Source organism: Streptomyces sp. NPDC051320, from assembly GCF_040682175.1.
Lineage (GTDB): Bacteria > Actinomycetota > Actinomycetes > Streptomycetales > Streptomycetaceae > Streptomyces.
Genome location: NZ_JBFBAL010000022.1, coordinates 1 through 57,021, shown reverse-complemented (window position 1 = coordinate 57,021; position 57,021 = coordinate 1). Strand labels below are relative to the sequence as shown.

The 57,021-nt window shown below is 70.4% G+C and carries 48 protein-coding genes, 3 tRNA genes and 2 pseudogenes (1 of these 53 only partly in view); 26 read left to right on the top strand and 27 right to left on the bottom strand.

From position 1 onward, the window contains the following. Nucleotides 1-692, top strand: the 3' portion of a protein-coding gene (locus AB0M87_RS31340) for an aldose epimerase family protein (protein WP_365858988.1). Its footprint begins 493 nt before the window's first position; 692 of the gene's 1,185 nt are visible here — the last part of the coding sequence; its start codon lies off the left edge, out of view; it ends in the stop codon at nt 690-692. 269 nt (nt 693-961) lie between these two features. Here the strand turns inward: AB0M87_RS31340 and AB0M87_RS31335 are convergent, their stop codons facing one another. The 8 genes from AB0M87_RS31335 to AB0M87_RS31300 form a co-directional block, all read right to left on the bottom strand. Then, on the bottom strand, nt 962-2,476 hold the full coding sequence (locus tag AB0M87_RS31335) for an alpha-N-arabinofuranosidase (protein WP_365858986.1): 1,515 nt from the start codon (nt 2,474-2,476) through the stop codon (nt 962-964). Between the two features lie 15 nt (nt 2,477-2,491). Next, nucleotides 2,492-3,415 (bottom strand): carbohydrate ABC transporter permease, encoded by a 924-nt coding sequence (locus tag AB0M87_RS31330; protein WP_365858984.1) that lies wholly within the window; start codon nt 3,413-3,415, stop codon nt 2,492-2,494. Further along, on the bottom strand, nt 3,412-4,374 hold the full coding sequence (locus AB0M87_RS31325; RefSeq protein WP_365858982.1) for a sugar ABC transporter permease: 963 nt from the start codon (nt 4,372-4,374) through the stop codon (nt 3,412-3,414). The genes AB0M87_RS31330 and AB0M87_RS31325 overlap by 4 nt, the downstream gene beginning before the upstream one ends. After that, nucleotides 4,371-5,720, bottom strand: coding sequence for an extracellular solute-binding protein (locus AB0M87_RS31320; RefSeq protein WP_365858980.1), 1,350 nt, complete (start codon nt 5,718-5,720; stop codon nt 4,371-4,373). Before AB0M87_RS31320 ends, AB0M87_RS31325 begins: the two co-directional genes overlap by 4 nt. A gap of 182 nt (nt 5,721-5,902) precedes the next feature. Further along, nucleotides 5,903-6,745: an SMP-30/gluconolactonase/LRE family protein gene (locus AB0M87_RS31315; RefSeq protein ID WP_365858978.1), complete on the bottom strand. Its 843-nt coding sequence runs from the start codon at nt 6,743-6,745 to the stop codon at nt 5,903-5,905. Next, the gene (locus tag AB0M87_RS31310; RefSeq protein WP_365858976.1) at nt 6,742-7,512 is read right to left on the bottom strand and encodes an IclR family transcriptional regulator; all 771 of its coding nucleotides are present in this window, start codon (nt 7,510-7,512) and stop codon (nt 6,742-6,744) included. Before AB0M87_RS31310 ends, AB0M87_RS31315 begins: the two co-directional genes overlap by 4 nt. Nucleotides 7,513-7,735: 223 nt before the next feature. Continuing rightward, nucleotides 7,736-8,164, bottom strand: coding sequence for an organic hydroperoxide resistance protein (locus AB0M87_RS31305; RefSeq protein WP_365858974.1), 429 nt, complete (start codon nt 8,162-8,164; stop codon nt 7,736-7,738). A gap of 64 nt (nt 8,165-8,228) precedes the next feature. Next, complete coding sequence (locus tag AB0M87_RS31300; RefSeq protein ID WP_365858972.1) at nt 8,229-9,248, bottom strand: NADP-dependent oxidoreductase; 1,020 nt, start codon at nt 9,246-9,248, stop codon at nt 8,229-8,231. 94 nt (nt 9,249-9,342) lie between these two features. Between AB0M87_RS31300 and AB0M87_RS31295 the strand changes: the two genes are divergently transcribed. Then, entirely contained in the window at nt 9,343-9,771 is a 429-nt protein-coding gene (locus tag AB0M87_RS31295) for a MarR family transcriptional regulator (protein WP_365858970.1), read from the top strand. A 9-nt stretch (nt 9,772-9,780) separates the two neighbouring features. Here the strand turns inward: AB0M87_RS31295 and AB0M87_RS31290 are convergent, their stop codons facing one another. Continuing rightward, nucleotides 9,781-10,539: a hypothetical protein gene (locus AB0M87_RS31290; RefSeq protein ID WP_365858968.1), complete on the bottom strand. Its 759-nt coding sequence runs from the start codon at nt 10,537-10,539 to the stop codon at nt 9,781-9,783. A gap of 106 nt (nt 10,540-10,645) precedes the next feature. Between AB0M87_RS31290 and AB0M87_RS31285 the strand changes: the two genes are divergently transcribed. From AB0M87_RS31285 to AB0M87_RS31270, 4 genes are all read left to right on the top strand, one after another. Continuing rightward, nucleotides 10,646-11,236: a hypothetical protein gene (locus AB0M87_RS31285; protein WP_365858966.1), complete on the top strand. Its 591-nt coding sequence runs from the start codon at nt 10,646-10,648 to the stop codon at nt 11,234-11,236. 146 nt (nt 11,237-11,382) lie between these two features. After that, nucleotides 11,383-12,420, top strand: a complete 1,038-nt coding sequence (locus tag AB0M87_RS31280; RefSeq protein ID WP_365858964.1) for a rod shape-determining protein — start codon at nt 11,383-11,385, stop codon at nt 12,418-12,420. 6 nt (nt 12,421-12,426) lie between these two features. Beyond that, nucleotides 12,427-13,878, top strand: coding sequence for a GAF domain-containing protein (locus tag AB0M87_RS31275; protein ID WP_365858962.1), 1,452 nt, complete (start codon nt 12,427-12,429; stop codon nt 13,876-13,878). 9 nt (nt 13,879-13,887) lie between these two features. Further along, entirely contained in the window at nt 13,888-15,318 is a 1,431-nt protein-coding gene (locus AB0M87_RS31270) for an acyl-CoA synthetase (RefSeq protein ID WP_365858960.1), read from the top strand. A gap of 21 nt (nt 15,319-15,339) precedes the next feature. Here the strand turns inward: AB0M87_RS31270 and AB0M87_RS31265 are convergent, their stop codons facing one another. The 4 genes from AB0M87_RS31265 to AB0M87_RS31250 form a co-directional block, all read right to left on the bottom strand. Continuing rightward, nucleotides 15,340-16,578 carry an MFS transporter gene (locus AB0M87_RS31265; RefSeq protein WP_365859017.1) on the bottom strand — a complete coding sequence of 413 codons (1,239 nt, stop codon included), beginning with the start codon at nt 16,576-16,578 and terminating at the stop codon, nt 15,340-15,342. A gap of 148 nt (nt 16,579-16,726) precedes the next feature. Next, nucleotides 16,727-18,673 (bottom strand): ABC transporter permease, encoded by a 1,947-nt coding sequence (locus AB0M87_RS31260; RefSeq protein ID WP_365858958.1) that lies wholly within the window; start codon nt 18,671-18,673, stop codon nt 16,727-16,729. Nucleotides 18,674-18,718: 45 nt separating this feature from the next. Then, a complete protein-coding gene (gene modA, locus AB0M87_RS31255; RefSeq protein WP_365858956.1) occupies nt 18,719-19,522 on the bottom strand; it encodes a molybdate ABC transporter substrate-binding protein in 804 nt (267 codons plus the stop codon). 81 nt (nt 19,523-19,603) lie between these two features. Beyond that, nucleotides 19,604-19,999: a helix-turn-helix transcriptional regulator gene (locus AB0M87_RS31250; protein ID WP_365858954.1), complete on the bottom strand. Its 396-nt coding sequence runs from the start codon at nt 19,997-19,999 to the stop codon at nt 19,604-19,606. Between the two features lie 174 nt (nt 20,000-20,173). Here AB0M87_RS31250 and AB0M87_RS31245 point away from each other — a divergent pair, with 174 nt between their 5' ends. Beyond that, nucleotides 20,174-20,599 carry a TOBE domain-containing protein gene (locus AB0M87_RS31245; protein WP_365858952.1) on the top strand — a complete coding sequence of 142 codons (426 nt, stop codon included), beginning with the start codon at nt 20,174-20,176 and terminating at the stop codon, nt 20,597-20,599. A gap of 35 nt (nt 20,600-20,634) precedes the next feature. Here AB0M87_RS31245 and AB0M87_RS31240 read toward each other — a convergent pair whose 3' ends face one another. After that, entirely contained in the window at nt 20,635-20,970 is a 336-nt protein-coding gene (locus AB0M87_RS31240; RefSeq protein ID WP_365859023.1) for a hypothetical protein, read from the bottom strand. A 171-nt stretch (nt 20,971-21,141) separates the two neighbouring features. Between AB0M87_RS31240 and AB0M87_RS31235 the strand changes: the two genes are divergently transcribed. Beyond that, a complete protein-coding gene (locus tag AB0M87_RS31235) occupies nt 21,142-21,648 on the top strand; it encodes a DoxX family protein (RefSeq protein ID WP_365859015.1) in 507 nt (168 codons plus the stop codon). Here the strand turns inward: AB0M87_RS31235 and AB0M87_RS31230 are convergent. Both AB0M87_RS31230 and AB0M87_RS31225 read right to left on the bottom strand, forming a co-directional pair. Next, entirely contained in the window at nt 21,539-22,528 is a 990-nt protein-coding gene (locus AB0M87_RS31230; RefSeq protein ID WP_365859013.1) for an NADPH:quinone reductase, read from the bottom strand. The two genes, AB0M87_RS31235 and AB0M87_RS31230, sit on opposite strands and share 110 nt — an antisense overlap. A gap of 50 nt (nt 22,529-22,578) precedes the next feature. Continuing rightward, nucleotides 22,579-23,070 (bottom strand): DUF5709 domain-containing protein, encoded by a 492-nt coding sequence (locus tag AB0M87_RS31225; RefSeq protein WP_365858950.1) that lies wholly within the window; start codon nt 23,068-23,070, stop codon nt 22,579-22,581. Between the two features lie 177 nt (nt 23,071-23,247). On the opposite strand from AB0M87_RS31225, the gene AB0M87_RS31220 reads away from it, so the two are divergent. Next, complete coding sequence (locus AB0M87_RS31220) at nt 23,248-23,550, top strand: DUF3140 domain-containing protein (protein ID WP_365858948.1); 303 nt, start codon at nt 23,248-23,250, stop codon at nt 23,548-23,550. Between the two features lie 77 nt (nt 23,551-23,627). On the opposite strand, the gene AB0M87_RS31215 is transcribed toward AB0M87_RS31220, so the two are convergent. Together AB0M87_RS31215 and AB0M87_RS31210 are read right to left on the bottom strand one after the other, a co-directional pair. Next, a complete protein-coding gene (locus AB0M87_RS31215; protein WP_365858946.1) occupies nt 23,628-24,038 on the bottom strand; it encodes a VOC family protein in 411 nt (136 codons plus the stop codon). Nucleotides 24,039-24,048: 10 nt separating this feature from the next. Then, nucleotides 24,049-24,525 carry a helix-turn-helix transcriptional regulator gene (locus AB0M87_RS31210; RefSeq protein ID WP_365858944.1) on the bottom strand — a complete coding sequence of 159 codons (477 nt, stop codon included), beginning with the start codon at nt 24,523-24,525 and terminating at the stop codon, nt 24,049-24,051. 77 nt (nt 24,526-24,602) lie between these two features. Between AB0M87_RS31210 and AB0M87_RS31205 the strand changes: the two genes are divergently transcribed. Beyond that, complete coding sequence (locus AB0M87_RS31205; RefSeq protein ID WP_365858942.1) at nt 24,603-25,283, top strand: PhzF family phenazine biosynthesis protein; 681 nt, start codon at nt 24,603-24,605, stop codon at nt 25,281-25,283. A gap of 46 nt (nt 25,284-25,329) precedes the next feature. Here AB0M87_RS31205 and AB0M87_RS31200 read toward each other — a convergent pair whose 3' ends face one another. Then, nucleotides 25,330-25,647 carry a YrhK family protein gene (locus AB0M87_RS31200; protein ID WP_365858940.1) on the bottom strand — a complete coding sequence of 106 codons (318 nt, stop codon included), beginning with the start codon at nt 25,645-25,647 and terminating at the stop codon, nt 25,330-25,332. Between the two features lie 325 nt (nt 25,648-25,972). Between AB0M87_RS31200 and AB0M87_RS31195 the strand changes: the two genes are divergently transcribed. The 10 genes and pseudogenes from AB0M87_RS31195 to AB0M87_RS31150 form a co-directional block, all read left to right on the top strand. Further along, on the top strand, nt 25,973-28,729 hold the full coding sequence (locus AB0M87_RS31195) for a SpoIIE family protein phosphatase (RefSeq protein ID WP_365858938.1): 2,757 nt from the start codon (nt 25,973-25,975) through the stop codon (nt 28,727-28,729). A 509-nt stretch (nt 28,730-29,238) separates the two neighbouring features. Further along, complete coding sequence (locus tag AB0M87_RS31190; protein ID WP_365858936.1) at nt 29,239-30,717, top strand: FAD binding domain-containing protein; 1,479 nt, start codon at nt 29,239-29,241, stop codon at nt 30,715-30,717. After that, the gene (xdhB, locus tag AB0M87_RS31185) at nt 30,714-33,119 is read left to right on the top strand and encodes a xanthine dehydrogenase molybdopterin binding subunit (protein WP_365858934.1); all 2,406 of its coding nucleotides are present in this window, start codon (nt 30,714-30,716) and stop codon (nt 33,117-33,119) included. The genes AB0M87_RS31190 and xdhB overlap by 4 nt, the downstream gene beginning before the upstream one ends. A gap of 1 nt (nt 33,120) precedes the next feature. Continuing rightward, on the top strand, nt 33,121-33,930 hold the full coding sequence (xdhC, locus tag AB0M87_RS31180; protein WP_365859011.1) for a xanthine dehydrogenase accessory protein XdhC: 810 nt from the start codon (nt 33,121-33,123) through the stop codon (nt 33,928-33,930). Between the two features lie 352 nt (nt 33,931-34,282). After that, a complete protein-coding gene (locus AB0M87_RS31175) occupies nt 34,283-35,248 on the top strand; it encodes a hypothetical protein (RefSeq protein ID WP_365858932.1) in 966 nt (321 codons plus the stop codon). Continuing rightward, on the top strand, nt 35,245-36,309 hold the full coding sequence (locus AB0M87_RS31170; protein ID WP_365858930.1) for an FAD-dependent oxidoreductase: 1,065 nt from the start codon (nt 35,245-35,247) through the stop codon (nt 36,307-36,309). The genes AB0M87_RS31175 and AB0M87_RS31170 overlap by 4 nt, the downstream gene beginning before the upstream one ends. Further along, nucleotides 36,306-38,132: a carbamoyltransferase C-terminal domain-containing protein gene (locus AB0M87_RS31165; protein WP_365858928.1), complete on the top strand. Its 1,827-nt coding sequence runs from the start codon at nt 36,306-36,308 to the stop codon at nt 38,130-38,132. The genes AB0M87_RS31170 and AB0M87_RS31165 overlap by 4 nt, the downstream gene beginning before the upstream one ends. Before the next feature lie 122 nt (nt 38,133-38,254). Beyond that, a complete protein-coding gene (locus AB0M87_RS31160) occupies nt 38,255-38,758 on the top strand; it encodes a nucleoside deaminase (RefSeq protein ID WP_365858926.1) in 504 nt (167 codons plus the stop codon). Nucleotides 38,759-38,770: 12 nt separating this feature from the next. Next, entirely contained in the window at nt 38,771-39,241 is a 471-nt protein-coding gene (locus AB0M87_RS31155) for an SRPBCC family protein (RefSeq protein ID WP_365858924.1), read from the top strand. Nucleotides 39,242-39,344: 103 nt separating this feature from the next. Beyond that, nucleotides 39,345-39,974 (top strand): annotated as a pseudogene (locus AB0M87_RS31150) (histidine phosphatase family protein); the annotation flags it as partial. A 210-nt stretch (nt 39,975-40,184) separates the two neighbouring features. On the opposite strand, the gene AB0M87_RS31145 reads toward AB0M87_RS31150, so the two are convergent. The 3 genes from AB0M87_RS31145 to AB0M87_RS31135 all read right to left on the bottom strand — a co-directional run bounded on the left by AB0M87_RS31145 (nt 40,185) and on the right by AB0M87_RS31135 (nt 40,593). Continuing rightward, a tRNA-Ile gene (locus AB0M87_RS31145) sits at nt 40,185-40,261 on the bottom strand. A 181-nt stretch (nt 40,262-40,442) separates the two neighbouring features. Further along, nucleotides 40,443-40,515, bottom strand: a tRNA-Asn gene (locus AB0M87_RS31140). Between the two features lie 5 nt (nt 40,516-40,520). Further along, nucleotides 40,521-40,593: transfer RNA gene (locus AB0M87_RS31135), tRNA-Asn, on the bottom strand. A gap of 174 nt (nt 40,594-40,767) precedes the next feature. On the opposite strand from AB0M87_RS31135, the gene AB0M87_RS31130 reads away from it, so the two are divergent. The 4 genes from AB0M87_RS31130 (at nt 40,768) to AB0M87_RS31115 (ending at nt 46,409) form a co-directional block, all read left to right on the top strand. Beyond that, on the top strand, nt 40,768-41,067 hold the full coding sequence (locus AB0M87_RS31130) for a YtxH domain-containing protein (RefSeq protein ID WP_365858922.1): 300 nt from the start codon (nt 40,768-40,770) through the stop codon (nt 41,065-41,067). 66 nt (nt 41,068-41,133) lie between these two features. Continuing rightward, entirely contained in the window at nt 41,134-42,570 is a 1,437-nt protein-coding gene (locus AB0M87_RS31125; protein ID WP_365858920.1) for an FGGY family carbohydrate kinase, read from the top strand. A 183-nt stretch (nt 42,571-42,753) separates the two neighbouring features. Next, nucleotides 42,754-44,487 (top strand): ABC transporter ATP-binding protein, encoded by a 1,734-nt coding sequence (locus AB0M87_RS31120; protein WP_365858918.1) that lies wholly within the window; start codon nt 42,754-42,756, stop codon nt 44,485-44,487. Beyond that, a complete protein-coding gene (locus AB0M87_RS31115; protein WP_365858916.1) occupies nt 44,487-46,409 on the top strand; it encodes an ABC transporter ATP-binding protein in 1,923 nt (640 codons plus the stop codon). Before AB0M87_RS31120 ends, AB0M87_RS31115 begins: the two co-directional genes overlap by 1 nt. A gap of 214 nt (nt 46,410-46,623) precedes the next feature. On the opposite strand, the pseudogene AB0M87_RS31110 reads toward AB0M87_RS31115, so the two are convergent. From AB0M87_RS31110 to AB0M87_RS31090, 5 genes and pseudogenes are all read right to left on the bottom strand, one after another. Next, nucleotides 46,624-47,902, bottom strand: a pseudogene (locus AB0M87_RS31110) (RNA polymerase sigma factor). A gap of 120 nt (nt 47,903-48,022) precedes the next feature. Continuing rightward, nucleotides 48,023-49,936, bottom strand: coding sequence for a DNA primase (dnaG, locus tag AB0M87_RS31105; RefSeq protein ID WP_365858914.1), 1,914 nt, complete (start codon nt 49,934-49,936; stop codon nt 48,023-48,025). 191 nt (nt 49,937-50,127) lie between these two features. Beyond that, nucleotides 50,128-51,390: an FAD-dependent oxidoreductase gene (locus AB0M87_RS31100; RefSeq protein ID WP_365858912.1), complete on the bottom strand. Its 1,263-nt coding sequence runs from the start codon at nt 51,388-51,390 to the stop codon at nt 50,128-50,130. 225 nt (nt 51,391-51,615) lie between these two features. Beyond that, nucleotides 51,616-52,896, bottom strand: coding sequence for a deoxyguanosinetriphosphate triphosphohydrolase (locus AB0M87_RS31095; protein WP_365858910.1), 1,281 nt, complete (start codon nt 52,894-52,896; stop codon nt 51,616-51,618). A gap of 141 nt (nt 52,897-53,037) precedes the next feature. Further along, nucleotides 53,038-53,817 (bottom strand): sirohydrochlorin chelatase, encoded by a 780-nt coding sequence (locus AB0M87_RS31090; protein WP_365858908.1) that lies wholly within the window; start codon nt 53,815-53,817, stop codon nt 53,038-53,040. Nucleotides 53,818-53,992: 175 nt separating this feature from the next. Between AB0M87_RS31090 and AB0M87_RS31085 the strand changes: the two genes are divergently transcribed. Further along, nucleotides 53,993-54,703, top strand: a complete 711-nt coding sequence (locus AB0M87_RS31085) for an ElyC/SanA/YdcF family protein (RefSeq protein WP_365858906.1) — start codon at nt 53,993-53,995, stop codon at nt 54,701-54,703. A 109-nt stretch (nt 54,704-54,812) separates the two neighbouring features. Next, nucleotides 54,813-56,927 carry a molybdopterin oxidoreductase family protein gene (locus AB0M87_RS31080; protein ID WP_365858904.1) on the top strand — a complete coding sequence of 705 codons (2,115 nt, stop codon included), beginning with the start codon at nt 54,813-54,815 and terminating at the stop codon, nt 56,925-56,927. The last annotated feature ends 94 nt before the right edge of the window (nt 56,928-57,021 follow it).

Here is a 57,021-nt window from a genome sequence, read left to right as displayed (position 1 = left end):
GGCAGGGTGACCGCGGTCTGGTGCTGTCCCGGATCTCCCCCGACGGTGAGATGGGCTACCCGGGCACCCTCAAGGTCCAGGTCACCTACACGCTGACCCGGCGCGGCGAATGGCGGATCGACTACGAGGCGACGACCGACCGGGCGACCGTCGTCAACCTCACCAGCCACACCTATTTCAATCTCTCCGGTGAGGGCAGCGGTTCCATCTACGACCACACCCTGCAGCTGGCCGCCGCCCGCTACACCCCGGTCGACTCCGGACTCATACCGACCGGCGCCCTGCCCCATGTGTCCGGCACCCCCTTCGACTTCCGCCGGGCGAAGGCGATCGGGAGGGACATCCGGGAGGCCGACGACCAACTGGTGTACGGCAAGGGATTCGACCACAACTGGGCGCTCGACAAGGGCATCACGGCCCGCCCCGAGCACGCGCTGACGCTGACGGACCCGGCGTCCGGCCGGGTCATGAAGATGTACACGACCGAGCCCGGGCTGCAGTTCTACTCGGGGAACCAGCTGGACGGCACCCTCGCGGGCACGTCGGGGAAGCTCTACCGCCAGGGTGACGCCCTCGCCCTGGAGACCCAGCACTACCCGGACTCCCCCAACGAGCCGTCCTTCCCGAGCACGGTGCTCCGGCCGGGGCAGACCTACCGCACCACCACCGTCCACGCGTTCTCCACCCGCTGACGGGTGCCCTGAACCGCTGTGCCCCGCAGGCGCCCTGACGCCCTGCGGGGCACAGCACTGTCCGCGGCCTCCGCCGGATCGGCCCGCGTGCTGCGCGGCCGGCGCGCAGCACGCGGGCCGCGCAGACGACGTCGCCCGGTGCGCAGCGGTGTGGGGTGTCCGCTGCGGACCGGGCGACGGGGTGTTTCTCGAGGTCCTTGTCGTCTTCACGCACCCGGAGAGTGCGCGACGGGCCCCGAGGGGGACATCGGGCGCGGGCCCGATGCGGGTCAGGCCAGCCTGATGACGTTCCAGGAGAGCGGCTCCAGCGTGGTGACCAGCGAACCGTCACTCACCGCCGTCGTCCCTTCCGCGGCAGGGTGCGGGGCGACGCGCTCCGGGTCGGCGAGGGTGTTGCGGGCGTCGGGATCGGCGTCGGCCAGCACGCTGTGCTCGGCCAGCGAGCCGACGGAGGTGCCCCGCAGATCGACGGTGAGCGGCAGCGCCTCGGTCCGGCTCCGGTTGACCGCGAACACGGTGACCGTGCCGTCGTCGGCCTGCACGGCCGTCGCGTGCAGCAGGTCCACGTCGCCGTACCGCTGGGTCGGGTACGCCGGCGAGTCCACCCGTACGTCGAGGACCGTGCCCCGGCCGTACCGGGACGCCTGGGCGAAGGGGAAGAAGGTGGTCTGCCGCCAGGCGGGGCCGCCCGGCTCGGTCATGATCGGCGCGATCACGTTGACCAGTTGGGCCAGGCAGGCCACCGTGACCCGGTCCGCGTGGCGCAGCAGCGCGATCAGCAGCGAGCCGAAGACCACCGCGTCGGTGACCGTGTAGAGGTCCTCGAGGAGTCGCGGGGCCTCGGCCCACTCCTCGGGCGGCTTGCTCTCGGCGCGGGTCTGGTACCAGACGTTCCACTCGTCGAAGGACAGGTTGATCTTCTTCTTCGACTTCAGCCGGGCGCCCACGTGGTCGCAGGTCGCCACCACGTTCTCGATGAACGACTCCATGTCGACGGCCGAGGCCAGGAAGGAGTCGCGGTCGCCGTCGTGCTCCTCGTAGTAGGCGTGCAGCGAGATGTAGTCGACCAGGTCGTAGGTCTCGGCGAGTACGGTCGCCTCCCAGGCGGCGAAGGTCTGCATGCCCTGTCCCGACGAGCCACAGGCGACGAGTTCGACGGAGGGGTCCAGCTGCCGCATGGCGCGGGCGGTCTCGGCGGCGAGCCTGCCGTACTCCTCGGCGGTCTTGTGGCCGGTCTGCCAGGGGCCGTCCATCTCGTTGCCCAGGCACCACAGCTTGATGCCGAAGGGCTCCTTGTCGCCGTGCGACACCCGCAGGTCGGAAAGTGCGGTGCCGGACGGGTGGTTGGCGTACTCCTGGAGCTCGAGTGCTTCGGCGACACCGCGGGTGCCGAGGTTGAGCGCCATCATCGGCTCGGCGTGCGGACCCACCTTCTGCAGGAAGGTGTGGAACTCGGAGAGGCCGAACCGGTTGGTCTCGGTGGAGTGCCAGGCCAGGTCGAGCCGGCGCGGGCGGTCCTCCAGGGGGCCGACGGAGTCCTCCCACTTGAAGCCGGAGACGAAGTTCCCGCCGGGGTAGCGGATCGCGGTGGCTCCCAGCTCACGGACCAGAGCGAGCACATCGGTGCGTAGTCCGTCCTCGTCGGCCGCCGGGTGACCCGGCTCGTGGATCCCGGTGTAGACACAGCGGCCGAGGTGCTCGACGAAGGAGCCGAAGAGCCGCGGATCGACCTCGCCCACGGCGAAGGCGGGGTCGAGGGCGAAGCGGGAAGTGCGGAGGGACATGCAAACTGCCTTTCGCTACTGGCCGGCGAGGCCCGTGTGGGCCACACCGCTGACGATCTGGCGCTGGAAGAAGACGAAAACGATGATCAGCGGCAGGCCGGCGATCAGCCCGCCCGCCATCAGCTGTGCCCACTGGAAACCGAAGGCGTTCTGCACGGTCGCGATGCCGTTGGGCATCGTCATCAGGTCGGGGTTGGACGTCACCATGTACGGCCAGAGGAAGTTGTTCCAGGACGCGATGAAGGTGAAGATCCCGACCGCGGAGAGCGAGGGGCGGGAGAGCGGCAGCACGATGGTGAAGAAGACCCGCCAGCGCCCCGCGCCGTCGATGAACGCGGCCTCCTCCAGTTCGCGCGGAATGCCCTGGAAGAACTTGTAGAGGATGTAGACCATCGCGGCCGGAGCGCACTGCGGCAGGATCATGCCCCAGTAGGTGTCGACCATCCCCATGGACTGGACGGTGGTGAAGAGCGGGATGCCGAGGACCGCCGGTGACACGATCAGACCGGCCATGGTGAGCCCGAGCAGCGCCTTCTTGCCGCGGAACTCGGTGCGCGCGAAGCCGTATCCGGCCAGCGCGGAGACCAGCAGCACGATGAAGGTGACGCAGACCGAGACGATGACGGAGTTGACGAACCAGTTGGGGATGTTCCCGGCGTCGAAGACGTTCCGCCAGCCCTGCACCGTCCAGTGGTGGGGCAGCCAGTGGACGGGCAGGGTGACCGCCTCGGTCTCGGACTTGAGCGAGGTGACCAGCGCCCAGGCCAGCGGCGCCACCCAGACCGCGGAGACCAGCACACCGACCGCGGTGAGCACGGCCTGACCGAGCGTCCACGGCCGGCGGTCCTTGGTACTGCGGTTTTTGGGCGTGCCGGGGCTGTTGGGCGTGCCGGGGATCTTCGGCGTGCTGCGGTTGTCGGGCATGGTGGCGGTGCTCATCGCACGCCCTCCTCACGCTTGCGCAGCAGCCACATACGGCCCAGGGCGATCACTGCGATGATCAGGAACAGGATGAAGGAGATCGCGGACGCGTAGCCCACCCGGTAACTGGTGAAGCCCTGCTCCAGCGTGTACTGCACGAAGGTCCTCGTCGACTCCTCCGGCCCCGGCCCGAACTGGTACAGGATCACGGCCTGGTCGAAGAGCTGGAGCGAGGCGAGGATCTGCAGCACCACGATGAGTCCGGTGATGTTGCGCAGCATCGGCAGGGTGATGTGCACGGTGCGTCGCCAGGCGTTCGCGCCGTCCAGCTCGGCGGCTTCGTAGAGGTGCTGCGGGATGTTCTGCAGGGCCGCCAGATAGAGCAGGAAGCTGAAGCCGACCGTCCACCACAGGGTGCAGATGACGATGGCGAGCATCGCGGTGGACTTCTGGGTGAGCCAGGGTGTCTGGAGGCCGAGAACGTGGTTGACCATGCCGGTGGCCGGCTGGAAGAGCCACCACCAGAGATTGCCGACGACCGCCGACGGAAGCAGGAACGGCGCGAAGAAGCACAGCCGCCAGAGCCACTTGGCGCGTTCGATGTGGTGCGCGAGCATCGCCAGCAGGAAGGCGAGGACCACGATGCAGGGAACCACGAGGAGCGTGAAGTAGGCGCTGTGGCCGAGCGAGGACCACACCAGTGGGTCGTCGAGAGCCTCGCGGTAGTTGTCCAGGCCGACGAAGTGGGCACCGACGCCGGAGATGTTGGCGTCGGTGAAGCTCAGCCAGAGCCCCCGCAGCACCGGGACGATCACGAACAGGCCGAAGAGGACGAAGAAGGGAGCGACGAACCAGCCGCCGTGCTGCAGTCCGCGCCCCAGCCGGGCTCGTGCGCTGCCCTCCCGGGCCTCCTCCCGGCCGACCCGGGCGGGGCGTATCGCGGCGGTGGGCACCGCCACGCTCTCGGTACTCGTCATGCGCCGGAACCTCCCTCGGTGGCGGTGGTGCCTTCCATCGGGTTCTTCATCGTCAGCAGCTTCTCCAGGACCCCGCGCATCCGGCGGGCGGCCGCCTCGGGCTTGGTGGAGCCGAGGTTGGAGGCGGCGACGACGGGGCCGATGCGCTGGGACAGCGTCCCCGTCGAGCCGGAGAACCATGCCGAGGGCTCGAACGCCAGGTGGTCCATGGCGGAGGAGTACTCGGACTGCGGCTGGAGCTTGTGGTAGTCGGCGTCGTCCTGGATCGGCAGATAGGCGGGGATGTGCCCGCCCTTGGCCCATTCCAGCGCGTTCTTCACGATGAACGCGGTGAGCCGGTGGGCCGCCTCGTTGCCCGCGCCGCCCCGGCTCGACTGGTGCGGCAGCACGAATCCGTGTGACTCGGCCTGGCTGGTCGGCGGGCCGAAGACGCCCGGCATCGGGGTGGCGCCGTAGTCCAGTCCGGCGCCGGTGTAGACGGGCACCGACCAGTCGCCCTCCCAGACGAAGGCGCTGCCGTTGGTGAACGACGCGCCGTCGTCGGCGCCGACGGTCGCATAGCCGTCGGTGACGTGCTTGCGCAGGAACTCCAGGACCCGGGTGGCCTTGTCGGTGTCGAAGGTGACGTCCGAACCGTCGGGGCTGAGGCAGGTGCCACCGAGCTGGGTGTAGAAGGAGAGGAAGAACCACCAGGAGAAGTTCTGGTCGTTGGCGTGAATACCGACGGTCTCCAGACCGCCCTTGACCACCTTCTTGGCGGCCTTCAGGGCGGCGAACCAGTCATCGGTGGAGCTGATCGGGACCAGCTTTCCGTCGTCGCCGATGAGTCCGGCCTTCTTGCAGATGTCCTTGCGGTAGAAGCTGATCTGCACATGTGTGTCGAGCGGCACCCCGTACAACTTGCCGTCGACCATGCCGCGCTTCCACACCGCCGGGCTGAAGTCCTGTTCCCTCAGGCCGTACCGGGCGAGCAGGTCCACGTCGAAGGGGTCGAGCAGCCGGCCGGGCGCGAAGCCCGGTATCCGGCCCAGATGCATCACACCGAGCTCGGGCGCCCGGTTGCCGGAGGCCGCCATGGCCAGCTTGGTGTAGTACGGATTGCCCCAGGTGAGCGTGGAGTCCTTGACGTCGATGTCCGGGTACGCCTTACGGAAGGCGTCAAGGATGGCGATCATGTTGGCACCGTCGCCGCCGCTGAAGAGGTTCCAGTAGCGGACGCGGGTGTGCGCGGTGGAGGCGAGCGCGTCGGCGCCCGTACCGAGCGCGGCGAACCCGAAGCTGCCCGCCACCGCCAGACCGCCGACACCGGTCAGCAGCTGCCTGCGATTGAGGTCAGGTCGTCCCATGCCCTGCCCTTACTGTTCGAATTAACGGATGTTCGAAATATCGGATGCTGCTCGTAACTTCGAACGGACGTTAAAGTCGAATGTGTCGCGCGTCAATGGCTGGGGCGAAATTCCCGAACAACGTCCGGCACTCCGAACAAAGGAGTGCCGGACGTCCCGTGAGGCGGCGGCAGTGGCCGGTGTCAGCCCGCGAAAGCCGGCTGCGGCAGGCCCTGCCCGGCGTCCGGCAGGACCAGCAGGGAGCCGGCGAGCGGGTGCGGGGCCCGCAGACCGGTGCGGGCCGTGCTGATGTAGAGATCGCGCAGCTCACGGCCGCCGAACGCACAGGCCGTGGGGCGCGGAACGGGCAGCTCGACGGTTCTGTCCAGCCCGCCGTCGGGGGTGTAGCGGCGCACCGCAGCGCCGTCCCAGAGGGCCACCCAGAGGCAGCCGGCCGCGTCGACGGTCAGCCCGTCGGGGTAACCGGCGCCTTCCTCGATCGTCGCGAACGGGCGCCTGTTGTGCGGAAGTCCGCCGTCGAAATCGAAGACGTCGATCCTTCGGGTCGGGGTGTCGATCCAGTACATCAGGGAGCCGTCCGGGCTCCAGCCGGTGCCGTTGGCCACCGTGGCGGTCAGCTGGTGCACCGCACTGCCGTCCGGGGCGATCCGGGCCAGCGTGCCGCCGCCGGCGCCCTCGTCGTACCGCATCGTGCCGGCCCAGAGCGCTCCGTCGGGGGCGATCGCGGCGTCGTTGCCCCGCCGTCCCGCCACCGGGTCGCGCAGCAGCCAGCGGAAGGCGCCGTCCGGCCCGTAGAGCCCCACGCCGTCCCTGAGATTGACCACCAGTCCCCCGCCGGCCCGCGGCTTGGCGGCGCCGACGTGCTGCCCGGTGTCCATGTCGGTCCGCCGGCCCGTCGCCGGGTCGTAGGTGTGGACCCGGGCGGAGAGGATGTCCACCCAGATCAGCCGGTCCGCGGCCGCGTCCCAGGTCGGCCCCTCGCCGAGGGCCGCCCGTTCCCGTACGGCCACCTCGGGGCGGATCACGGGTGACTCCGGTGGCCGAGTCGGGTGGAGAGCTCCGCGGCGCCCTTGAGCGCCAGCTGCTCCAGCTCGCTCTCGCGGTCCGCGTTCCAGCGGATCATCGGCACGGAGATGGAGAGCGCCGCGACGACCCGGCCGGCGCCGTTGCGCACCGGGGCGGCCACGCAGCTCACGTCCGGGTTGGACTCCCGGTGCTCGACCGCGACCCCGCGCTCCCTGATGCCGGCGAGTGCCTCGCGCAGGACGGCCGGGTCGGTCAGACTGTTGGGGGTCATCGCGATGAGCTCACGGCCGGAGATCCGGGCGGTGAGTTCGGGCTCGGACAGCGAGGCGAGCAGCATCTTGCCGACGGAGGTGCAGTGCGCGGGCAGCCTTCGGCCGGCGGCCGACACCATCCGCACCGCATGGGTGGAGTCGACCTTCGCGATGTAGATGACGTCGGTGTCCTCGAGGATGGCGACGTGCACGGTCTCGTCGCAGGTCTCGGCGACCTCACGGGCCACCTGCTGCCCCTCGGCCGCCAGGTCGAGCTGCTCGGCATAGCGGCTGCCCAGCTGGTACGTCCGGACGCCGAGCCGGTACCTGCCCGGCTGCTCCGGCACCGGAACCAGGTAGGCGCGGGCTGCGAGCGTGGTGAGCAGCTCGTGCACCGTGGTGCGCGGCAGCTGAAGTCTGCGGGTCACGTCGGGCGCGGAGAGCGAGCCGTCCCCTTCGAGGAACAGCTCGAGTATGTCCAGCGCCCGGGTCACCGCCGGGACCAGTCGTCCCATGGTGGTCCACCCACCCTTCTGATCGGTTCACCAGTGTTCGAAACTCCGGCCACCGGTCGGAATTACGAACACAGCGTATCCATAGCGCTGTTCGACGGGCAATGGCAAGGCACTCCGGGAATGCGCGCGGGGCTGAACCGCCGTAGCGGTGTCAGCCCCGCGCAGGTGGGACGGGCTGGTCATCCCGGGCTGGTCACCCGGGCCGGCCACCCGGCCCGGGAGGTCAGGCGACGGCCAGCTCAACCTTGATGTTGCCGCGGGTGGCGTTCGAGTACGGGCACACCTGGTGCGCCTTCTCGATGAGCGACTTCGCGGTGGCCGCGTCGACGTTCGGGATGGAGGCGGTGATGGTGACCTCCAGGCCGAAGCCGCCCTGCTCGTTCTTGCCGATGCCGACGGCGGCGGTCACCGTGGAGCCGGAGATGTCCGCCTTGTCCTGGCGGGCGACAACGCCGAGCGCACCCTGGAAGCAGGCGCTGTAACCGGCGGCGAAGAGCTGCTCCGGGTTGGTGCCGTCGCCGCTTCCGCCCATCTCCTTCGGCGGGTTGACGACCACGTCGAGCTTGCCGTCACTGGAGGAGACCCGGCCGTCCCGGCCGTTCTCCGCGGTGGCGACTGCCGTGTACGCGACGTCGATCTTCTGGATAGCCATGAAGGTTCCTTCTGTTGTGTACGCCGCGACTCGCGCCCACGATCGCGGCGGTCTGATGGTGAGACTACTGGTTGACCGCGACGATCATCTTTCCGGTGTTCTCGCCGCGCAGCATGCCGAGGAACGCATCGACACCCCGCTCGACGCCCTCGACGACCGTCTCCTGGTACTTCAGCTCGCCGGAATCGATCCAGCCGGCGACCTCCTGGACGAACTGGCCCTGCAGGTGGCTGTGATCATTGACCAGCATGCCCTGCAGCCGCAGTCGCTTGCCGATGATCAGCGCCAGGTTCCGCGGACCCGGGGTCGACTCGGTGTTGTTGTACTGCGAGATCATTCCGCAGATGGTGGCGCGGCCGTGCACATTGAAGGAGCTGATGGCCGCTTCGAGGTGCTCGCCGCCCACGTTGTCGAAGTAGACGTCGATGCCGTCCGGGGCGGCCTCACGCAGTTGCTTGCCGACGGGGCCGTTCTTGTAGTTGAACGCCGCGTCGAAGCCCAGGTCGTCGATGAGGTGCTTGACCTTCTCGTCGGAGCCCGCGGAGCCGATGACCCGGGCGGCGCCCTTCAGCCGTGCCATCTGGCCGACCTGATTGCCGACCGCTCCCGCCGCGCCGGAGACGAAGACCGTGTCGCCCTCCTTGAAGGAGGCGACCTCGAAGAGCCCGGCGTAGGCGGTGAGGCCGGTCATACCGAGCACGCCGAGATAGGCGGAGAGCGGGGCGATCGAGGCGTCGACCTTGGTGGCGTGCTGGGCAGGCACCTGCGCGTACTCACGCCAGCCGAGCCCGTGCAGGACATGGTCGCCGACCGCGAATCCGTCCGCGTTGGACGCGATGACCTCGCCGACCGCACCGCCGTCCATCGGCTTGTCGAGCTGGAAGGGCGGGGTGTACGACTTCACGTCGTTCATCCGGCCGCGCATGTACGGGTCGACCGAGAAGTAGAGGTTGCGGACCAGGATCCGGCCTTCGGCGGGCTCGGTCAGCGCGACCTCACGCAGCGCGAAATCCTCCGGGGTGGGCCAGCCGTCCGGGCGTGCGGTGAGGTGCCATTCGCGGCCGGTGGTGGGGAGTGCTGACATGCGGGGTGCAACCTCCTAGAAAAAGCTTCAGGTGATGAAACAACCATGCGCCCGGATATTTTAGATTGTCAAGTAAGCAGGTACGCTGGGGTGCATGGCCACTCGAACAGACCCGCTGACCCTCGAAGTCGTCGAGCTGATCGGCGACGTCGTCACCCGGTACTACGAGGAGTACGACGAGGCCGCGGCCGAACACTCGCTCACCGGCGCCCAGGCCCGGGTACTCGGTCTGCTGTCCATTGAGGCGACGCCCATGCGTGCCCTCGCCAGGAAGCTGAAATGTGAGCCGTCGAACGTCACCGGCATCGTCGACCGGCTGGAGGCCCGCGGGCTGGTCGAGCGCCGCCCCGACCCGGCGGACCGCCGGGTCAAGCTGGCCGCTGCCACCGACCGGGGCAGGGCGACCGCGACCCAGCTGCGCGCCTCGCTGAAGTTCGCCCGCGAGCCGCTGGGCGAGCTGTCCGCCGCGGAGCGCACGGTACTGCGTGATCTGCTGAAGCGGATGCTGGGCGGAGCCGTCTGACCGGACAGCTCAGGGACACCACCACCGGAACCGGGAACACCCCCCGGTCCGGGTGCGAGTGGGCTTCGGCCGGGGCGACTGAGTGGCCGGCGGCTGCGCGCCGGGGCTGTCGCTCTGCCCGGGCGGTGAGGTGACCGGCGATGCCGACGAGGGCTGCGGCTGCGGCCCACCGGGCGATGCGGTGTCGCCGGGTGCGGGGCGCGCCGCAGCGGATGTGGCCGCCGCGGAGGCCGCGGTCCCGGCATCGGTACCCGTGGTACCGGTCGGCGCGCCGGTGCCGCCCGCGGTGGACCGCTCGGCTGCCGGTACCGACGATGGACGCCCCGGGCTGCCGCTGTCCGTGGCGCCCGGACCCGGCGACTCCGTGGGCCGGTCCGCGTCCTTCACCGAAGCGGCGGAGTGGTCCTGCGGGGCCTCGGTCGCCAGCTCCGCCAGGCTGAGCGCCCCCGCGGCCAGGACCACCCCCAGAGTGGCGGCCAGTGCGGTACGGCGACCCGAGCGCCTGCGGGCCCGGCGGGCACGGCCGGCGGGCCGCTTGCGCGCCCGGCGGTGCGCGGCAGGCGGGCCGTCGCGGCGGTCGAACTCGTGGACCACCGGTTCGACGGCGGCGGGCGGCCCCGGTTCGTCCGCGGGCGGCACCGGTTCATCGGCCGGGTGCGGCACCGGCTCGACGAGGGCGGGCGGCACCGGTTCGGTGGCCGGGACGCCGCAGCCGGCACAGGCGAGAGCGCCGTTGAGGTGTCTGCGACACGTGTAGCAGTAATCCATGGCGTCCGCAGATTATGCGTGCCAAGGTCACCACAGGGGGCCGCGGCTGTGAGGATCTTGTGTGGAAGCTGTCGTTCCGGGGGGCGCGCCGGGGCAGGGTGGGAGCATGCCGCGTTCAGAAACCTCGCGTCCAGCAGCCCCCTTCGGGCCGCTCGACTTCCAACTGGTCCTGCTCCGCCGGATGGCCGACCAGCAGCCGGGGCTGGTCGAGGACGCCCGGCATGAACTCGGCGTTCCGCTCGCCCAGATGCGTGAGGCGAACCGCCGCTGGCAGGCGATGGTCCGCTCCCCCAGGTCCCGCGGGGCCGCGCAGCGCTACCGTTCGGTGCTCGGCGAGCCCACAGCCACCGCCCGCAGACGCATCGGCGACCTGGAGTGCGACGCCTATCAGTGGCCGGTGCCGCTCTGGCCCACCCTGCGCTTCGAAGTGCTGACCGTCCCGGGCGGCGCGGTGTGGAACGAGTGGCTGGTCCGGGCCCCCGGCGCGGCCACCCCCGAGCTCCGCTCGACGCGGGATCTGCTCCCCTGGTCCTGCACCGTGGACGAAGTGGCCCGCGCCTTCGCTCCGGTGCGGCCGCTGGAGGGAACCGCGCCGACCCGGTGGCGCCTCGCCTTCACCCCGCCGGGCGAACAGCGCTGCGTCGCCGACTTCACCTGGGGGCTGCTCCAGGAAGTGCGCTTCCCCGAGCGGATGTGACCCCGCGGCGCCGGTCCGGCGGCAGGCCGGAACGGGGCACTCGACCGGCTCACCCCAACGCGCGCACGGCCTCCGGGCGCTGCACGATACAGAGAGGGCCGGCCGCCGCCGGCGCTCCACCTCAGTGCTTCTCGGGAGATTCTGCCGTGACCGTGAGTCTTGAGCAGTTGCGACGTTGCCAAGTAGCCGTCGACCTCGGGGCCGCGCGGACCCGCGTCTACATGAAGGGCGTCGGACTCGTCGTGGACGAACCGAGTGTCGCCGCGGTGAACGTCCGTACCGGGGCCCTCATCGGCGTCGGCGCGTTCGCCGAGCAGATGACGGGCCGCACACCCCAGTACATCCGGGTGGTACGCCCTGTCTCCGGCGGCACCGTCGTCGACATCGACATGGCCAGACGGATGTTGCGCCAACTGCTCGGGGACAAGCTCCGCCGCAAGCTCCGCCGGACGCCGATGCTGCGCGCGGCCGCCTGCACCCCGCACGAGGCCGATCCGCTCGCCCAGCGCGCCACGATCGAGACGCTGGTCGGCCTCGGCGCCCGGCGGGTGGAACTGGTCGACATCCTGATCGCGGCCGCCGTCGGCTGCGGGCTGCCGGTGGAAGAGCCGACCGCCACCATGATCATGGTCTGTGGCGCCGCGACCACCCAGATCGCCGTGCTCTCACTGGGCTCGATCGTCACCGCCGAGCGGGTCCCGGCCGGCGGTGAGGCCATCGACCGAGCCATCGTCCAGCATCTGCGACAGGAGCACGAGTTGGTGGTGCCGAACCAGTCGGTGCGCCCGCTGCAACTGGCGCTCGGCGGCCAGGGGCCGGCCCCCTACGGGCCCGCGACCAGCCTCGTCCACGGCCGTGACGTGGTCACCGGACTGGCCCGCTCGGTGGATGTGGACATGGCTGCCGTACGGGAGGCCATACACACGCCCCTGATGGCCGTGATCGACGGTATCGGCAGGGTACTGCGGGAGTGCCCGCCGGACCTCGTCGCCGATCTGTCGGAACGCGGGATCATAATGGTCGGCGGTAGCGCACTGCTCCCCGGCCTCGACCAGATGCTGCGCGATGCGACGGGGATGCCGGTGCGGATCGCCGACCAGCCCGATGTCTGCTCCGTGCTCGGCCTCGGCGCGATGCTGGAGGGAAAGATCCAGCCGATGGTCCTCGACCCCCTCGGCAGCTGAGCCGGGATGGCCGACGCCGCCCGGCTGCCGGCACTTCTCGAAGCGGTGCTCAGCGTCGGCACCGACCTCGATCTGCGCACCACCCTCCAGCACATCGTGGACTCGGCGGCCGAACTGACCGGCGCGCTGCACGGCGTACTCGCGGTCGTCGACCCCGACCGCGACAGCATCACGGACGTGTTCTGGACCGGCGGCGCTCCGACCGGTGGCGTCGCGGGCGAACCGCTGGTCAGCCTTCCGCTCGACACCCCCGGCCTGCTCCGGGTCCCGATCCTGGTGCACGACGAGGCATTCGGCGCCCTGCGGCTCGTGGAGAAGCAGCGCGGAGCCTTCGACGCCGACGACGAGGCGCTGCTGCAGGTGCTCGCCGCGCAGGCCGGAATCGCGATCGGCAACGCCCGGCTGTACGAGACGGCCCGGCTGCGGGAGCGCTGGATCAAGGGGGCGGCCACCGTCACCAACGCACTGCTCACCGGCGAGACCGCGGACGACGCCCTGACCATCGTCGCCGAACAGGCCCGCGGCCTCGCCGACGCGGTGGCGGGCGTCGTACTGCTGCCGACCGCGACAGGCGGGATGGAGATCGTCGCCGCCTCCACCTTCGACGACCCGGGTGACCTGGTGGGCGCCACCATCGCACCCGGATCCGCCGTGCTGGTCCAACTCCTGGGCGGAGAACCGGTGTTCATCGGGGACTCGGCGACGGATCCCCGGATGACCACCCACGTCCGGACACGCTTCGGGCCGAGCATGATGATCCCGCTGCAGAGCGACGGCAAGCTCATCGGGACGCTTGCTCTGCCCCGGCGGCGCGGCGCCCGCCCCTACAGCGAGGTGGACCGGTCGCTGGCCATGCAGTTCGCCTCGCAGGCCGCGCTGGCGCTGGTGCTCGCCGACGCACAGCAGAACCGGTGGCAGCTCGCGGTGTACGAGGACCGCGACCGGATCGCCCGGGACCTGCACGACCTGGTGATCCAGCGGCTCTTCGCCACCGAGATGATGCTGGAGTCCTCCCGGCGCCGGGCGGCCGGTGCGGAGATCGGCGAGCTGATCGGCAGGGCGGGGGACGAACTCAACTCGACGATCCAGGACGTCAGAACGGCCATCTTCGCCCTCCAGCAGCCACCCGCCGAGGCCCCGTCCACCCTGCGTGGCCGGGTCCTTCGGGAGACGGAAGGGGCCGGGGCGCTGCTGGGCTTCGCCCCTTCGGTGCGCTTCTTCGGCCCGGTGGAGGCCCGAATCCCCGATGAGGTGGCCGAGAAGCTCCTGGCGGAACTGCGCCGCGCCCTCGCCCGCGCCCACCGGGTGCCCGACGTCTCGCACATCGTGGTGGTGATCGACGCCCGGGGCGCCGGGGTACGGATGACCGTCACCCATGACGGGACGCCGGACGCGGAGAGCGGCGAGAACCCGGTGGTCTGGGAGGCACCACCGGACCCGGGTACGGACGGGTCCTAAGCTCGGCACATGACCGTTCTGCTGCCTGCCCTGCACGCCGCGTCCGGCCGGGAGGCCGTGCGGTTCACCGACGGCGCGCTGACCTACGCCGAACTGGCCGCGGCCGCCGGGACGCTGGCCTCCCGGATCGCCGGCGCCGGGCGCGTCGCGATCTGGGCGACGCCCACACCGGAGACCGCCGTCGCCGTGGTGGCCGCGCTGCTGGCCGGGGTCGCCGCCGTACCGCTGAACCCGAAGACCGGGGAGCGGGAGCTGGCGCACATCGTGTCGGACAGTGCGCCGTCCGTGGTGCTGGCCGGGGCGGGCGATCAACTGCCGGCGGGGCTCGCCGGGATCAGCCGTGTCGACGTACCGCTCACCGGAGCCGCGTCCGCGCTGCCCGCCGAGCCGTCCCCCGAGTCAGCCGCGCTGATCGTCTACACCTCGGGCACCACCGGGCCGCCGAAGGGCGCCGTGGTGCCGCGCCGGGCCATCGCGTCGACGCTGGACGCGCTGGCGGAGGCCTGGCGGTGGACGGCGGACGACGTACTGGTCCACGCCCTGCCGCTGTTCCACGTACACGGGCTGATCCTCGGCGTCCTCGGACCACTGCGGCGCGGCGGATCCGTACGCCATCTGGGCCGGTTCACCACGGAGGGGGTCACCCGGGAACTGCTGGCGGGGGCCACCATGCTGTTCGGCGTCCCCACCATGTACCACCGCATTGCCGAAGTGCTCGAAAAGGACCAGGAGTTGGCCGGGGCGCTGGCGCGGGCCCGGCTGCTGGTCTCCGGGTCGGCGGCGCTTCCCGTGCACGACCACGAACGGATCACCGCGGCGACCGGGTGCCAGGTCGTCGAGCGGTACGGCATGACGGAGACCCTCATGCTGTGTTCGGTCCTGCCGGCGGCCGCACCGGCGGACGGCGGGCCCCGGCCCGGCACGGTCGGTGTGCCGCTGCGCGGGGTGGAGCTGCGGCTGGTCGACGAGGCCGACGGCATCGGTGAGATCCAGGTGCGTGGCCCGAACCTCTTCCTCGGATACCTGAACCGGCCGGACGCGACGGCGGCCGCTTTCGACGGCGACTGGTTCCGTACCGGCGACCTGGCGGGCGTCGACGAGGACGGGCAGATCCGCATCGTCGGCCGCAAGGCCACCGACCTGATCAAGAGCGGCGGTTACAAGATCGGCGCGGGCGAGATCGAGAACACCCTCCTGGAGTTCCCGGGGGTGAGCGAGGCCGCCGTCACCGGTGAGGCCGACCCCGATCTGGGGGAACGGATCGTCGCCTGGATCGTCCCCGATGACCCCGCTGCTCCGCCCGGAGCGGCGGAACTCGCGGACCATGTGGCCCGCAGGCTGTCCCCGCACAAGCGCCCACGCGCCGTCCGGTACCTGCCGGCGCTGCCCCGCAACGAGATGGGGAAGATCATGAAGCGCTCGTTGTCCGACGGCGCGTGACGGCTACGGCGGCGGCCCCTGCTACGGCTGCGGTGACCGCGCGTCGTACCGCAGGAAGGTCCGCCGCCCCACGAAACCCAGCAGGCCGACGGCCAGCACACAGGCGACGCCGCCGCCGACCACGGCGACGGACGGAGTCCACAGATCGCCCGCCGATCCGGCGATGAAGTCACCGAGACGCGGGCCGCCGGCGACCACCACGATGAAGACGCCCTGCAGCCTGCCGCGCATCTCGTCGGGGGCGGCCACCTGCATCATCGTGTTGCGGAACACCATCGACACGGTGTCCGCCGCGCCGGCGAGTGCGAGGAAGAACAGCCCCAGCCAGAGGTTCCTGGTCAGCCCGAACACCGCAACCGCCAGCCCCCATCCGGCGACGGCGTACACGATGGCGAGGCCGTGCCGCCGGACACCGCTCAGCCAGCCGGAGAACACCCCGCCGAGCAGGGCGCCCACCGCGGGCGCCGCGACCAGCAGTCCGGTCGTCGTGGCGTCCCCGCCATACCAGAGCAGGGCCACCGCCGGAAAGAGCGCCCGGGGCTGCGCGAGGATCATGGCGCAGAAGTCGGAGAAGAACGTCATCCGCAGGTTCGGCCGGGTGGCCAGAAAGCGTAGCCCGTCGAGGACCGAGGCCCGGCGCTTCGCCCCCGCCGCCCGGTCGGGAAGCATCGAGGGCAGCCGCCACATCGCGTAGAGCGCGGCCAGGAAGGAGAGCGCGTCGACCAGGTACGCGGCCTGGTAGCCGCGGAACCCGACGATCAGTCCACCGAGCATCGGGCCCAGCAGCATCCCGGCCGTCCCGGTCATCGAGCTCAGCGCGTTGGCCGCCGGCAGCTGTTCGGCCGGCACCAGCCGGGGCATCATCGCCGATCTGGCCGGTGAGTTGAGCGCCGCGCAGACCGACTGCAGCGCCACGATGCCGTACAGGAACCAGACATGGTGGAATCCGGCGAACGCCGCTGCCGAGAGTCCGGCCGACAGCACCGCCGATCCGACGGCGCTCCAGAGCCCCAGCTTCCGCCGGTCGAGGGTGTCGGCGATGGCGCCGCCATAGAGCCCGAAAGCGACCAGCGGCACCAGGGAGAAGAGCCCGACGAGCCCGACCGCGAAGCTGGAGCGGGTCACGTCGTACACCTGGAGGGAGATCGCCAGGGCGGTCATGCCCTGGCCGATCCAGGAGACGGTGTTGCCGAACCAGAGCCGCCGGAAATCGGGGGACGTACGCAACGGGGTGAGGTCGGCGAGTATCCGCCGCCGTATCGGCCGGTCCTGGGCCGGTTCCTGCGGCCGGTCCTGGGCCGGTTCCTGCGGCTGGTCCTGGGCCGGATCGTGGGGCGGATCCTGAGGCGGGCTTGTCTGGGTCACACGGGATGCTAACCGGTTTCCTCGTACACCTAACCGTCCCGGCTCAGAGGCCGACCAGCGTGATCTCCGTGGCCTTCACGCTGGTCCATACCGAAACGCCGTCCGCCAGGCCGAGTTCGGCGGCGGCCTGCGGGGTGATCTCGGCGACCAGATCCGGCACCCGGTCGGAGGCGATCAGCACGCGCAGCCGGCTGCCCGCCGAGGTGATCTCGCGCACCGTGCCCGGCCAGACGTTACGCGGACTGCCGGCCGGCCGGTCGCGGTGCACGGCGACCGCCTCCGGCGCGATGATCGCCAGCGCATCGGTGCCGGCGGCGAGGTGGTCGGCCACGATCAGCCGGCCGCCGCCGGGGAGCGCCAGTCCCTCCGGCGCGGCGCGCCCCGGCCAGGCGTTACGGCCCAGCATCCGGGCCACCCAGGGCGACCGCGGATGCCGGGTGACCTCGGCGGGTGCGGCGTCCTGCAGCATCCGTCCGTCGTCGAGCACCAGCACCCGGTCGGCCAGCGAGACCGCCTCGACCGGGTCATGGGTGACGATCAGGCAGACGCCGCCGAAGCCACTCAGATGGCTGCGCAGAGTGTGCCGCACCTGGGCCCGGGTGGTCTGGTCGAGTGCGGCCAGTGGTTCGTCGAGCAGCAGCAGCCGGGGCCTGGCGGCCAGCGCCCTGGCCAGCGCGACCCGCTGCGCCTGACCACCGGACAGCTGGGAGGGTTTACGGGCGGCCAGGTGCCCGACACCGAGCCGGGCCAGCCACCGCCCGGCCTCCCGGCGGGCCTCGGCTCGCGGGACGCCGTGAGCCCGTAGTCCGTACGCCGTATTGGTCAGCGCGCTCAAATGCGGAAAGAGCGCACCGTCCTGCGGGACCCAGGCGACCGAGCGGCGGTGCGGCGGCAGCGCGGTGACGTCCAGATCGCCGAGACGCAGCGCGGCGTGGGCGCGCGGGGTCAGACCGAGCAGGGCGCGCAACAGGGTGGTCTTGCCCGCGCCGTTGGGGCCGACGACGGCGATGGTGGTGCCGGGTTCGGCATCCAGGGTCAGCCGGGTGAAACCGGTGACATCGGCATGCAGCGCCCAACGTTCCTGCTGCGCCGGGGACTTCGGCGCGTCGGTCTCCGCAGGTGTGAAAGGGACTCCCTGCGCTCCGTCCTCCGCGGGCGGCTCCAGGCGCTGGGTACGACGCTCGGCCGTGCCGCCGGTCCAGCGCCCGCGCAGGCCGATGAGCACCGCCATCGCGATGACCAGCAGCAGCAGCGATACGGACGTCGCGGCCTCCGGGGAGTCCTGGAGCAGCAGATACACCTGCAGCGGCAGCGTCTGGGTGGTGCCCGGAAGGTTCCCGGCGAAGGTGATCGTGGCCCCGAACTCACCGAGTGCCCGCGCCCAGGTCAGCGCGGCACCCGCGACGAGTCCGGGGGCGACCATGGGCAGTGTCACGGTGAGGAACACCCGCACCGGGGAGGCACCGAGCGATGCGGCCGTCTCCTCGTAACGGGGGCGCAGGCCGGCGAGGGTGCCCTCCAGGCTGATGATCAGGAACGGCATCGCGACGAAGGTCGCGGCCACCACGGCGCCCGAGGTGTGGAAGGGCAGCGTGATCCCGAAGGTGTCCTCCAGCCAGGGGCCGAGCACGCCGCGCCGGCCGAACCCGAGCAGCAGGGCGACCCCGCCGACGGTGGGCGGCAGCACCATCGGCAGCAGCACCAGAGACCGCACGACCGTCTTACCGGGGAAGTCCACCCTGGCCAGCAGCCAGGCCAGCGGCACCCCCAGCACCAGGGACAGCGCCAGCGCCCAGAAGGAGACCAGCAGCGACAGCCGCAGCGCCTGCAGGACTTCCGGGCTGGTCAGATGGGCGCCGAGGTCGCTCCAGGAGGTCCGGGCGAGGATACCGATCAGCGGCATCAGCAGAAACGCCACCGCCAGCAGCGCGGGCAGGGCCAGCACGACGGGCGTGCCCCGGCCGGGCATGCGGGTGCGGGGGCGTCTCATCCGGTTCCCTCGGTTCTGAGCGCGCGGAGCGAGCTGCACGGGCGACTACGGCTGCTGGAAACCGGCGTCCCGCAGGATCTTCTGCGCTTCCGGGGTGGCGAGCCAGTTGGCGAAGGAGGCGGCGGCCGCCGTGTGCTTGGACGTCTTGAGAGTCGCCACCGGGTAGGAGGCGACCGCGTTCTGCGCATCGGGAATCGCCACCGTGCCGACCTTGCCGGGCGCCGTGGCCGCGTCCGTCTTGTAGACGAGGCCGGCGTCGGCCTCACCGAGTTCGACCTTGCTGAGGACCGCCCGCACGTTCGGCTCCTGGGAGACCGGCTTCACGACGATCTTCTGGGCGTCCAGGATCTGCTTGCTGTACCGGCCCACCGGCACCTCGGGAGCGGCCAGCACCACCTTCAGCTTGGTGTCGGCCAGGTCCTTGAGTGTGGCGATCTTGTCGGGGTTGCCCTTCCCGGTGGCGATGACCAGCCGGTTCTTGGCGAAGACGGCGGGCGTGCCGGTGTCCTGCTTCAGCCCGTCCATGGTCTTGGTGTCCGCGGTGGCCAGCACGTCGGCCGGGGCACCCTGCTTCACCTGGGCGGCCAGCTCCTGCGAACCGGCGAAGGAGAAGTGGATCTTCGTGCCCGGGTGCTGCTTCTCGTACGCGGCGGCCTCGGTCTTGAAGACATCGGTGAGCGAAGACGCGGCGAGGACCGTCAGATCGGCCTTCGGAGCGCTGCTGCCGGAGCTGTCGGACCCGGCGGCGCTGTCCTTCTTGTCGTCACTGCCGCAGGCCGCGAGCGGCAGCAACAGCGCCGCGGTCACGATCGCGGCGGCGGTACGGCGCCGGGTGAGGGTGGGATGCATGGGGACACGGGCTCCTTGGGGAGCGGGCGGCAGGGGCGCCCGAGGGATGGGACCGGCCGCGCCACACCTGGCGCGGTCGTCTCACGTGCGGTCGATGTGCACGCTGGTGGACTTCACCCGGGCGGTGGCCTGCATGCCGACCTCCAGGCCGAGCTCCTCGACGGCCTCCCGGGTCAGCAGGGACACCAAACGGTGCGGCCCGGCCTGGATCTCGACCTGGGCGGCGACATCGCCGAGCTTGACGGCGGTCACGATGCCCGGGAAGGCGTTGCGCGCCGAGGTGTAGGGCGCTTCCTCCTCGCCCGCCGCGTTCTGTCCGACCTCGATCGAGAACGCGGCCAGATCGCGGCCGTCGATCAGTCGTCGCCCGGCCTCGTCGCGATGGGTCGCGACCCGGCCGGCATCCGCCCAACGGCGAGCGGTGTCGGGGCTGATGCCGAGCAGACGTGCCGCCTGGCCGATCGTGTAGGACTGCATGTGCGACAAGATAGGCCCGTTCAGCTCGCATTTGCAATTCATCGGGCGATCCTCTATGGCGGATGCGACCCGCCTCGGAGAAAGACCCCAACCCGCGATTCGGCCAGGCACGATTACAGTGCGAGGGACGTTAAAAATCGTCTTCAATCGAACCCGCATGTGAGGCATTCGCCCATGACTCTGAGCATCCGCAACCAGCTACTGGGCACCGTCACCGACGTCACGCCCGGAGAGGTGATGGCGGCCGTCAAGGTCCGTCTCAACGGCGGTCAGGAGGTCACCGCAGCGATCACCCTGGAGGCGGTGCGGGAGCTGGGCCTCGCGGAGGGTTCGCTGGTGCGCGTCCTGGTCAAGTCCACCGAGGTCTCACTGGCGGTCGGCCCGGTCACCGGCGTGAGCATCCGCAACCGGATCCCCGGCACGGTCGCCGCGGTCACCACCGGCGGGGCCATGGCCGGCGTCAAGGTCACCGTCGACGGCGGCGAACTGACGGCGGCCATCACCGCGGACGCGGCCACCGAGCTGGACCTTTCCGTCGGTACGCCGGTGGTCGCACTGATCAAGTCCACCGAGATCTCACTCGCCACCGGCGACTACTGACCGCACCGGCCGCCCGGCGCCTCCGCGACCGTGCGTCAGGCCCACAACGCGCGAACCGCGTCGTAATCCAGCCACGGGTCCCGGAGAAACGCGCGCCATCGTTCGTCGTGTCCGGTCCGCTTCACCCGGAAGTACACGCCTCGCCGCACGGCGTTCGAGGTGTTGCCCCCGACGTTGTGGCCCCGCAGGCAGTGAGCCGGCAGGAGGTCGCCGGCCCGACCGCGGATCCGCTCGGGGCGGCTGCGCTCGGCCCAGGACGCGGCCGGGGACGGCTTCGGCTTCAGCCGACCGGCCGGGTTCCCGGTGGCACGGATCGACCAGATCCTGGTCAGGAGCGTGTAGCCGGAGAGCTCGTGGGTGCTGCCGGCCACCGGCAGCGACCATCTGCAGGTGGCGGCCGGAATCAGCTGGTGAACGTCGCGTAAATGATTCCGCCCCTTGACGCGGACACGTCCAACGGTATGGTCCAGACCAAGCTGGTCGAGACCAGTGGCGACACCGTTCGAATGTCTCGTCACCAGGTGACGGAGGAATCAGTCGTTATGCAGGAGAAACTCTGGCCGCACGTCCTTTCACTCTTCCGGATCGTCGTCGGGGCGCTGTTCGTCTGCCATGGCGCAGCGACCGTGTTCGGCGTCCTGGGCGGAAACTTCGGCTCCGGCGGCGCCGCCCCCGTCGGAACCTGGCCCGGATGGTGGGCCGGCCTCATCCAGCTCGTCGGCGGCGCCTCGGTCACCCTGGGGCTGGCCACCCGTCCGGCGGCCCTGCTGTGCTCCGGCTCCATGGCCTTCGCGTACTTCGACGTCCACCAGCACAGAGCGCTCCTGCCGATTCAGAACGCGGGCGAGTTACCCGCGCTGTTCTGCTGGACCTTCCTGCTCATAGCCATCGCCGGACCCGGACTCTGGGCCCTGGACACGCTGTTGTTGCGCAGCCGCCTCAAAGAGCTACGGCCGTCCACGTTTCCAGGACCAAACGACCGTGTACCTGTCCGCTCTCCAGCAGGCGGTGCGCATGAGCACCCCGGGCGAGCGGAAGCCGCTGAGTGATGACGGGGCGCCAGGTGGTGGTGCGCAGCAGGCGGACGACACCGTCAGCGGCCTCGGCCAGGTCGGTCGGGGTGGCGTTGCTGATGGCGAAACCCACGATGCTCCCGTCACGGGTGTAGAGGCGTCCCAGGGGCAGGGCGGGCGTCTGCTCGAGGCCGACCATGGCGATCAGCCGTCCGCCGAGGCCGAGCAGGCCGATCGCGGCCGCCACATCGTCGTGCCCGGACGTGTCCAGGTACACGTCGAAGCCGCCGGGCGAGCACTCCGCCAGCTGTTCGCCGAGCTGTTCGCTGCGGTAGTCGAGCACGTGGGCGGCGCCCAGCGCCCGGATCCGGTCATGGTCGTCGCGGCGGGCGGTGGCCACCACCGTGGCGCCGGCGGCCGCGGCCAGGGCGACGGCCGCGGAGCCCACGTTGCCCGCCCCGCCACCGACGTAGAGGCGGTCGCCGTAACGCAACCGACCGTGTCTGAAGAGCGCCAGCCAGGCGGATGCCGCCGGGTGCGCCGCCGCGACCAGATCGAGCGGATCGATGTCATCGGGGGCCGCGTACAGGCGGTCGGCGGCCACTGCGGCGTACTCCGCGAAGGAGCCCTGACGTCCGTGGTGGCCGAGGCTGTTGCACCACACCCGCTGCCCCGGCGCGAACCTGGCGGCACCCGGCCCCGTGTCGGCCACCTCGCCCACCAGGTCGCGGCCGATGACGAACGGTCTGGGCATCGCGGTCGGGTAGGCGCCCGAGCGGACAAAGGTGTCCACCGGATTGGCGGCCACCGCCCGGACCCGCACCAGCACGTCCGTCGGCCCGATCACCGGCACCGGCAACCGGCCGTACTCGACGGCTTCCACCGGCCCGGGGCCGTCAACGTAAACGGCGAGCATCTCTTCACGCATCGGCTCGGTCCCCCGGCTCCCCGGTCGCGGCCCGTCCTTCAGACCGACCGCTCGGGCGGCTGCTCAGGATCGTCGACGACATGGACGGCCGCCTCCTCCGCCGACGCGGCGGCACCGTCGATGCCCACGTCCTGTCCCTCCACGTCGTCGTGGATCGGTCGTTCGATGCCCTGGTCGGGCGCCAGGAGGCGGCCGGACCGTTCCGCCCCCGCCTCGGTGTCCACGAGTTCTCCGTCGGTGTCGGGGGCGTCGCCGAGACCGTCGCCGGTGTCGTCGGCCGACTCCGCCGCGTCGGGGACCTCCTCGGACAGCCGCTCGTCCAGGCTCTCCCCCTCGCGCTGTTCCCGTGCGGTGGTGCCGGCCTTGTTCACACCGAACGGACGCTCGGGAGGGGAGAAGCCCTTGTCGAGCGTCTCGTCGTAGTCGTTCTCATCGAGGGCGTCCTCCATGTCGAGCGGGGTCGCGTCCTCCTGCTCCTCGTTGGTCCCTGTCGGCTGGTAGACGTCGTCACCCATGGTGCCGTCGCTCATGACCACTCCCTGCGTTCCGGGTACGGCTTCCACCTGCGGGTTCCCGCCCCAGCGCGGCGCATTCACCCCCGGGTCGGACCGTCGCCCCCGGCGGCGCCGCGACCCCTGCCGTCCTGACGTTTGCTGGCACGGCGCTCGGAAACCCGGGCGGTGGGCCCACCTGCGAGGAGGCACGTCATGGCGGCATCCACACACGTCAGCGAGACCCTGTGGGACGAATTCCACACGGTGGTCAACATGACCTCGCGCGAACTGCAGGAGTGGCTGAGCGTCGAAGCAGCGGGCGAGGAGACGGAGGAGGTCCCCGACCGCGCCGGGAAACCCATCGGCCGCCGCGTCCTGGAGATCCTCGGCAAGCGCCGCACCGATGTCACGCCCGACGATGTACGTGTGACGGAACGGGTCTGCGAGATCGTCCGTGCCCAGCGGGATCCGTCCCTCGACCCCCAGGGCGGAGGCACGACTGGCGGCACGGACTGATGGACATCGGGCACGGTCCGCTCAAACCCGTGTGAGCGGACCGTGCCCGGAGCGCCCTGTCAGACGTGTGCGGGCGGCTACTCCTTCGGCGCCTGCGAGAGCCGCACCATGTTCCCCGAGGGGTCGCGGAACGCGCAGTCGCGCGGGCCCCAGGGCTGGTCGATGGGCTCCTGGAGGACCTCGGCGCCGGAGGCCCGGACCTGCTCGAAGGCCGCGTCCAGATCGTCGGCACGGAAGACGACGTTCGGCAGGACGCCCTTGACGAGCAGTTCCTGCATGGCATCGCCGTCGGCCTTGGACCGGCCGGCGTGCGGCTCCGACAGCACGATCTCCAGGCCGGGCTGAGTCGGGCTGCCGAGGGTCACCCAGCGGTACTCGCCCGAGGCGACGTCGTTGCGTACCTCGAGGCCGAGCGCGTCGCGGTAGAAGGCGAGCGCCTCGTCCGGGTCGTGGACGGTGATGTGGCAGTACTGGAGTGCAATGGTCATGCGGCCAACGTTAGGCGGCCGTCTCCGGGGCTGCTTCTCGATTCCTGCTCGGTACTTCTCGGGCCGGCGGTATGTCTCGGGGCGGCCGCGCCTCTCGGGTCGGCCGCGTACACACCTTCGCCAGACACGCGGGCATCGCCGTCACGGCGCTGTGCTCCCGGAGCCGGTAGGCGCTCGGTGTCTCCCCCACGATCTCGGTGAACCGCGAGCTGAACGAGCCGAGTGAGGTACACCCGACCTCCATGCAGGCGTCGGTCACGCTCATACCCGCGCGCAGCAGGGCCATCGCCCGCTCGATACGGCGCGTCATGAGGTACTGGTAAGGAGTCTCGCCATAGGCGGCCCGAAACTGCCGGGAGAAGTGCGCCGGCGACATCAGCGCGGGCCGAGCCATCGTCGGCACGTCGAGCGGCCGGGCGTACTCCCGATCGATCAGGTCCCTCGCGCGGCGCAGGTGCGCGAGGTTGGCCAGACCTTGCGAGTTCATGAAACGAGGCTAACACCGGTTCCCTACCAGGAAGGGTGTCCCACCGCGCGGGAACCAGGGTGTGGTTCGCTTCGGCCATGACCGACCTTGACGTTGTGCGTGTTTTCGTGGGTGCTGACGGAAGCGGTGGGAGCCCGCTGGGCGTGGTACGTGCGGGCACGTCGGTGCCCGCTGTGGCGGCCCGCCAGGACGTCGCCCGGCGAGTGGGATTCTCCGAGACCGTGTTCGTGGACGACGCTGCGCGAGGTGAGGTGGACATCTACACACCGAGCGTGCGGCTGCCCTTCGCCGGCTATCCGCTGATCGGCACCGCCTGGCTGCTGCGGGAGCACGGCGTGCCGGTCGATGTGCTGCGGACGGAGGCCGGCGATGTGGCGAGCTGGGTCGATGGAGAGTTCACGTGGATCCGCGGCCGGGCGGAATGGGTATCGGGTAAACGCACGCAGAAGTTCGCGTCCGTGGCGGAAGTGGACGCGCTGCCGTCTCCACCTGCGGGCGATGGCTGGCTGTACGCGTGGGCGTGGGTGGATGAGGCCGCGGGCACGGTCCGTGCGCGTGGTTTTCCCCGACGTGGGGACGCCATTGCCGAGGACGAGGCGACCGGCGCGGCCGCGATGCTGCTGGCGGGTGAGCTGGGCCGTGATCTGCGGATTCGCCAGGGCGAGGGATCCGACATCGTGGCCCGTGTCGCCGATGAGGGGTGGATCGAGGTCGGCGGGCGCGTTGCGGCGGCCGGGGCCCACCCGCTTCCCCGGTGAGCCGAAGGCCGGCGGGCGCCTGCCTTGCCAGCGGCCTGACGCCCCGTCAGTAGTCCTGGAGGTTCTCCTGAGTCCCGGCGACTCGCGGCCCGTCCTCCGGTATCCGGGACGCGACGCGCTGAAGGTGCAGGTGGCGGGTGAGACGGATAGCGGGGCGGATCAGCAGTTCGATGCTGCCGATCAGAAAACACCAGGTGCCTGGCACGGTCCACTGCTCGGAGAAGAACATCACGCTGCCGACGATGAACCACAGGGCGATGAGGATGTCGTTGGCGATACTGGCGGCCTCATAACGCCGCCGGATGACGAGCTCCTCCCGCCCGATGTGGATGACCAGCGGCGTGCTTCCCGGAGAACTGTTCATGCCCGCACGCTACGGCAGCGGCGCCGCCCGACTCCGTTGGGTCGTAGTCACCCGCCTTCGCCGGGTCGCTCCCGACAGGGCGGCGGCGGCCACGGCCTGCTTCACACCGCACGCCTCCTGCTCGTCGGCCGGAGCGGCCCATGACTCGCTGCCACCGCATACTGCCCGTTGCCCGTGACACTGGTGCCGGGCCAACGCTCCCCAGCCATTACCCGGCCACGGGCAAGTGGGCGAGACCTGTTCCGGAAAATTGGGTAAGAGGATATTCCGGCTGATTCTTGGTCTTTTTGCTCGTACTCGAAGAAACGATCGGCAGGACCGGCCCATGGGTGAGCGCAACGCGTCTTTCGGTTCCTCGCGGCAGGGCCGTCTCTCCTCGCTGGGTGTGCGCAGCGTCGCGGGTCAGGTGTTCGTCCTGCAGGTGGCCGTCGTGGTCCTGCTGATCGCGGCCGCGGTGGTGGCACTGGTACTGCAGGCCCGACGCGACGGCACGCTGGACGCCCGCCACCACACGCTCAATGTGGCAGAGGCCTTCGCGCAGGCCCCGGGAACGGCGGCGGCGGTGACCGGCGCCGACCCGACAGCGGCCCTGCAGCCGCATACCGAGGAGGTCCGTAAGTCGACCGGCGTCGACTTCGTCGTGGTCTTCAGCAAGACGGGCATCCGCTACACACACCCCGACCCGAAGCTGATCGGCAAGCATGTCCTCGGCCCGTACAAGTCGGCCATCACTCACGGAGCCTTCACGCGGACCTTCACCGGGAGCCGGGGACTCGCCGTGGACTCGATCGTCCCCGTCACCGAGCCCGACGGCACGGTCGTCGGCCTGGTGTCGGTCGGGATCACGGTGGAGGAGGTGCAGAACGCGGTGAACCGTCAGCTGCCGGTGCTGCTGGGCTCGGCGGCGGCGGCGCTGGTGCTGGCGGCGGGCAGCTGGGTGCTGGTGTCGCGGCGGCTGCGGCGGCAGACCCACGGGCTGGGGCCGGCGGAGATGACGCGGATGTACGAGCACCACGACGCAGTGCTGCACGCGGTGCGCGAGGGCGTGGTGATCGTCGACCAGAACGGGCGGCTGCTGCTGGCCAACGACGAGGCACGGCGGCTGCTGGAGCTGCCGGCGGACGCGGAGGGGCGACACGTTGCGGAGTTGGGGCTGGCGGCAGGGGTGGCCGAACTGCTCGTCTCGCAGCGGTCCGCGAGCGATGAGGTGCACCGGTCGGGGGACCGACTGCTGGGGATCAATGTGCGGTGGACCGACGGCGGGGGCCGGCCGACACGGTGTGTGGCGACGCTGCGGGACACCACCGAACTCGCGGCGCTGACCGGGCGGGCCGAGGTGGCGCGGGGGCGGTTGACGCTGCTGTACGAAGCGGGAGTGCGGATCGGGACCACCCTGGACGTGGTGCGCACGGCGGAGGAGCTGGCGGAGGTCGCGGTGCCCCGGTTCGCGGACCTCGTCACCGTCGACCTGGCCGATGCCGTGGTGCAGGGCGAGGAGCCGGGGCGGGCGAGCACGGAGATGCACCGGGTGGCCCTGCGGGGGATGCGGGCCGATGCGCCGGTGTCCCCGGTCGGGGATGTGGTGCAGTCGCTGCCCACGGCGCGGCAGGCGGAGGGACCGGCCGCGGACCGAGGGGCCTTGATCGCTGACCTGAGCGCCGAGCACGGCTGGCGAACGCACGACCCCCAGCGCGCGGCGAGGATCCTCGACCACGGCATCCATTCGCTGATCGCGGTACCGCTGCGGGCCGGCGGGACGGTGCTGGGCAGGGCCTGCTTCTGGCGCTCGGAGCGCGTGCAGCCGTTCGATACGGACGATCTGACCTTCGCCGATGAGCTGGCCGCCCGAGCGGCCGTGTGCCTGGACAACGCCCGTCGGTTCACCCGGGAGCACGCCGTGGCCGTCGCTCTGCAGCGCAGCCTGCTGCCGCGCGGTGTGTCCGCGCAGACGGCGGTGGAGGTCGCCCACCGGTATCTGCCCGCGCGGGCCGGGGTGGGCGGGGACTGGTTCGACGTCATCCCGCTGCCCGGGGCCCGGGTGGCCCTGGTGGTGGGTGACGTGGTCGGCCACGGGCTGCACGCCGCGGCCACCATGGGCCGGCTGCGGACCGCGGTGCACAACTTCTCGGCCCTGGACCTGGCGCCCGACGAACTCCTGGGGTACCTGGACGAGCTGGTTGTCCGGATCGACGCCGACGAGGCGGCCGGGGAGGCATGGCCGGGGGTGACCGGGGCGACCTGTCTGTACGCCATTTACGACCCGGCGGCCGGCCGCTGCTGCGTGGCCCGGGCGGGACACCCCGGCCCCGCGCTGGTGCATCCGGACGGCTCGGTGGAATTCCCGGAGGTACCCGTCTCCCCACCGCTGGGGCTCAGCGGCCGGCCGTACGAAACCGTCGAGCTGCCCCTGGCCGAGGGCAGCCAACTGGTGCTCTACACCGACGGGCTGGTGGAGGACCGCGACCGGGACATCGACACGGGCCTGGACCTGCTGCGGGAAGCACTCGCCGGGCACCCGCGGCGGGACCCGGAGCAGACCTGCCAGGCGGTCGTCGACGCCGTCCTCCTGCCGCAGCCCAGCGACGACGTCGCCCTGCTGGTGGCCCGCACCCGGCTGCTGGGGCCGGGGCAGGTGGCCGAGTGGGAAGTACCGTCCGACCCGGCGGCGGTCGCCCCGGTGCGGGCCGATGCCAGTAGGCGGCTGGCGGCCTGGGGGCTGGACGAGATCGCCTTCACCACCGAACTCATCCTGTCGGAGCTGATCACCAACGCCATCCGGTACGGCACGCCTCCGGTCCGAGTACGTCTGCTGTGTGACCGCACCCTGATCTGCGAGGTCTCCGACGGTTCCAGCACTTCCCCGCACCTGCGCCAGGCGGCGATCACCGATGAGGGTGGCCGCGGGCTGTTCCTGGTGGCAAAGCTCGCGCAGCGCTGGGGCACCCGGTACACCCCGACGGGCAAGGTCATCTGGACGGAACAGGGTCTGCGGGACGACATCGGAGAGGTGAGCCCCGACCTCGCCGACCTTCTTCTCGACCCCGGTGCGCCTTCTGACGAACTCAGCGGTGATCCTCCCTGAGCCTGCCGGCTCCGGTGATACCGGACGGTATCGTCGCAGTTCGCCCACCACATTTACCGCCAGAATTATTGCCTCAATATCCACTTGTGCGATGAGCCGACACATTTACCGGCAATCGATCGGTTCGTCGTAGCTTCCTATAAACTACTACCGAACTCCGTATGTTCCCTTGACCGATGGGCCGACGGCGACTTAGTTTCGAGCGCACCGACTCGTGAGCTGTTGGAAGGAGGCGAAGTCGGATGTCCACCATCTCCGACCTGCATCGCCTCGCCCGGCGGACCGCCTGGGTTCCGGGTCGTGTAGCGCACGGCTGCTGAGCAGCCCCTCTTCCCGGCGTGCCCGATTGCGGCCCCGCCCGGCACCTTCCGATCTCTGTCACCGCCTGCGACACGTCGTTGCGTGTTGATTTGCGCTCCGGTTTTCTCAGGCTGCGCCACCGAAATAGAAAGCCCTGAAATGGCGACTAGGACAATCAGAACCACCGCGCACCGAAATGAGGATGTCCCATGGTAGCGGCGCGGATCACGGTCAATGGGAAGGTCGCACCGATTTCCCCGGCCGCACCCCACACCACGGTGCTGGATTTCCTGCGTGAGCGCGGCCTCACCGGGAGCAAGGAAGGCTGCGCCGAGGGCGAATGCGGCGCGTGTTCGGTCCTGGTGGCCCGTCCCGGGGTGAACAAGCCCACTGACTGGGTGGCGGTCAACGCCTGCCTGGTTCCGGTCGCGGCCCTCGACGGTCAGGAGATCATCACCTCCGAAGGTCTCGCCACCGCCGGCGAGCCCGGCACACCGCCCACGCTGCACCCGGTGCAGGAGGAGATGGCGGTCCGCGGCGGTTCGCAATGCGGTTACTGCACACCGGGATTCATCTGCAGCATGGCCGCCGAGTACTACCGGCCCGACCGCTGCGCGCACGCGGCGTCGGCCGACAGCACCGACGCCGACAGCACCGACTCGGAGCATGGTCCGAACGGTTTCGATCTGCACTCGTTGAGCGGAAACCTGTGCCGCTGCACCGGCTACCGCCCGATTCGCGATGCCGCGTTCGCCGTCGGTACGCCCGCCGAGGACGACCAGTTGGCGCAGCGTCGCGAGCAGTCCCCGCCGGCACCGGTCGCCACCGAATACGCCCGGGACGGCAGCGTGTTCCTGCGGCCGAGCACCCTGGCCGAAGCGGTGCGGCTGCTGCGCGATCGGCCCGACGCGGTGGTGGTCGCCGGCAGCACCGACCTGGGTGTGGAAGTGAATATCCGTTCCCGCCGGGCGGATTGCGTGGTCGCCATCGACCGGCTGCCCGAATTGCGGGAGCTGCGGGTCGAATCCGACTACATCGAGATCGGGGCGGCGCAGACGCTCACCGAGATCGAACGCCGCATCGACGGCAGTGTCCCGCTGCTGGCGGAGCTGCTGCCGCAGTTCGCGTCCCGGCTCATCCGCAACAGCGCGACCCTCGGCGGCAACCTGGGTACCGGCTCCCCCATCGGTGACAGCCCGCCGGTGCTGCTCGCGCTGGAGGCCTCCGTGGTGCTCGCCGACGCGGACGGGGAGCGTGAGGTCCCGCTGGCGGACTACTTCACCGGCTACCGGCAGAGCGTGCGCCGTCCCGGTGAGCTGATCCGCGCGGTGCGCATCCCGCTGCCGCTGTCGCCGGTCGCGGCCTTCCACAAGATCGCCAAGCGGCGCTTCGACGACATCTCCAGCGTCGCGGTCGCCTTCGCGCTCGACATCGAGGACGGGATCGTCCGCAAGGCACGTATCGGCCTGGGCGGCGTGGCCGCCACCCCGATCCGCGCCCTCGCCGCCGAGGCGGCCCTGGAGGGCAAGCCGTGGGCGGCGGAGACCGTCGAGGCCGCGGCCCAGGTGCTGCAGGCCCAGGGCACGCCGATGAACGATCACCGCGCCAGCGCCGACTACCGCTCCGCGATGCTCGGCCAGAGCCTGCTGAAGCTGCACGCAGAAACCACCGAGGCGGTACCGTCATGAGCCATTTGTCCCAGCGCCCCGAAATGCCCGTCGTCGGTGTCTCGATGCCGCACGAGAGCGCCAACCTGCACGTCACCGGCACCGCGCTCTACACCGACGACCTGGTCAGTCGCACCAAGGACGTGCTGCACGCCTACCCGGTCCAGGTCATGAAGGCCCACGGCCGGATCACCGCGCTGCGCACCGAGCCCGCGCTCGCCGTGCCCGGTGTGGTGCGCGTCCTGACCAAGGCTGACGTGCCCGGCGTCAACGACGCCGGCATGAAGCACGACGAGCCGCTGTTCCCGGACGAGGTCATGTTCCACGGCCACGCGGTCGCCTGGGTGCTCGGCGAGACCATCGAAGCGGCCCGGCTCGGTGCGGCGGCCGTCGAGGTGGAACTCGAGGAACAGCCCTCCCTGATCACGCTGCAGGACGCGATCGCGGCCGGCAGTTACCACGGTGCCCAGCCCGTGATGCTGGCCGGCGACATCGACGCCGGCTTCGCCGACTCCGCGCACGTGTTCACCGGCGAGTTCCAGTTCTCCGGCCAGGAGCACTTCTACCTCGAGACCCACGCGGCGCTGGCCCATGTCGACGAGAACGGGCAGGTGTTCATCCAGAGCAGCACCCAGCACCCTTCGGAGACCCAGGAAATCGTCGCGCACGTGCTCGGTCTGCACAGCCACGAGGTGACCGTGCAGTGCCTGCGCATGGGCGGCGGCTTCGGCGGCAAGGAGATGCAGCCGCACGGGTTCGCCGCCATCGCCGCGCTCGGCGCCAAGCTGACCGGTCGGCCGGTCCGGTTCCGGCTCAATCGGACTCAGGACCTGACGATGTCCGGCAAGCGGCACGGCTTCCACGCCGAGTGGAAGATCGGCTTCGACGCCGACGGCCGCATTCAGGCCCTGGACTCCACCCTGGTCGCCGACGGCGGCTGGAGCCTGGACCTCTCCGAGCCGGTACTGGCCCGTGCGCTGTGCCACATCGACAACACCTACTGGATTCCCAACGCACGCGTCGCCGGCCGCATCGCCAAGACCAACACGGTCTCCAACACCGCCTTCCGCGGGTTCGGCGGACCGCAGGGCATGCTGGTGATCGAGGACATCCTGGGTCGCTGCGCTCCGCTGCTCGGCCTGGATCCGATGGAGCTGCGGGAACGCAACTTCTACCAGCCGGGCCAGGGCCAGACGACGCCGTACGGACAGCCGGTGACGCAGCCGGAACGGATCTCGACCATCTGGCAGCAGGTTCAGGACGACGCCGGCATCGCCGACCGCAAGCGCGAGATCGCCGCCTTCAATGCCGCGCACCCGAACACCAAGCGGGCCCTCGCGATCACCGGCGTCAAGTTCGGCATCTCGTTCAACCTCACCGCCTTCAACCAGGGCGGGGCGCTGGTGCTGATCTACAAGGACGGCTCGGTCCTGATCAACCACGGCGGCACCGAGATGGGCCAGGGCCTGCACACCAAGATGCTGCAGGTGGCCGCGACCACGCTGGGCATCCCGCTGCACAAGGTGCGGCTGGCCCCGACGCGCACCGACAAGGTTCCCAACACCTCTGCCACCGCTGCCAGTTCCGGGGCGGACCTGAACGGTGGTGCGGTCAAGAACGCGTGCGAGCAGCTGCGCGAGCGGCTGCTGCAGGTGGCCGCCTCCCAGCTGGGTGCGAACGCCTCGGACGTGCGCATCGTCGACGGCGTCGCGCGCGCCCTGGGCAGCGACAAGGAGCTGGCCTGGGACCACCTGGTGCACACCGCGTACTTCCAGCGAGTCCAGTTGTCGGCGTCCGGCTTCTACCGGACCGAGGGTCTGCACTGGGACGCGAAGACGTTCCGGGGCTCGCCGTTCAAGTACTTCGCCCATGGTGCCGCCGCGACCGAGGTGGAGGTGGACGGCTTCACCGGCGCCTACCGCATCCGCCGGGTGGACATCGTGCACGATGTCGGCGACAGCCTGTCCCCGATGATCGACATCGGGCAGGTCGAGGGCGGCTTCGTACAGGGCGCGGGCTGGCTGACGCTGGAGGACCTGCGCTGGGACACCGGCGACGGGCCGAACCGCGGCCGGCTGCTGACCCAGGCCGCGAGCACCTACAAACTGCCGAGCTTCTCCGAGATGCCCGAGGAGTTCAACGTCACGCTGCTGGAGAACGCCTCCGAAGAGGGCGCGGTGTACGGGTCCAAGGCGGTGGGTGAGCCTCCGCTGATGCTGGCGTTCTCGGTGCGAGAAGCGTTGCGGCAGGCCGCCGCGGCCTTCGGACCCGCCGGAGTCAGCGTGGAACTCGGCTCCCCCGCGACCCCGGAGGCGGTGTACTGGGCCGTCGAAGCCGCCCGCAGGGGCGACGTTCAGCGCAACGGCGATGCTCGCGAGGGCAGCGAGATTCCCGTCGGCGCAAGCGCTTTGAGCAATGCCTGACATGACCTGGGTGGCCGCGGTCGCGCGCTTGCGAGCCCGCCGGGAACCCGGCGTGCTGGTGACCGTCGCGGCCGTGCGCGGCCACGCGCCCCGTCGGGCCGGCGCGAAACTCGTCGTGGGACAAGCCGAGACCTGGGGTTCGATCGGCGGCGGCAACATCGAGGCCGCCGCGATCGACCGGGCCCGCGAGCTGACCGGCACGCCCGGCCCGGAGCCGGAACTGATGGAGTTCGCCCTCAATGACAAGGTCACCAACCGACACGGCGTGCAATGCTGCGGTGGCGCCGTGACCGTACTGCTCGAGCCGCTGCCGGTGGTCCCGGCGGTGGCGATCTTCGGCGTCGGGCACGTCGGGCTGGAGCTGGCACGCATCCTGGCCCGGCACAACCTCGATCTGCACCTGATCGACAGCCGCGCCGAAATACTCGCCGACGAACGGCTCGACGTGCTCGCCGACGCGGTGGCGCAGATTCACGTGCACCACACACCGCTGCTCCCGGAGGAGGTGCTCGCGGAGCTGGCGCCCGGTACCCACACCCTGGTCATGACGCATGATCACGCCGAGGACGCCGCACTGTGCGATGCCGCCCTGCGCACCACCGACCTCGGCTCGATCGGATTGATCGGCTCGGCCGCCAAATGGGCGCGCTTCCGGCAACGCCTGGCCACCGAGGGCGGCCACGACGCCGCCACCATCGACCGGATCAGGACCCCGATCGGAATGACCGAGATCACCGGAAAGGAACCGGCCACGATCGCGGTGAGCGTCGCGGCGGACCTGCTCCGGACCTTCGAACGGGACCGCATCTGAGCGGGGCCGAACGCGGTTGCCTCGGTCCGGGTGGGCCCGGTGGCCGAGGCGGAGCCCAGTCGGCGTGCTAGGAGTTTCATCCCACCCCCAACCTGATCGCCCCTTGTAGGAACATACAGAAATCGCGTGGTTTCCGGTGGTCGCTTTCATGCCTTCGATGTCTGGCTGACTCTGCTCGGTCGACTGTGTACTCGTACAAGTTGCAACGGAGCGAGACGAGTTGCAGCGAAGCAGCTTGCGGATGCACCGCCGTTCGCGGGCGGTGCGGACGCGATGGCCGCGATCACCATGAGCCGCCGCCGCTCCGCAGCCCTGCTCGAACTTGACGTCCTGTCGAACAAGGGGGAAAACCGTGACGGAAACTCTGTCCGGTCGAGACATCGAGATCGCCTGGCCCGATCTGGGCATCACCGTTACCGCAGAACTGGACGACCGCAACACGGCACTGGCCGACGCGCTGTGGGAATCACTTCCCTATCAGAGTCTGCAAGGGCATGCGCTGGTCGCGGGATATCACCTGTATCACGTGGCGCCGATCCCTTCTCTGCTGCACCTTCCTGCCTCCACCCGCATCGACCGGCGTGAGGTGCCCGACGGGACGGTGTTCTGTTCGGCCCTTCAGCACCTGGGAATCAAGTACGGCACACTGACCGAGCCCATGCTGGCTTCCCCCGTCGGCCGGATACGCCCCGACGACATGCCGGCCCTGCTCGAAGCCGGGAAGGCCGTGTGGGACGCGGTCTACTCCACGAAGAGGACCATCCTGGCCGAGGTCCGCAGGGCGGGCGCACCGGGCGGCCACCACATCCCCCGCCTGGACGCCGCCGACATCGACGCCAGGCAGCTGATCCGCGACGTCCACGCCGAGACCGAACAGATCTGGCTGACCGAACCGGCGGAACTGGGCGACATGCACCGCGGCTACATACCCTCCGGTGCCGGCGCCTTCGACACGGTCCTCCCCACCCTGCTGTTCGTCAACGGCGAGACGCGCCCGCTCGGATACGCCGCCTACGGAGGCCTGGTCCGCGCTGTCACCGGTGGGATGCCCCTGGACTCTCTGCGCCAGATGGCACGCCTGACGGTCGGGATCCCCGCCGAGTTCCTCGGCTACTGCGGCCTGGAAAAGCTGTGGGCCTTCACCCAGCGCTTCCTCGGCTGCCTCGACCAGCTCGACCGCGACGACTTCTTCGCCGTCGTGAGCCAGCTGGCCCTTTACATCAACTGCCTGGGCGGGTGGAACCTCCAGCTGTACCCGTGGGACACCGGGGACCACCTGCGCCAGCAGCACGCTGTCGGAGCGGACCAGCCGGCATGAGCGAGCTTCCCGAGCGCACAGACGTCCTTGTCATCGGCGGCGGAGTCATCGGTACCTCCATCGCCTGCCATCTCGCCGAGACCGGCGTCTCCACCGTCCTGCTGGAACGCGGCACCCTCGGATCGGGGGCATCCGCCGCCACCGCGGGCGTCCTGCGGACCTACTTCCCCGGAGACCCGGAGACCGGCAACCTCGCCGCCCGCAGCATGCGCGCCTATCACGCCTTCGCCAAGCACACCGGAACTCCCCTCGGGCTGCAACGCGTCGGCTTCCTGGTGTTGTTCACCGAAGAGCACCAGGTGGAGGAGTTCCAGCGCGTCCACGACGCCCAGCGGGCCGCAGGTGTGGACGTCGAACTCATCACCCCCTCCGAAGCGGTACGGCTCAACCCGCTGCTCAGCGAACGCGGTCTCCTCGCGGCGGCCTACTCGCCCGAGGCCTACGCATGCGATCCCGCCGCCATCGTGCGCGGCTACAGCGCGGCCGCCCAGGACGCCGGGGCCATTCTGCGTACGGAAACCCCCGTCATCGGCATCGACCCCGAGGGACGCGTCCACACCCCCACGGGCAGCATCCACGCCGACACCGTCGTCTGCGCGGCCGGTCCCTGGTCCAGGACGGTCGCCGACATGGCCGGTGTCGACCTGCCCGTGACCACGTATCCCATCGAGCTGCTGCTGACCGACCCGGCCGCCGGCGTCCCCGCCGACCTGCCGATGACCCTGCACGCCTCCTCCGGGCTACGGATCCGGTCCTGGAAGGACCGCATCCTCGTCGGGATGGGCCGCCCGGGGACGGGCGAGTCCCGAGAGGACTGGCTGACGCGGCTGTCCGGCCGGCTCAGCACCACGTATCCGGCGCTCGACGGCATCGCTCTTCACCGCGGGTGGAGCGGATCCTTCGACGCCGGCCCGAACAACACCGCCTTCATCGGCCGGGACCCCTCCCGATCCTTCCTGTACGCGGCGGGATTCTCCGGCCAGGGACTCTGCCAGGCCCCCGCGGTCGGAGAGATCATCCGCGACCTCGTGGCCGACCAGCAGCCAAGGAAATTGCCATGATCGTCTTGGGATGCAACGGCTTCACCGGCGTCTCACCATTCTTCGCCGAGCACTTCGGCTCGGTCGGTACCGAAAAGCACTACCTCCTCGGTCACGACGCGGGTGCGTCGCTGCTGGTGGACGGTGAACTGGTCGCCGCCGTGGAAGAGGAACGCCTCAACCGGCAGAAGAAGACAACCGACTTCCCGGTCAACGCGGTGCAATGGTGCCTTGACGAGGCCGGGCTGAAGTTCTCCGACATCGACCTCATCGCCATCCCCTGGCACTTCTCCACCGAGGTCCTGAACCAGATGCTGTCCGGCATCGAGTACGCGCCGATGACGCCCCCGGCGCGGCGGAGTCTCACCCGCAGCCTCAGCAGGCTGGTCGGTGAAGTCGTCAGTCCTGACGCGATCATCGCCGACTTCGCCGCACGTACCGGCCACAGTCCCGATCCGGACAAGGTGGTGTTCGTTCCGCACCACCTCGCCCACGCGATGACCGGCTACTACATAGCGGGAATGAAGGATGCCGCGTTCCTCATCAGTGATGGCCGCGCTGAAGTTTTCTCGTCGCTGACGGGTGAAATCCGTGACGGACGGATCCGCGCCTTCGAAGAGTCGTCCATCGGCGCGGAATACTCGATCGGACTGCTGTTCGCTGCGATCACCCGGTTCCTCGGATTCGTGCCCAACAATGACGAATACAAAGTCATGGGCCTGTCCGGGTTCGCCGAGCCTCCCTCACCGAACCCGTTCCTCGAGCACTTCGTCCAGCTGCGGGCCGACGGCCGCTACACCTTCTGCAGGCCCCTTTCGACCGACAGCCACCGCAGCCTTGAGATCCTGTTCGAGGAGTACTTCGGTCCCTTCGAAGACACCCGTGAGTACAAGGCCCGGGCGGCTGCCGCGGCACAGCAGATGCTGACCACCGTCACCCGGCACCAGCTGCGCGCGCTGGAAGCCAGGACCGGCCTGAACCGGCTGCTGTTCGAAGGCGGTGTGGCGCTGAACTGCCTCAACAACACCCCGCTGTTCGAAGGGTCACGGTTCGATGACATGGACGTGAGTTTCGGCGCCAGCGACACGGGCATCACCATCGGCGCCGCCGCCCACGCCTGGCTCAACCCCCCGGACAGTCTCAGCCGGGTGCAGCACACGGAGAAGGAGCCTGCGCAGCCGGTCACCCCGTACCTCGGGCCGGAGTACGACGATCCGGCGATCGAGCAGGCTCTGCGGGAGTTCACCGGCCGCGTGTCATGGATCCGCCTGGACGATGACGACGTCGTCTCCCGGGTCGCACAGTTGCTCACCGAGAAGGTCGTCATCGGCTGGTTCGAAGGCCGGATGGAGCACGGGCCCCGGGCGCTGGGCCACCGCAGCATCCTCGCGAACCCGAATTTCCCCGACATCAAGGACATCATCAACAGCAGGGTCAAACACCGCGAACCCTTCCGTCCGTTCGCCCCCCTCGTCCTTGAGCAGGACGCACCGAAGATCTTCGACATGGGCCGCAAAACCCGCTCGCCCTACATGACGTTCGTCTTCCCCGTGCGCCCGGAGTTCCGCGACGTCATCCCCGGCGCCACCCACGTCGACGGGACCTCCCGCATCCAGACCATCACCGACCACCACACGCCCCGCCTCGCAGCACTTCTTCGCTGCTTCAGCGACCTCACCGGCGTCCCCTGCCTGCTCAACACCTCCTTCAACGTCGCGGGCGAACCCATCGTCTGCACACCCACCGACGCCCTGAACTGCTTCCTCGGCACAGAGATCGACTACCTCATGCTCGGCAACTACCTCGTCACCACAACGGAGGGCGTCCTCGACAGCCGCCCATGAAGGCGACGTCATCGAGCAGCTCTACGCCGTCCGACCACACCCCCCGAACTGCTGCCCACGCGCCGTCCCGCGCGGGCAGCTACACCCCCCACCACCTGCCCCGTCTCCCCGAAGGAACGATCATGACCACACGCCCCCAGGCAGCAAGCATCCAGGACTCCGAGCGGATCTGGATGGAAAAGGCGATCACCCTGGCCACCACCAGCGTGACCAACGGCGGCGGCCCGTTCGGTGCCCTGATCGCCAAGGACGGCGAGGTCGTCGCGACCGGCAACAACCAGGTCACCTCCACCCTGGACCCCGTCGCACACGCCGAGGTCAGCGCGATGCGCGCCGCCTGCAAGGAACTGAACGTCTTCTCCCTCGAAGGCTGCGTCCTGATCACCTCCTGTGAGCCGTGCCCGATGTGCCTCTCCGCTGCCCTGTGGGCACGCGTCGACCGGCTCGTCTACTCCGCCGACCGGCACGACGCCGCGGTGGCCGGCTTCGACGACCGCAAGTTCTACGACCTGTTCGAGAAGAGGCCCCACTCGATGTGGCCCATGGCGGTCGAGCACCTGGATCTGCCCAACCGCACCCAGCCGTTCGACACGTGGCTGGCCAAGGCCGACCGCATCGCCTACTGACAAGGAGCCCCCGTGGGAATCGACCGCAAGCACACGATGCACCACTCCACGATCGTCGACGCCGGCCCGGATACCGTCTGGGCCGAGGTCCGCGACGCCATGAAGCTGGTGCAGATCGTGTCCGGACCTGCGGTGAAGGACGTGAGCTGGGCCGAAGGCGGCGCGCTCGAACGCGTACCGTCCCGGTACGACTTCACCATGGTGTTCAACGGAGGCCTGGTCCAGCAGGAGATCGCCGGACGCGACGAGGTGCAGCGGGTCTCCACCTACCGCGCGGTCGCACCGACGAGCGGCGTCTCCAGCTACCTCGCCACCATCCGCGTCCATCCGATCACCAACGATCCGGGCCGCAGCTTCTTCGAGTGGTCACGAGAGCTGGCCATCGCCGACGACGCCGACCCCGAGGTCATCGAAGGGATCGTCGCCATGATGGAGAAACAGGCCGACGCGGTGCGGGACCACTTCGCAGCCACGGCGAGCTAGCCAGCCGGTGAATCAGGAGAGGAACGCCGGGCTCCCGCAGTGTGAGCGGGAGCCCGCGCTCGAAGAGACCCCAGCGGCCGTCCCTGGCCATCCGACCGCCGCAGGCCCGCCGACGACGCTCCTGCTGCTGCGGCACGGCGAAACGCCGCTCACCCCGCAGAAACGTCTCTCCGGCAGCGGCGGCCCGGATCCGTCACTGTCCCACGTCGGTCGGCAACAGGCCGAAGCGACCGCAGCCGTGCTGGCCGCCCGTGCCGGCGCCCAGACCATCATCTCCTCACCGCTGCGCCGCTGCCGCCAGACGGCCGAGGCAGCCGCCGCACGGCTCGGCCTGGACCTCCGCGTCGAAGAAGGACTGCGGGAAGCCGACTTCGGCTCCTGGGAAGGGCTCACCTTCGCCGAGGTGCGCGAGCGCTATCCGGATGACCTGACGGCCTGGCTGAAGTCCCCGGGAGCGCCTCCCTCAGGCGGCGGTGAGCCCTTCGAAGCGGTCGCGCGGCGCGTGACAGCCGTACGGGACGCCCTGCTGTCGCAGCATGCGGGCAAGACGGTGCTGGTCGTCTCGCACGTCGGCCCGCTGAGGACATTGGTACGGCTGGCGCTGGGCGCACCGCCGCAGTCGCTGTTCCGGATGGAACTGTCCGCGGCGTCCCTGTCGGAAGTGGCGTACTACGCGGACGGCAACGCGTTGCTGCGACGGCTCAATGACACGGGGCACCTTATGCGGGGATGACCCCCTTCGAGGGTGCACGTCTGACGCTCCGCGCCCCGTAGTGATACCAGTCGTGCGCCCCCGTCGCCCCCGGGGGGCGTACGGCGTTTCAGGGACCCTGTGCGCCGCTGGAGGGAATCGTGCGGACTACGGGTGTGGCGTCTGTGTGGCGAACGCCACGGCGCTGCTAGCGTGACCGCGTGCTGTCCACTGGTCACGCCGTTTCCGCTGTGGTGGGGCGGGTGGGACTCGAACCCACGGCCGACGGATTATGAGTCCGCTGCTCTAACCGGCTGAGCTACCGCCCCTTTACCGCGTGGCGCGTACATGTGTGCGCGCTGTCTGCCGCAGCATAGCCGCTCATACGATCTCCTGCCTCGGATGGTCGGCACCGCTCGCCCTTGAGGACTCCGTCGCAGGCCGGGAGGTTCCACCGGGGCGGAAAGTGCACACGAAAAAGGGCCCCGAGGGGCCCTCCTCCGTCTTCTGCTCCCCCGACTGGACTCGAACCAGTAACCCTCCGGTTAACAGCCGAATGCTCTGCCAATTGAGCTACAGGGGACCGCGCTCCCCCGACTGGACTCGAACCAGTAACCTGCCGGTTAACAGCCGGCTGCTCTGCCAATTGAGCTACAGGGGATTGCTGCTTTGCACCGAACGTACCCATTCCGGTTGTCCCGGGGGGCGTGTGCTCGCTGCGACACATACATTAGCGCAAGCAGGGGGGTGCTCCGCCAATCGGTTCCGCCCCTGGGTGATCACGCGTGCTGCCGGGTAGGCGGGGCAGCATCGGCACAAGGGAAGGGTGGCAGCCATGCGGTACAAGCTCACGTTCGTCGTTGGACTCGCTCTTGGTTACGTGATCGGCACGCGGGCGGGCCGCGAGCGCTACGAGCAGTTGAAGAAGTCGGCCCTTCAGGTGGCCCAGAACCCGGCCGTGCGCAATGTCGCCGAGTCCGCCGCGCAGAACGGGCGCGGCGTCGCGGAGAAGGCCCTGCACTCGGTGAGCGAGAAGGTCGGGGACCGGATGCCGGATTCGATGACCCAGCGGGTCCGGTCCATGCGGGGGCGCAACGGCGTGGTCGAGGACGACTGGGGCACCACCAACACCTGACCGGGCGGGTCGGCCCCGAGCGGCCCGGGGGCCTCACGGTGAGCCGATGTGCGGCACAATCTGAGCATGGGGATAGTCGCCGGTCTTGACAGCTCTTCCGCGTTCACCCGCATCGTCGTCTGCGACACGGACTCCGGTGCCGTGCTGCGGCAGGGGTACGCACCACACCCCGTCGACGCGAAGTCGCACGAGGTGGATCCGCAGGTCTGGCTGCTCTCGCTCGGCGAGGCGGCGGCCGGCGGCCTGCTGGAGGGCGTGCAGGCCATCGGCGTGTCGGCGCAGCAGCACGGTCTGGTGCCGCTGGACCGCCAGGGCAGTCCGGTGCGGGCCGCGCTGGTCGGCAATGACAAGCGGGCCCAGGTCGCCGCGGCGGATCTGATCGATGCTCTCGGCAGCCGGTCCGCCTGGGCCGAGGCGGTCGGCTCGGTGCCGCAGGCCCCGCAGCCGGTGGCCAAGCTGCGCTGGCTGGCCAAGCACGAGCCCGAGGCGGCCGCCAGGGTCGCCACCCTGTTGCAGCCGCATGACTGGCTGGTGTGGCAGCTGCTGGGGCGGCCCGCGCGCCGGACCACCGACCGGGGCGCGGCCTCCGGCACCGGCTACTGGTCCGCGGCGAGCGGCTCGTACCGCCCCGATCTGGTGGAACTCGCGCTCGGCCACCCGGCCGCGGTGCCCGAGGTGCTCGGGCCTTCCGAGGCGGCCGGCATGACGCCCGAGGGGCTGCTGATCTCGGCCGGAACCGGCGAGACCATGGCGGCGGCCTTCGGACTCGGCGTCTCGACCGGCGATGTGGTGGTCTCGCTGGGTGCCTCCGGCTCGGTGATGGGCGTGCATCACGAGGCGCTCAGCGACCCGTCCGGGATGATCACCTCGTTCGCGGACGCCACCGGGATGCATCTTCCGGTCGTCCATACGCTCAATGCCGTACGGGCACTGCGCGGCACGGCCGAACTGCTCGGCGTGGAGGACCTCGACGCTCTGTCCGCGCTGGCGCTGACCTCCACGCCGGGCGCCTCCGGGCTGGTGCTCCTGCCCTATCTGGAGGGCGAGCGCACCCCCCAACTGCCGCACACCGCAGGCACGCTGGCCGGGCTGCGCCGGGAGTCGATGAAGCGGGAGCACCTGGCGCGGGCCGCGTTCGAGGGCATGCTCTGCTCGCTCGCCGACGCGATGGACGTGCTCAGGGACCGCGGGGTCGAGGTGCGGCGGGTGTTCCTGCTCGGCGCCGCCGCGGAGCTGCCCGCGGTTCAGGTCGCCGCACCGGCGATCTTCGGGGCGCAGGTGGTCGTACCGCAGCCGGCGGACTATGCGGCGATCGGCGCCGCCCGGCAGGCGGCGTGGGCGCTCGGGGTCTCCGAGGGTTCCCTCGACCCCAAGACGCCGCCCGCCTGGCAGGGGGCGGCCGCCCAGGTGCTCGAGCCGGGCGATGAACTGGCGGTGGGACAGGCAGTGCGTAAGCAGTACGGTGCCACCCGTGACCAGGTCCACCCCGGAGCCTTCGGCTGAGCGGGGCGGCCGGCCTCCGGGCCGCTCGGGCTCGCTTCGCAGGCGCTCCCGACTTCTTGACTCTCCCTTGAGGAAAAGAGTTCGTATCGGGTCGCCGAGTGTCGGAAACTGGGCCTCTGTGCCCGCCCGCCGTCCAGCCCGATCCGTCTGCCGAACCCGCCTGCCGAACCCGAGAGACACCGCGTGCTCATAAAAATCCTGCGGACGTACCTGCGCCCGTACAAGAAACCGATGGCCCTGCTGGGGCTGCTTCAGCTGTTCCAGACCTGCGCCACGCTCTATCTGCCCACCCTGAACGCGGACATCATTGACAACGGTGTCGTCAAGGGGGACTCCGGTTACATCCTGGGTTACGGCGGCCTCATGATCGCCATCAGCCTGGTTCAGGTGGGCTGCAACATCGGCGCCGTGTACTACGGCGCGCGAACCGCCGCGGCACTCGGCAGGGACGTCCGCGCCGGGGTCTTCGACCGGGTGCAGTCCTTCTCCGCGCGGGAGGTCGGGCACTTCGGCGCGCCGTCCCTCATCACGCGTACGACCAACGACGTCCAGCAGATCCAGATGCTGGTGCTGATGTCGTTCACCCTGATGGCTTCGGCGCCGATCATGTGCGTGGGCGCCATCATCCTGGCGCTCGGCCAGGACGTGCCGCTCTCGCTGGTACTGATCGCGGTCGTTCCGGTGCTGCTCGTCCTGGTGTCCCTGATCGTCCGTCGGATGCGGCCGCTGTTCCGCAAGATGCAGGTGCGGCTCGACACGGTGAACCGGGTGCTGCGCGAGCAGATCACCGGCAACCGGGTCATCCGGGCCTTCGTGAAGGACGACTACGAGAAGGATCGCTTCAAGGGCGCCAACACGGAGCTGACCGAGGTCTCGCTCGGGACCGCGCGGCTGATGGCGCTGATGTTCCCGACCGTGATGACCGTGGTCAACGTGTCGTCGATCGCGGTGGTCTGGTTCGGTGCGCACCGCATCGACATCGGGGCCATGCAGATCGGGGCGCTCACCGCGTTCCTCGCCTACCTCATGCAGATCGTGATGTCGGTGATGATGGCCACCTTCATGTTCATGATGGTGCCGCGCGCCGAGGTCTGTGCCGAGCGGATCCAGGAGGTGCTGACCACCGACTCGAGCGTGGTGCCGCCGCTGGAGCCGGTACGGGAGCTGGCCAGGCACGGGCATCTGGAGATCCGCGGGGCCGGCTTCAAGTACCCCGGCGCCGAGGCCTCGGTGCTGCGCGACGTCGCCCTGCAGGCGCTGCCGGGCGAGACCACCGCGGTCATCGGGTCGACCGGCAGCGGAAAGTCGACGCTGCTCGGCCTGGTACCGCGGCTGTTCGATGCCACCGGCGGCGAAGTGCTGGTGGACGGCACCGACGTACGCAGGCTCGACCCGGCGCTGCTGGCGAAGACCGTGTCGCTGGTACCGCAGAAGCCGTACCTCTTCTCCGGGACCGTCGCGACCAATCTGCGGTACGGAAACCCGGACGCCACCGACGAGGAACTGTGGCACGCGCTGGAGGTGGCGCAGGCGAAGGACTTCGTCGAGAAGCTCGAGGGCGGGCTGAACGCTCCGATCGCACAGGGCGGCACCAATGTCTCCGGCGGTCAGCGGCAGCGTCTGTCGATTGCCCGGACGCTGGTGCAACGGCCGGAGATCTACCTCTTCGACGACTCCTTCTCCGCATTGGACTACGCGACGGACGCGGCGCTACGGGCCGCGCTGCGCCGGGAGACCTCCGAGGCGACCGTGGTGATCGTGGCCCAGCGAGTCTCCACCATCCGCGACGCGGACCGGATCGTCGTCATGGACGAGGGCCGGGTGGTCGGCACGGGACGCCATCGCGACTTGATGGATGACAACGAGACATACCGGGAGATCGTTCTCTCCCAGCTCACCGAGGCGGAGGCAGCCTGATGGCCGGTCCTGGTGGACGGATGATGGCAGGACCGGTAGAGAAGTCCACGGACTTCAAGGGGTCGGGCAAACGGCTGGTGCGGATGCTCGCACAGGACCGCCCGGCCTTGTTCACACTGCTGACGGCACTGGTCGGCAGCGTCGCGCTCTCGGTGGTGGGGCCGAAGATCCTGGGCCGGGCCACCGACCTGGTCTTCGCCGGCATCATCGGCCGGCAGTTGCCGAAGGGACTCACCAAGGCGCAGGCCATCCAGGGGCTGCGCGACCGCGGCCAGGGCGGCATGGCCGACATGCTCGGCGGTATCAGCTTCACCCCGGGCCAGGGCATCGACTTCACCGAGGTCGGCAAGGTCCTGCTGATGGCGCTGGCCGCCTTCGGGTGCGCCGGTCTGCTGATGCTGGTGGCCACCCGGATGGTGGCGCGGGTGGTCAACCAGACCGTGTACCGGATGCGCGAGGAGATCCAGGGCAAGCTGTCGAAGCTGCCGCTGTCGTACTACGACAAGCAGAAGCGCGGCGAGGTACTCAGCCGCACCACGAACGACGTCGACAACATCGGTCAGACCATGCAGCAGACGATGGGGCAGCTCATCAACTCACTGCTGACCATCGTCGGCGTGCTGGTGATGATGTTCTGGATCTCCTGGATCCTGGCCCTCGTCGCGTTGGTGACCGTGCCCCTGTCGGTGGTGGTCGCCACCCGCGTCGGCAAGCGGTCGCAGCCGCAGTTCGTGCAGCAGTGGAAGGTCACCGGCAAGCTCAACGCCCACATCGAGGAGATGTACACCGGGCACGCGCTGGTGAAGGTCTTCGGGCGGCAGGCCGAGTCGGCGGAGGCGTTCCGCGAGCAGAACGACGCGCTCTACGAGGCGAGCTTCAAGGCGCAGTTCAACAGCGGGATCATGCAGCCGCTGATGATGTTCGTCTCGAACATCAACTACGTGCTGGTGGCAGTCGTCGGCGGACTCCGGGTCGCCAGCGGCTCGCTGTCGATCGGTGACGTGCAGGCGTTCATCCAGTACTCGCGCCAGTTCTCGATGCCGCTGACCCAGGTCGCCTCGATGGCCAACCTGGTCCAGTCGGGTGTCGCGTCCGCCGAGCGCATCTTCGAACTGCTGGACGCCGACGAGCAGGAGCCGGACGCGGAGTCCGCCGAACGGCCCGAGGTGCTGCGCGGCAGCATCTCGCTGGACAAGGTCTCCTTCCGCTACGAGCCGGACAAGCCGCTCATCGACGATCTCTCGTTGTCGGTTGAGCCGGGTCATACGGTGGCGATCGTCGGCCCGACCGGCGCCGGCAAGACGACGCTGGTGAATCTGCTGATGCGGTTCTACGAGGTGACCGGTGGCCGGATCGCGGTCGACGGCGTCGACGTCGCCAAGATGTCGCGTGAGGAACTGCGGTCCGGCATAGGCATGGTGCTGCAGGACACCTGGCTCTTCGGCGGCACCATCGCGGACAACATCGCGTACGGGGCGTCCCGTCCGGTGACCCGCGCGGAGATCGAGGACGCGGCCCGGGCCGCGCACGCCGACCGGTTCATCCGCACCCTCCCCGAGGGCTACGACACGGTCATCGACGACGAGGGCACGGGGGTGAGCGCCGGCGAGAAGCAGCTGATCACCATCGCGCGGGCGTTCCTGTCCGACCCGGTCATCCTGGTCCTCGACGAGGCGACCAGCTCGGTGGACACCCGTACCGAAGTACTCATCCAGAAGGCCATGTCCCGCCTGTCGCACGGCCGTACCAGCTTCGTGATCGCGCACCGGCTGTCCACCATTCGGGACGCCGATGTGATTCTGGTGATGGAGAACGGGGCGATCGTCGAGCAGGGCTCGCATGACGAGCTGTTGGCGGCGGATGGGGCGTATGCGCGGCTGTACGCGGCGCAGTTCGCGCAGGCGGTGGTGGAGGTCGAGTAGCGGGGCGGGGCGCCTGCGGCGGGCCCTGTTCCCCACCCGAACTGGGGCTCCGCCCCGGACCCCGCTCCTCAAAAGCCGGAGGGGCTGGATACAGCTGCACGGTGAGGTTCACGCAGGCCAAAATCGAGCCCGTCCTGGGGGCCCCTCCGTGGGGGTCCCCCCGGACGGGGTCTGGGGGAGGGTTGGGGAAAGCGCCGCAGGCAACCGGCCCCGCTCAGTCCAGATAGCCGCGCAGCTGATCCGCCAACGCATGATCCCGCAACTTGCTCAGCGTCTTCGACTCGATCTGCCGGATCCGCTCCCGGGTGACCCCGAAGATCTGTCCGATCTCCTCGAGCGTCCGCGGTCTCCCGTCCATCAGCCCGTACCGCAGCTGAACGACCTTCCGCTCCCGCTCCCCCAGCGTGGACAGCACCGCGTCCAGATGCCGGCGCAGCAGCAGGAAAGCGGCCGACTCGACGGGGGACGCGGCGTCGCTGTCCTCGATCAGGTCGCCGAGGGCCACGTCGTGTTCCTCGCCCATGGGGGCGTGCAGGGACACCGGCTCCTGGGCCAGGCGGAGGATTTCGCTGACGCGCTCGGGGGTGACTTCGAGGTGGGTGGCGACTTCCTGCGGGGTGGGTTCGTAGCCGCGTTCCTGGAGCATCCGGCGCTGGACCCGGACCACCCGGTTGATCAACTCGACCACGTGGACCGGGACTCGTATCGTCCGTGCCTGGTCGGCCAGGGCGCGGGACATGGCCTGGCGGATCCACCAGGTGGCGTACGTCGAGAACTTGTAGCCCCGGGCGTAGTCGAATTTCTCGACCGCCCTGATCAGGCCGAGGTTGCCCTCCTGGACCAGGTCGAGCATGGTCAGGCCACGGCCCACGTAGCGCTTGGCCACCGAGACGACCAGCCGGAGGTTGGACTCGATGAGGCGGCGTTTGGCCATCCGGCCCATGACCACGAGCCTGTCGAGGTCGACGGCGAGCCGGGAGTCGAGGTCGGACGAGCCGCCGAGGCGTTCCTCGGCGAAGAGACCGGCTTCCACGCGGCGCGCGAGGTCGACCTCCTCGGCGGCGGTGAGCAGCGGGATGCGGCCGATCTCCCGGAGATACTGGCGGAAGAGATCGGAGGACGGGCCGCCGGTGTCGGCGCTCCGGTTACGGGGTGGCTCGGGGGCCTCGTCCGGTTCCTCCACGACGACCTCGGCGGGCGGGCGATCCGTCTCGCCGGCGGGTCCGGTTGCGGGGAGGGGCACGACCGGGCCGTGGGCGGGGGCTGCCGGGGCCACGTCGGTTTCGGTCAGGGTCCGGGTCTGCACGAGGGCGGCCTCCAGGGGGACTGCCGGGTCGGGGACGTGCAGCAGCGGGACGGGGGCGGCCGCGCCGCTTTCCGTCCCGTTGACGATTGAGCACCTCCGTGGAGGTGAGTGGCCCACCGTCGGCGGACCGGCCGCGCTCCGAGGCCCGGGGCCGAGCGGCCCGGGCATCGCCATCAGTGTGGGGCACGACACATCACTGCCACGAGGGGCGTGCGGTGACTTTCTGAGTCCGCCCCGTGGACCGTCGGTTACCGGACGGGCGGCCATCCGGCGCCGAGACGTCCGGACGTACCAGGGCCCGGACCGGTCAGAGCGCCTCGGCGCCGCGGTTGCGCAGTGACCGGCCGTACTGCTGGAGCGTCCAGAGTTCGCTCTGAACGGCCGCGTACTGCTCGGGGTCGCCCTGGGTGGAGACCCGGGCGAGGGCGCCCTGGACCTCCATGATGCGGCGGTCCACCGCCCGCAGCCGGACCTGGACCAGCTGCTCGCCCGCGTACACCTCGTCGACGGTGCGCCGCATGATCGCCTCGACGGCGAGCTCGGTCACCACGGCGCGGACCGCGTCGTCCGGGGCGGCTTCGCGGACCCGGGTGAGGTAGGCCGAGGAGTCGACGATGCCGTCCTCGGCGCCGCCCGCCTCCATGATCGTGAGCCGGACCGCCGCATAGGGCGGGGCAGTGAACTCGTCGACGCCGTACGCATCGAAGGCCGGGGAGACCAGCTCGGGTCGCTGGAGTGCGAGCTTGAGCAGCTCTCGCTCGGTGCGGTGGGCGGGGCTGCGGAGGTTGAGCGCCGGTCCGCTCAGCGGCACGGGTGGCGCCTGGATCCGGTGCTGGGCCGAGCCGCCGCGGGCGGAACCACGGGCGGGCCCCGGCGCGTTACCACGGCTGCGGGCCCACTGGGCGAGCTGGCTGATGCGCTTGACGACGAACTGCGTGTCGAGGATCCCGACCATGCCGGCCAGCTGGACGGCGACCTCGTGCTGCGAGGCGCTGTTCTTGATCCGGGCCACCACCGGCGCGGCCTCGTCCAGGGCCGCGGCCCGGCCCGCGGGGGTCTCCAGGTCGTAGCGGGAGACGATCTGGCGGAGCGCGAACTCGAAGAGCGGGGTGCGGGGTTCGACGAGGTCCTGCACCGAGGCGTCGCCCTGGGCTAGCCGCAGATCGCACGGGTCCATGCCGTCCGGGGCGATGGCGATGTAGGTTTCCGCGGCGAACTTCTGATCGTCCTCGAAGGCGCGCAGGGCGGCCTTCTGGCCGGCCGCGTCACCGTCGAAGGTGAAGATCACCCGGGCGCTGCCGTTGTCCATCAGCAACCTGCGGAGGATCTTGATGTGCTCGGTGCCGAAGGCGGTGCCGCAGGTGGCGACGGCGGTGGTCACTCCGGCGAGGTGGCAGGCCATGACGTCGGTGTAGCCCTCGACGACCACGGCCCTGCTGGACTTGGCGATCTCCTTCTTGGCCAGGTCGATCCCGTACAGCACCTGGGACTTCTTGTAGATCGCGGTCTCGGGGGTGTTCAGGTACTTGGGGCCGTTGTCGTCGTCGCGCAGCTTGCGTGCGCCGAAGCCGACGACTTCGCCGCTGATGTCGCGGATCGGCCACATCAGCCGGCCGCGGAAGCGGTCGATGGGCTTGCCGCCACGGGTTTCCTGGGCGAGGCCCGAGGTGAGCAGTTCCCTGTCGGTGAAGCCCTTCCCGCGCAGGTACCGGGTGAGGTGGTCCCAGCCCGCGGGGCTGTATCCGACGCTGAAGTGGGTGGCGGCGGCCTGGTCGAAGCCACGCTCGGCGAGGAACTTGCGGGCGATCTCGGCTTCGGTGCCGTCCAGCTGCTCGATGTAGAACTGCGCGGCTGCCTTGTGCGCCTCGACCAGCCGGATGCGCTCGCCGCGCTGACTGTTCGGGGTGTAGCCGCCCTCCTCGTACCGCAGGGTGATGCCGGCCGTGCCCGCGAGGCGCTCGACCGCCTCCGAGAAGGAGAGGTGGTCGATCTTCATGATGAAGGCGAGGGTGTCCCCGCCTTCCTGGCAGCCGAAGCAGTGGAAAAGACCCTTGGCCGGGCTCACCTGGAAGGACGGGGACTTCTCGTCGTGGAAGGGGCAGAGGCCCTTCAGGTTCCCGCCGCCGGCATTGCGCAGCTGGAGGTACTCGGAAACGACGGCGTCGATCGGGACCGCGTCCCGGACCGCCTTCACGTCGTCATCGTTGATCCTGCCCGCCACGGGTGAAGTCTACGGGCCGGGTCGGACAGTCTCGGCCCGCCCCGACCGCCTGCCCCTACGGCCGGGGTCCGGGGGTCGGTCCCGGGAAACACCGCCGGACCGGACGGTCCGGCCCGGCCCCCCCGGCCCCCGGGCCCCTCGGACCGGTTGCCCGGTGCGGGCAGCCGGTCCGGGGCAGGCCGTTGTCGCGGTCAGGCGCCCAGGGTTGCCAGGTCCACGGTCGGATCCGCCACCGCTTCGGGATCCAGTTGCGCGCCGGAGCGGATCACGCGCTGCAGCTGCTCCGTGACGTCCCACACGTTGACGTTCATCGCGGCGAGCACCCGGCGGTCCTTCATCCAGAACGCGATGAACTCGCGTTTGCCCGCGTCGCCCCGGACCAGGACCTGGTCGTACGAGCCGGGGGGCGCCCAGCCCGAGTACTCCAGGCCCAGGTCGTACTGGTCGGAGAAGAAGTACGGGATCCGGTCGTACGACACGTCCTGGCCGAGCATCGCGCGCGCCGCGGCGGGGCCGCCGTTGAGGGCGTTGGCCCAGTGTTCGACGCGCAGCCGGGTGCCGAGCAGCGGGTGCTGGGCGGCCGCGGTGTCGCCCGCCGCGTAGATGTCCGGGTCGGAGGTGCGCAGCGAGGCGTCGACGGCGATGCCGCCGCCGTCCGCGCGCGGGGCCATCTCCAGACCGGCCGCTTCGGCGAGCGAGCTGCGCGGGGCGGCGCCGATCGCGGCGAGTACGTCGTGCGCCGGGTGTTCCGTGCCGTCGTCGGTCTGGGCGGCCAGCACCATGCCGTCCTGCCCGACGATCTCGGTGAGGCGGGCACCGAAGTGGAAGCGAACGCCGTGCTGAGCGTGCAGATCGGCGAAGATCTGGCCGACCTCCGGTCCGAGGACGTCGTACAGCGGTGTCGCGTTGGCTTCGACGACGGTGACCTCGGCGCCGTAGCCGCGGGCCGCCGCCGCGACCTCCAGGCCGATCCACCCGGCGCCCGCGATCACCAGATGACCGTTGTCGCGGCCCAGCGAGGTGAGGACCTGCTTCAGCCGGTCGGCGTGCGCGAGCCGGCGCAGGTGGTGGACGCCGGCGAGGTCGGTGCCGGGGATGTCGAGGCGGCGCGGTTCGGCGCCGGTGGCGAGCAGCAGCTTGTCGTAGTGGACCGCGGTGCCGTCCCCGAGCCGTACGGCCTTGACTGCGCGGTCGATCGCGACGACCGGCTGGCCGAGATGGAGCTCGATGTCGGTCTGTGCGTACCAGGCGGGTTCATGCACATAGACGCTGTCCCGTTCCTCCTTGCCCGCCAGGTATCCCTTGGACAGCGGTGGGCGCTCATAGGGGTGGTCGCGCTCGTCCCCGATGAGGATCACTCTGCCGGTGAACCCTTCGGCACGGAGAGTTTCGGCAGCCTTCGCCCCCGCGAGTCCTCCGCCGATGATGACGAACGTCAGATGTGCGTCGACCACTTGTTGCCTCCTTGTAGTGCTGGCGCCGCTTGCGAGCGTCCCGCACGGAGTGTGATGGGGGAAGGGGTTGTGAGATGTTCAGAAGCTGGTGTCCACCTCACGCACGGTCAGAATGGCCGGTCATGATGGCATGCCGCCCTGTTGTGCGGTGACATCGGGCCGGAAATCCACGTCCGGTCGTGCTCGGTTCTTACGCTGTGTGTCCACGCCACGTCGCGCGGTGCGTCAGCGAGGGCCGGTCAGCCGGGCGTGCAGGGAACGCGCCGATGCGTCGGTGAGCGAGCCGATCTGGTCGACGATCACCCGTTTGCGCCCGCGTTCGTCGGGAGCCGCGTCGAAGAGCGCGCGGAACTGTGGATCCAGGCCGTCCGGGGCGCGGGCGGTGAGCGCCGCGGCGAGCTCGGCGAGCACGATGCGCTGGTCGATGCGGAGCCGTTCCTGCTCCTCGCGCTGCATGACGTAGCGGTCGGCGACGGCCTTGAGCACCGCGCACTCCAGCCGGGTCTCGTGCGGCACGACCAGTTCGGCCGCGTACCGGGTGAGCGGTCCCCTGCCGTACGTCCGGCGGGTCGCGCTCTCGGCGGCCAGGCAGAACCGGCCGATGAGCTGACTGGTGGCGTCCTTCAGCCGGGCCTGGGCGACCGCCGATCCGTCGTAGCCGTGCGGCCACCAGTCCTGGTCGAGGAGGCGGTCGAGCGCGGCCGCCAGTTCCGCCGGCTCGGTGTCGTCCGGTACGTAGCGGCCGACGGCCACGGCGATGACCTCGTCCCGCTCGGGCCCGGAAGTGAGGCAGCTGGGGTCGATGTGGCCGGCCTGCAGCCCGTCCTCGACGTCGTGCACGGAGTACGCCACGTCGTCGGACCAGTCCATGACCTGCGCTTCGAAGCACTTCCGGTCCGCCGGCGCACCGCGCCTGGCCCAGTCGAAGACCGGCAGGTCGTCCTCGTACACGCCGAACTTCACCGAGCCGGGTTCGGTGGGGTGGGCGCCCCGCGGCCAGGGGTACTTGGTGGCGGCGTCCAGGGCTGCGCGGGTGAGGTTGAGGCCCACGCTGATCAGCTCGCCGGTGTCCGGGGCGGGTACGAACCGCTTGGGTTCCAGGCGGGTCAGCAGCCGCAGCGACTGGGCGTTGCCCTCGAAGCCGCCGCAGTCCTCGGCGAAGTCGTTGAGCGCCAGTTCGCCGTTGTGGCCGAACGGCGGGTGCCCGAGGTCGTGGGCGAGGCAGGCCGCCTCGACCAGATCGGGGTCGCAACCGAGTGCGGCGCCCAGCTCCCGGCCGACCTGGGCGCATTCCAGGGAGTGGGTGAGCCGGGTGCGCGGGCTGGAGTCCCAGACGGAGCTGCGGGACCCGGGGGTGACCACCTGGGTCTTGCCCGCGAGGCGGCGCAGCGCGGCGGAGTGCAGCACCCGCGCGCGGTCGCGCTGGAAGGCGGTGCGGCCTGGTCGCTTGTCGGGTTCGGTGTCCCAGCGTTCGAAGTCGGGCGGGGTGTACGTGGTGCCTGCCATGCACCGACAGTACTGAGTTTCCCGTCCGGGGCGTCGCTGCGGGCCGGAGTCCGCCCACCCGGCCGGGTCGCCGGCACTGGCACAGGCACCGTGCTGTGGCCCCACGGAAATTGGCCGGAAATGGTCCTCGGAAGCTGTTGCTCAGGCAGCGGCGAGACGGTGCGGTTGCCGGGCGGCCGGATTGCCCAGCGCCTGGTCGTAGCGGTACAGCAGCAGCCGGGCGAGCGCCGGGTGCGCGCCGAGCGGTGCGGCGGCGATCCACGGCGCTGCCGCCGCGCACTGGGTGGCGAACCGGCCGGGGGCGGTGAAGTACGAGGCGACGGCCACCCGGTGCCGCCCCCGGGCCGCCAGCACCCGCACGGCTTCCCGGACGGTGGGTGAGGAGGCGGAGGCGTAGGCGGGCACGACCGGCACCCCGCCGAGCCGCTCACTGAGCAGGCCGGCCGTACGGCGGACGTCGGCGGCCGAAGCGGGATCGCGGGAGCCGGCGGCGGCGAGCACGACTCCGGTCGAGCGGGACACTCCGTCGGCCGGGCGCCAGCCCGCTTCGACGAGCCGCCCGTACAGGGTCTCGATCAGCAGCGGATGCGGCCCGAGCGGGGCCGCGAAGCGGGCCTGCAGGCCCGGCGCCGCGGCGGCTGCCAGCGGGATGTCGTGGCTGACGTGGTGACCGCGGCTGAGCAGCAGCGGGACGAGCACGGCGTTGCCACTCCCTGCGCCGCGGTCGGTGAGGTCCGCGAGGACGGTGGGCAGCAGCGGTTCGTTCAGCTCGATGTGGCCCAGCCGCACCGGGAGCCCGGGGCGCAGCTCCCGTACCCGCTCCAGCAGCGCCCGGACGGTCGGCAGCGCCCTCGGGTCACGGCTGCCGTGCGCCACGGCGACGAGGGCGGGGGCCGATGCGTGCACGGACATACGGTTCATGAACGCGATCCTGCCCGGCCTACGTTGCCACCGCGTTGCCTGCCGGTCACGGGCGTTTACCAGGGCCTCACGGAGCGGGCGGGTGCGGTGCCAGCACCGGGCCCGGAAGGTGCGCCGCGAACCGAATGCCGCCCCGTGACGTCCCCAGGGAGACGGACGCCACGGGGGGACATCCATGCACCGACCGCACCTGACCGGACCGCATCTTTTGAGACCGCGTCTGCTCAGACCGCGCCTGCCGAGGACGCGGCGCGGGAAACGGCGGGCCGTGCAGGCCGTGATGCTCGGATGCGTGCTGGCGCTCACGCCCGCCACCTGGATGTTCACGGTGGCCGACGGGCGGGTGCGGAGCACGGCCGATGTTCCGGCGGCCGATGTCGCCGTGGTGTTCGGCGCCGGACTGTGGCAGGGCCGCCCCTCGCCGTATCTCGCGCACCGTCTCGACGCGGCGGCGGAGCTGTACCGGACGGGCAAGGCCAAGGTGGTGCTCGTCACCGGCGACAACAGCCGCGAGGAGTACGACGAACCGGACGCGATGCGCGCCTATCTGGTGAAGCACGGTGTGCCGGGCCGGCAGGTGGTGCGCGACTACGCCGGGTTCGACACCTGGGACTCCTGTGTCCGGGCCAAGAAGATCTTCGGGGTCGACCGAGCGGTGCTGGTCAGCCAGGGGTTTCACATCCGCCGTGCCATCGCTCTCTGCCAGGCCGCCGGGATCCGGTCGTACGGCGTCGGGGTGAGCGACGCCCACGACGTGACCTGGTACTACGGAGGCGCCCGGGAGGTCCTCGCGGCCGGCAAGGCGGCACTGGACGTGATCTTCAAGCCCGATCCGCACTTCCTCGGCCCGCACGAGCAGGGCGTCGCGCGGGCGCTGGACCGCTGAAGCGGGCGCCCGGACCTCACAGCGCGACGGGGGTGCGGCTGAGGCGGTCGTACCCGCTGCGTAATGCGCTGTGGCCTGCGCCGTAACACCGCCGGAGCACGCTGGCCGCATGTCCACCGCAACAGCCCCCGCCGCTGCCACCCCCACCGACAGCGCGACCCACTGCCCGTACTGCGCCCTGCAGTGCGGGATGAACCTGCGGCGCACGTCCGAAGGCGCCGGAACGGTCGAGGTGGTCGAGCGCCCGGACTTCCCGGTCAACCGGGGGGCCCTGTGCGGCAAGGGCCGTACGGCTCCCGCCGTACTGTCGTCCGCGGTACGGCTGACCGAGCCGCTGGTCCGCAACGCCGCCACCGGCGAGCTCGAACCGGCCGGCTGGGACGAGGCGCTGCGCCTGGTCGCCGACGGGCTGCGGCGCACCCGGGCCGTGCACGGCCCGGACGCCGTCGGGGTCTTCGGCGGCGGCGGTCTCACCAACGAGAAGGCCTACGCCCTCGGGAAGTTCGCACGGGTGGTCCTCGGCACCTCGCAGATCGACTACAACGGACGCTTCTGCATGGGGTCGGCGGCCGCCGCGCACCAGCGGGCCTTCGGGCTCGACCGCGGTCTGCCCTTCCCGCTGGAGGACATACCGCGCACCGGATGTGTGATCCTGGTCGGCTCCAATCTCGCGGAGACCATGCCTCCGGCGCTCCGCTATCTCACCGAGCTACGGGAGAACGGGGGCCGGCTCATCGTCGTCGACCCGCGCCGCACCCGTACCGCCGAACAGGCCGACCTGCATCTGGCGCCCCGGCCGGGAACCGATCTGGCCCTGGCGCTCGGCATGCTGCACGTCCTGATCGCCGAGGGCCGTACCGACGACGCCTTCATCGCCGACAGGACCAGCGGCTGGCAGGACGCCCGGGCCGCGGCGATGGCCCACTGGCCGGAGATGGTCGAGCGGATCACCGGCGTGCCGCTCCCCCAGCTCCGTGAGGCCGCACGGATGTTCAGCGACGCGCCGGCCGGAATGGTGCTCACCGCACGTGGCCCCGAGCAGCAGTCCAAGGGCACCGACACGGTGGGCGCCTGGATCAACCTGTGTCTCGCCGCCGGCAAGGCGGGCAGGCCGCTGTCCGGCTACGGCTGTCTGACCGGGCAGGGAAACGGCCAGGGCGGCCGTGAACACGGCCAGAAGGCCGACCAGTTGCCCGGCTACCGCAAGCTCACCGACCCGGCGGCGCGACGCCATGTCGCCGGGGTGTGGGGCGTCGACCCCGACACGCTGCCGGGTCCGGGGCGCAGCGCCTACGAACTCCTCGACTCGCTGGGCGGCGAGGTGAAATCCCTCCTCCTGATGGGGTCCAACCCGGTCGTCTCCGCCCCGCGCGCCGCCCACATCGAGGGCCGGCTGCGCTCGCTGGACTTTCTCGCGGTGGCGGACGTGGTGCTCTCCGAGACGGCCGCGCTCGCCGACGTCGTTCTCCCGGTCACGCAGTGGGCCGAGGAGACGGGCACCACCACCAACCTGGAGGGGCGGGTCCTGCTGCGCCGGGCCGCGCTCCGGGCGCCGGCGGAGGTGCGCAGCGACCTGGCGGTGCTGCACGGACTGGCCGGGCTGCTCGGCCACAAGGAGGGGTTTCCCGCCGCGCCCGACGAGGTCTTCGACGAGCTGCGACGGGCCTCGGCCGGCGGTCCCGCCGATTACGCGGGGATCAGTTACGACCGTATCGCCGCGGAGGACGGCGTTTTCTGGCCCTGCCCGGACGAGCAGCACCCCGGAACGCCCCGGCTGTTCCTCGACCGGTTCGCCACCGACGACGGCCTCGCCCGGTTCGTGGCGGTCTCGCACCGACCCGCCGCCGAGGAACCGGACGCGGATTTCCCGGTCTTCCTGACGACGGGGCGGGTGGTGTCCCAGTACCAGTCGGGCGCCCAGACCCGGCGCGTACCGGAACTGAACACGGCCGCGCCGGGCCCTTTCGTGGAGCTGCATCCGCGGCTCGCGGACCGTATCGGTGCGGTGGACGGCGAACCGCTGGCCGTGACCTCCCGCCGGGGAAGGGCCGTGGCACCCGCCCGCATCACCGAGTCGATCCGCCCCGACACGGTCTTCATGCCGTTCCACTGGCCGGGCGAGGGCCGCGCCAACACCCTCACCAATCCGGCGCTGGACCCGATATCGCGGATGCCGGAGTTCAAGGTGTGCGCGGTACGGGTGGAGCGGGCGCAGGCCGGCTGAGCTTGGCGTTTAACCAGTCTGGCCTCGGTGTTCCTTGATTGATTCGGCGCGTTTGATGGTCTTGCCGACGGGGTGGTGGGGTGCTCGATGCTGG

Bases quoted from the DNA above. Each gene is read 5' to 3' on its own strand.
- AB0M87_RS31210 (WP_365858944.1), bottom strand. From the start codon at position 24,525: ATGAACTCGCAAGGTCTGGCCAACCTCGCGCACCTGCGCCGCGCGAGG.
- AB0M87_RS31330 (WP_365858984.1), bottom strand. From the start codon at position 3,415: ATGAGCACCGCCACCATGCCCGACAACCGCAGCACGCCGAAGATCCCC.
- AB0M87_RS31130 (WP_365858922.1), top strand. From the start codon at position 40,768: ATGCGGTACAAGCTCACGTTCGTCGTTGGACTCGCTCTTGGTTACGTG.
- AB0M87_RS31170 (WP_365858930.1), top strand. From the start codon at position 35,245: ATGAGCGAGCTTCCCGAGCGCACAGACGTCCTTGTCATCGGCGGCGGA.
- AB0M87_RS31220 (WP_365858948.1), top strand. From the start codon at position 23,248: ATGGCGGCATCCACACACGTCAGCGAGACCCTGTGGGACGAATTCCAC.
- AB0M87_RS31320 (WP_365858980.1), bottom strand. From the start codon at position 5,720: ATGGGACGACCTGACCTCAATCGCAGGCAGCTGCTGACCGGTGTCGGC.
- AB0M87_RS31165 (WP_365858928.1), top strand. From the start codon at position 36,306: ATGATCGTCTTGGGATGCAACGGCTTCACCGGCGTCTCACCATTCTTC.
- AB0M87_RS31225 (WP_365858950.1), bottom strand. From the start codon at position 23,070: ATGAGCGACGGCACCATGGGTGACGACGTCTACCAGCCGACAGGGACC.
- AB0M87_RS31245 (WP_365858952.1), top strand. From the start codon at position 20,174: ATGACTCTGAGCATCCGCAACCAGCTACTGGGCACCGTCACCGACGTC.
- AB0M87_RS31200 (WP_365858940.1), bottom strand. From the start codon at position 25,647: ATGAACAGTTCTCCGGGAAGCACGCCGCTGGTCATCCACATCGGGCGG.
- xdhC (WP_365859011.1), top strand. From the start codon at position 33,121: ATGACCTGGGTGGCCGCGGTCGCGCGCTTGCGAGCCCGCCGGGAACCC.
- AB0M87_RS31250 (WP_365858954.1), bottom strand. From the start codon at position 19,999: ATGCAGTCCTACACGATCGGCCAGGCGGCACGTCTGCTCGGCATCAGC.
- AB0M87_RS31080 (WP_365858904.1), top strand. From the start codon at position 54,813: ATGTCCACCGCAACAGCCCCCGCCGCTGCCACCCCCACCGACAGCGCG.
- AB0M87_RS31305 (WP_365858974.1), bottom strand. From the start codon at position 8,164: ATGGCTATCCAGAAGATCGACGTCGCGTACACGGCAGTCGCCACCGCG.
- AB0M87_RS31235 (WP_365859015.1), top strand. From the start codon at position 21,142: ATGCAGGAGAAACTCTGGCCGCACGTCCTTTCACTCTTCCGGATCGTC.
- AB0M87_RS31085 (WP_365858906.1), top strand. From the start codon at position 53,993: ATGCACCGACCGCACCTGACCGGACCGCATCTTTTGAGACCGCGTCTG.
- AB0M87_RS31190 (WP_365858936.1), top strand. From the start codon at position 29,239: ATGGTAGCGGCGCGGATCACGGTCAATGGGAAGGTCGCACCGATTTCC.
- AB0M87_RS31285 (WP_365858966.1), top strand. From the start codon at position 10,646: ATGCCGCGTTCAGAAACCTCGCGTCCAGCAGCCCCCTTCGGGCCGCTC.
- AB0M87_RS31290 (WP_365858968.1), bottom strand. From the start codon at position 10,539: ATGGATTACTGCTACACGTGTCGCAGACACCTCAACGGCGCTCTCGCC.
- AB0M87_RS31300 (WP_365858972.1), bottom strand. From the start codon at position 9,248: ATGTCAGCACTCCCCACCACCGGCCGCGAATGGCACCTCACCGCACGC.
- AB0M87_RS31205 (WP_365858942.1), top strand. From the start codon at position 24,603: ATGACCGACCTTGACGTTGTGCGTGTTTTCGTGGGTGCTGACGGAAGC.
- AB0M87_RS31195 (WP_365858938.1), top strand. From the start codon at position 25,973: ATGGGTGAGCGCAACGCGTCTTTCGGTTCCTCGCGGCAGGGCCGTCTC.
- AB0M87_RS31275 (WP_365858962.1), top strand. From the start codon at position 12,427: ATGGCCGACGCCGCCCGGCTGCCGGCACTTCTCGAAGCGGTGCTCAGC.
- AB0M87_RS31115 (WP_365858916.1), top strand. From the start codon at position 44,487: ATGGCCGGTCCTGGTGGACGGATGATGGCAGGACCGGTAGAGAAGTCC.
- AB0M87_RS31295 (WP_365858970.1), top strand. From the start codon at position 9,343: ATGGCCACTCGAACAGACCCGCTGACCCTCGAAGTCGTCGAGCTGATC.
- AB0M87_RS31270 (WP_365858960.1), top strand. From the start codon at position 13,888: ATGACCGTTCTGCTGCCTGCCCTGCACGCCGCGTCCGGCCGGGAGGCC.
- AB0M87_RS31095 (WP_365858910.1), bottom strand. From the start codon at position 52,896: ATGGCAGGCACCACGTACACCCCGCCCGACTTCGAACGCTGGGACACC.
- AB0M87_RS31160 (WP_365858926.1), top strand. From the start codon at position 38,255: ATGACCACACGCCCCCAGGCAGCAAGCATCCAGGACTCCGAGCGGATC.
- AB0M87_RS31125 (WP_365858920.1), top strand. From the start codon at position 41,134: ATGGGGATAGTCGCCGGTCTTGACAGCTCTTCCGCGTTCACCCGCATC.
- AB0M87_RS31230 (WP_365859013.1), bottom strand. From the start codon at position 22,528: ATGCTCGCCGTTTACGTTGACGGCCCCGGGCCGGTGGAAGCCGTCGAG.
- AB0M87_RS31260 (WP_365858958.1), bottom strand. From the start codon at position 18,673: ATGAGACGCCCCCGCACCCGCATGCCCGGCCGGGGCACGCCCGTCGTG.
- AB0M87_RS31215 (WP_365858946.1), bottom strand. From the start codon at position 24,038: ATGACCATTGCACTCCAGTACTGCCACATCACCGTCCACGACCCGGAC.
- AB0M87_RS31325 (WP_365858982.1), bottom strand. From the start codon at position 4,374: ATGACGAGTACCGAGAGCGTGGCGGTGCCCACCGCCGCGATACGCCCC.
- AB0M87_RS31310 (WP_365858976.1), bottom strand. From the start codon at position 7,512: ATGGGACGACTGGTCCCGGCGGTGACCCGGGCGCTGGACATACTCGAG.
- AB0M87_RS31335 (WP_365858986.1), bottom strand. From the start codon at position 2,476: ATGTCCCTCCGCACTTCCCGCTTCGCCCTCGACCCCGCCTTCGCCGTG.
- modA (WP_365858956.1), bottom strand. From the start codon at position 19,522: ATGCATCCCACCCTCACCCGGCGCCGTACCGCCGCCGCGATCGTGACC.
- AB0M87_RS31090 (WP_365858908.1), bottom strand. From the start codon at position 53,817: ATGAACCGTATGTCCGTGCACGCATCGGCCCCCGCCCTCGTCGCCGTG.
- xdhB (WP_365858934.1), top strand. From the start codon at position 30,714: ATGAGCCATTTGTCCCAGCGCCCCGAAATGCCCGTCGTCGGTGTCTCG.